This is a genomic window from Brevundimonas sp. (assembly GCF_029946145.1).
Taxonomy (GTDB): domain Bacteria; phylum Pseudomonadota; class Alphaproteobacteria; order Caulobacterales; family Caulobacteraceae; genus Brevundimonas.
The window spans coordinates 1-54,979 of sequence record NZ_JAQSDY010000022.1; the positions used below are offsets into that span (position 1 = coordinate 1).

59 protein-coding genes, 1 tRNA gene and 2 pseudogenes (1 of these 62 cut by a window edge) are annotated in these 54,979 nt (G+C 69.2%); 27 read left to right on the plus strand and 35 right to left on the minus strand.

The features are described from left to right. The first annotated feature begins 452 nt into the window (after positions 1-452). The 3 genes from PSV23_RS09405 to lpdA all read left to right on the plus strand — a co-directional run bounded on the left by PSV23_RS09405 (position 453) and on the right by lpdA (position 4,338). The gene (locus PSV23_RS09405) at positions 453-2,249 is read left to right on the plus strand and encodes a PAS domain-containing sensor histidine kinase (protein ID WP_300468198.1); all 1,797 of its coding nucleotides are present in this window, start codon (positions 453-455) and stop codon (positions 2,247-2,249) included. A 64-nt stretch (positions 2,250-2,313) separates the two neighbouring features. Beyond that, a complete protein-coding gene (locus PSV23_RS09410; protein ID WP_300468200.1) occupies positions 2,314-2,799 on the plus strand; it encodes a hypothetical protein in 486 nt (161 codons plus the stop codon). Between the two features lie 129 nt (positions 2,800-2,928). Then, positions 2,929-4,338 (plus strand): dihydrolipoyl dehydrogenase, encoded by a 1,410-nt coding sequence (gene lpdA / locus PSV23_RS09415; protein WP_300468202.1) that lies wholly within the window; start codon positions 2,929-2,931, stop codon positions 4,336-4,338. 16 nt (positions 4,339-4,354) lie between these two features. Here lpdA and PSV23_RS09420 read toward each other — a convergent pair whose 3' ends face one another. The 4 genes from PSV23_RS09420 to fsa all read right to left on the minus strand — a co-directional run bounded on the left by PSV23_RS09420 (position 4,355) and on the right by fsa (position 7,744). Beyond that, positions 4,355-5,338: a retropepsin-like aspartic protease gene (locus PSV23_RS09420; RefSeq protein ID WP_300468204.1), complete on the minus strand. Its 984-nt coding sequence runs from the start codon at positions 5,336-5,338 to the stop codon at positions 4,355-4,357. 83 nt (positions 5,339-5,421) lie between these two features. Further along, entirely contained in the window at positions 5,422-6,351 is a 930-nt protein-coding gene (locus tag PSV23_RS09425; protein ID WP_300468207.1) for a tyrosine recombinase XerC, read from the minus strand. Beyond that, on the minus strand, positions 6,333-7,034 hold the full coding sequence (locus PSV23_RS09430; RefSeq protein ID WP_300468209.1) for a DUF484 family protein: 702 nt from the start codon (positions 7,032-7,034) through the stop codon (positions 6,333-6,335). The genes PSV23_RS09425 and PSV23_RS09430 overlap by 19 nt, the downstream gene beginning before the upstream one ends. A 56-nt stretch (positions 7,035-7,090) precedes the next feature. Further along, positions 7,091-7,744 (minus strand): fructose-6-phosphate aldolase, encoded by a 654-nt coding sequence (gene fsa, locus PSV23_RS09435; RefSeq protein ID WP_300468211.1) that lies wholly within the window; start codon positions 7,742-7,744, stop codon positions 7,091-7,093. A 30-nt stretch (positions 7,745-7,774) separates the two neighbouring features. Here fsa and PSV23_RS09440 point away from each other — a divergent pair, with 30 nt between their 5' ends. Next, on the plus strand, positions 7,775-9,937 hold the full coding sequence (locus PSV23_RS09440; RefSeq protein ID WP_300468213.1) for a primosomal protein N': 2,163 nt from the start codon (positions 7,775-7,777) through the stop codon (positions 9,935-9,937). 150 nt (positions 9,938-10,087) lie between these two features. Here the strand turns inward: PSV23_RS09440 and PSV23_RS09445 are convergent, their stop codons facing one another. Both PSV23_RS09445 and PSV23_RS09450 read right to left on the minus strand, forming a co-directional pair. Next, the gene (locus tag PSV23_RS09445) at positions 10,088-10,891 is read right to left on the minus strand and encodes a glutaminyl-peptide cyclotransferase (RefSeq protein WP_300468532.1); all 804 of its coding nucleotides are present in this window, start codon (positions 10,889-10,891) and stop codon (positions 10,088-10,090) included. Positions 10,892-10,893: 2 nt separating this feature from the next. After that, complete coding sequence (locus PSV23_RS09450) at positions 10,894-11,718, minus strand: TerC family protein (RefSeq protein ID WP_300468215.1); 825 nt, start codon at positions 11,716-11,718, stop codon at positions 10,894-10,896. A gap of 149 nt (positions 11,719-11,867) precedes the next feature. Between PSV23_RS09450 and PSV23_RS09455 the strand changes: the two genes are divergently transcribed. The 9 genes from PSV23_RS09455 to PSV23_RS09495 all read left to right on the plus strand — a co-directional run bounded on the left by PSV23_RS09455 (position 11,868) and on the right by PSV23_RS09495 (position 19,657). After that, the gene (locus PSV23_RS09455) at positions 11,868-12,812 is read left to right on the plus strand and encodes a DUF808 domain-containing protein (protein WP_300468216.1); all 945 of its coding nucleotides are present in this window, start codon (positions 11,868-11,870) and stop codon (positions 12,810-12,812) included. A 204-nt stretch (positions 12,813-13,016) separates the two neighbouring features. Then, complete coding sequence (locus PSV23_RS09460; protein WP_300468218.1) at positions 13,017-13,571, plus strand: F0F1 ATP synthase subunit delta; 555 nt, start codon at positions 13,017-13,019, stop codon at positions 13,569-13,571. Between the two features lie 54 nt (positions 13,572-13,625). Beyond that, positions 13,626-15,161: a F0F1 ATP synthase subunit alpha gene (gene atpA, locus PSV23_RS09465; RefSeq protein ID WP_300468220.1), complete on the plus strand. Its 1,536-nt coding sequence runs from the start codon at positions 13,626-13,628 to the stop codon at positions 15,159-15,161. Between the two features lie 32 nt (positions 15,162-15,193). Further along, complete coding sequence (locus tag PSV23_RS09470; protein ID WP_300468222.1) at positions 15,194-16,072, plus strand: F0F1 ATP synthase subunit gamma; 879 nt, start codon at positions 15,194-15,196, stop codon at positions 16,070-16,072. A 52-nt stretch (positions 16,073-16,124) separates the two neighbouring features. Then, a complete protein-coding gene (atpD, locus tag PSV23_RS09475; RefSeq protein ID WP_300468224.1) occupies positions 16,125-17,672 on the plus strand; it encodes a F0F1 ATP synthase subunit beta in 1,548 nt (515 codons plus the stop codon). A gap of 3 nt (positions 17,673-17,675) precedes the next feature. Then, positions 17,676-17,948 (plus strand): ATP synthase F1 subunit epsilon, encoded by a 273-nt coding sequence (locus PSV23_RS09480; protein WP_292031328.1) that lies wholly within the window; start codon positions 17,676-17,678, stop codon positions 17,946-17,948. A gap of 8 nt (positions 17,949-17,956) precedes the next feature. Next, positions 17,957-18,913 (plus strand): metallophosphoesterase, encoded by a 957-nt coding sequence (locus PSV23_RS09485; protein WP_300468227.1) that lies wholly within the window; start codon positions 17,957-17,959, stop codon positions 18,911-18,913. 118 nt (positions 18,914-19,031) lie between these two features. Further along, entirely contained in the window at positions 19,032-19,361 is a 330-nt protein-coding gene (locus tag PSV23_RS09490) for a multidrug efflux SMR transporter (RefSeq protein ID WP_300468229.1), read from the plus strand. Between the two features lie 50 nt (positions 19,362-19,411). Next, positions 19,412-19,657, plus strand: a complete 246-nt coding sequence (locus PSV23_RS09495; protein ID WP_300468231.1) for a DUF1272 domain-containing protein — start codon at positions 19,412-19,414, stop codon at positions 19,655-19,657. On the opposite strand, the gene PSV23_RS09500 is transcribed toward PSV23_RS09495, so the two are convergent. The 8 genes from PSV23_RS09500 to PSV23_RS09535 all read right to left on the minus strand — a co-directional run bounded on the left by PSV23_RS09500 (position 19,654) and on the right by PSV23_RS09535 (position 27,058). Next, on the minus strand, positions 19,654-20,139 hold the full coding sequence (locus PSV23_RS09500; RefSeq protein ID WP_300468233.1) for an RNA pyrophosphohydrolase: 486 nt from the start codon (positions 20,137-20,139) through the stop codon (positions 19,654-19,656). The genes PSV23_RS09495 and PSV23_RS09500 overlap by 4 nt on opposite strands. Before the next feature lie 118 nt (positions 20,140-20,257). Then, positions 20,258-21,457 carry a divergent polysaccharide deacetylase family protein gene (locus PSV23_RS09505; protein WP_300468235.1) on the minus strand — a complete coding sequence of 400 codons (1,200 nt, stop codon included), beginning with the start codon at positions 21,455-21,457 and terminating at the stop codon, positions 20,258-20,260. Between the two features lie 119 nt (positions 21,458-21,576). Next, positions 21,577-22,944: a S41 family peptidase gene (locus PSV23_RS09510; protein ID WP_300468237.1), complete on the minus strand. Its 1,368-nt coding sequence runs from the start codon at positions 22,942-22,944 to the stop codon at positions 21,577-21,579. A 263-nt stretch (positions 22,945-23,207) separates the two neighbouring features. Continuing rightward, positions 23,208-24,272 (minus strand): murein hydrolase activator EnvC, encoded by a 1,065-nt coding sequence (locus PSV23_RS09515; RefSeq protein WP_300468239.1) that lies wholly within the window; start codon positions 24,270-24,272, stop codon positions 23,208-23,210. Further along, complete coding sequence (gene rlmH / locus PSV23_RS09520; protein WP_300468241.1) at positions 24,272-24,736, minus strand: 23S rRNA (pseudouridine(1915)-N(3))-methyltransferase RlmH; 465 nt, start codon at positions 24,734-24,736, stop codon at positions 24,272-24,274. The genes PSV23_RS09515 and rlmH overlap by 1 nt, the downstream gene beginning before the upstream one ends. A gap of 26 nt (positions 24,737-24,762) precedes the next feature. After that, on the minus strand, positions 24,763-25,167 hold the full coding sequence (gene rsfS, locus PSV23_RS09525; RefSeq protein ID WP_300468242.1) for a ribosome silencing factor: 405 nt from the start codon (positions 25,165-25,167) through the stop codon (positions 24,763-24,765). Between the two features lie 97 nt (positions 25,168-25,264). Then, complete coding sequence (locus PSV23_RS09530; protein ID WP_300468244.1) at positions 25,265-25,942, minus strand: nicotinate-nucleotide adenylyltransferase; 678 nt, start codon at positions 25,940-25,942, stop codon at positions 25,265-25,267. A gap of 69 nt (positions 25,943-26,011) precedes the next feature. Next, positions 26,012-27,058, minus strand: a complete 1,047-nt coding sequence (locus tag PSV23_RS09535; RefSeq protein ID WP_300468245.1) for a trans-acting enoyl reductase family protein — start codon at positions 27,056-27,058, stop codon at positions 26,012-26,014. A gap of 104 nt (positions 27,059-27,162) precedes the next feature. On the opposite strand from PSV23_RS09535, the gene PSV23_RS09540 reads away from it, so the two are divergent. After that, positions 27,163-27,786, plus strand: a complete 624-nt coding sequence (locus PSV23_RS09540; protein ID WP_300468247.1) for a helix-turn-helix domain-containing protein — start codon at positions 27,163-27,165, stop codon at positions 27,784-27,786. On the opposite strand, the gene obgE is transcribed toward PSV23_RS09540, so the two are convergent. Next, complete coding sequence (gene obgE / locus PSV23_RS09545) at positions 27,783-28,841, minus strand: GTPase ObgE (RefSeq protein WP_300468248.1); 1,059 nt, start codon at positions 28,839-28,841, stop codon at positions 27,783-27,785. The genes PSV23_RS09540 and obgE overlap by 4 nt on opposite strands. A gap of 588 nt (positions 28,842-29,429) precedes the next feature. Then, positions 29,430-30,548 (minus strand): alanine dehydrogenase, encoded by a 1,119-nt coding sequence (ald, locus tag PSV23_RS09550; RefSeq protein ID WP_300468250.1) that lies wholly within the window; start codon positions 30,546-30,548, stop codon positions 29,430-29,432. A 143-nt stretch (positions 30,549-30,691) separates the two neighbouring features. On the opposite strand from ald, the gene PSV23_RS09555 reads away from it, so the two are divergent. Genes PSV23_RS09555 through PSV23_RS09565 form a run of 3 tightly spaced genes read left to right on the plus strand, consistent with a single transcriptional unit; the run spans position 30,692 to position 33,063 of the window. Next, a complete protein-coding gene (locus PSV23_RS09555; RefSeq protein WP_300468252.1) occupies positions 30,692-31,168 on the plus strand; it encodes an Lrp/AsnC family transcriptional regulator in 477 nt (158 codons plus the stop codon). Between the two features lie 33 nt (positions 31,169-31,201). After that, the gene (locus PSV23_RS09560; protein ID WP_300468272.1) at positions 31,202-31,900 is read left to right on the plus strand and encodes a helix-turn-helix transcriptional regulator; all 699 of its coding nucleotides are present in this window, start codon (positions 31,202-31,204) and stop codon (positions 31,898-31,900) included. Next, positions 31,897-33,063 carry a hypothetical protein gene (locus tag PSV23_RS09565; RefSeq protein WP_300468274.1) on the plus strand — a complete coding sequence of 389 codons (1,167 nt, stop codon included), beginning with the start codon at positions 31,897-31,899 and terminating at the stop codon, positions 33,061-33,063. Before PSV23_RS09560 ends, PSV23_RS09565 begins: the two co-directional genes overlap by 4 nt. A gap of 4 nt (positions 33,064-33,067) precedes the next feature. On the opposite strand, the gene PSV23_RS09570 is transcribed toward PSV23_RS09565, so the two are convergent. The 11 genes and pseudogenes from PSV23_RS09570 to PSV23_RS09620 all read right to left on the minus strand — a co-directional run bounded on the left by PSV23_RS09570 (position 33,068) and on the right by PSV23_RS09620 (position 43,024). Continuing rightward, entirely contained in the window at positions 33,068-34,057 is a 990-nt protein-coding gene (locus tag PSV23_RS09570; protein WP_300468276.1) for a type II secretion system F family protein, read from the minus strand. A gap of 9 nt (positions 34,058-34,066) precedes the next feature. After that, positions 34,067-35,044: a type II secretion system F family protein gene (locus PSV23_RS09575; RefSeq protein ID WP_300468278.1), complete on the minus strand. Its 978-nt coding sequence runs from the start codon at positions 35,042-35,044 to the stop codon at positions 34,067-34,069. A gap of 6 nt (positions 35,045-35,050) precedes the next feature. Further along, positions 35,051-36,492: pseudogene (locus PSV23_RS09580) on the minus strand (CpaF family protein). Positions 36,493-36,676: 184 nt separating this feature from the next. Beyond that, entirely contained in the window at positions 36,677-38,221 is a 1,545-nt protein-coding gene (locus PSV23_RS09585) for a CpaE family protein (RefSeq protein WP_300468283.1), read from the minus strand. A 4-nt stretch (positions 38,222-38,225) separates the two neighbouring features. Beyond that, positions 38,226-38,894, minus strand: a complete 669-nt coding sequence (locus PSV23_RS09590) for a CpaD family pilus assembly protein (RefSeq protein ID WP_300468285.1) — start codon at positions 38,892-38,894, stop codon at positions 38,226-38,228. 11 nt (positions 38,895-38,905) lie between these two features. Next, positions 38,906-40,333, minus strand: a complete 1,428-nt coding sequence (locus PSV23_RS09595) for a type II and III secretion system protein family protein (RefSeq protein WP_300468287.1) — start codon at positions 40,331-40,333, stop codon at positions 38,906-38,908. Between the two features lie 8 nt (positions 40,334-40,341). Continuing rightward, on the minus strand, positions 40,342-41,253 hold the full coding sequence (gene cpaB, locus PSV23_RS09600; protein ID WP_300468289.1) for a Flp pilus assembly protein CpaB: 912 nt from the start codon (positions 41,251-41,253) through the stop codon (positions 40,342-40,344). A 103-nt stretch (positions 41,254-41,356) separates the two neighbouring features. Further along, positions 41,357-41,869, minus strand: coding sequence for a prepilin peptidase (locus PSV23_RS09605; RefSeq protein WP_300468291.1), 513 nt, complete (start codon positions 41,867-41,869; stop codon positions 41,357-41,359). A gap of 126 nt (positions 41,870-41,995) precedes the next feature. Then, positions 41,996-42,175 (minus strand): Flp family type IVb pilin, encoded by a 180-nt coding sequence (locus PSV23_RS09610; RefSeq protein ID WP_300468293.1) that lies wholly within the window; start codon positions 42,173-42,175, stop codon positions 41,996-41,998. 223 nt (positions 42,176-42,398) lie between these two features. Beyond that, positions 42,399-42,578 (minus strand): Flp family type IVb pilin, encoded by a 180-nt coding sequence (locus tag PSV23_RS09615; RefSeq protein WP_300468295.1) that lies wholly within the window; start codon positions 42,576-42,578, stop codon positions 42,399-42,401. Between the two features lie 266 nt (positions 42,579-42,844). Beyond that, a complete protein-coding gene (locus PSV23_RS09620; RefSeq protein ID WP_300468295.1) occupies positions 42,845-43,024 on the minus strand; it encodes a Flp family type IVb pilin in 180 nt (59 codons plus the stop codon). Positions 43,025-43,289: 265 nt separating this feature from the next. On the opposite strand from PSV23_RS09620, the gene PSV23_RS09625 reads away from it, so the two are divergent. From PSV23_RS09625 to PSV23_RS09635, 3 genes are read left to right on the plus strand one after another with little or no spacing between them, the layout of a single operon-like run. Next, positions 43,290-43,712 (plus strand): pilus assembly protein N-terminal domain-containing protein, encoded by a 423-nt coding sequence (locus PSV23_RS09625; RefSeq protein ID WP_300468297.1) that lies wholly within the window; start codon positions 43,290-43,292, stop codon positions 43,710-43,712. A 15-nt stretch (positions 43,713-43,727) separates the two neighbouring features. Then, complete coding sequence (locus PSV23_RS09630) at positions 43,728-44,276, plus strand: pilus assembly protein (RefSeq protein WP_300468299.1); 549 nt, start codon at positions 43,728-43,730, stop codon at positions 44,274-44,276. Continuing rightward, a complete protein-coding gene (locus PSV23_RS09635) occupies positions 44,273-44,809 on the plus strand; it encodes a pilus assembly protein (RefSeq protein ID WP_300468301.1) in 537 nt (178 codons plus the stop codon). Before PSV23_RS09630 ends, PSV23_RS09635 begins: the two co-directional genes overlap by 4 nt. Here the strand turns inward: PSV23_RS09635 and PSV23_RS09640 are convergent. The 8 genes from PSV23_RS09640 to tsaD form a co-directional block, all read right to left on the minus strand. Continuing rightward, positions 44,806-46,104, minus strand: coding sequence for an anthranilate synthase component I family protein (locus tag PSV23_RS09640; RefSeq protein ID WP_300468303.1), 1,299 nt, complete (start codon positions 46,102-46,104; stop codon positions 44,806-44,808). The genes PSV23_RS09635 and PSV23_RS09640 overlap by 4 nt on opposite strands. After that, positions 46,101-46,880, minus strand: a complete 780-nt coding sequence (locus PSV23_RS09645; protein WP_300468305.1) for a tyrosine-protein phosphatase — start codon at positions 46,878-46,880, stop codon at positions 46,101-46,103. Before PSV23_RS09645 ends, PSV23_RS09640 begins: the two co-directional genes overlap by 4 nt. A gap of 28 nt (positions 46,881-46,908) precedes the next feature. Then, positions 46,909-47,214 carry a transcriptional regulator gene (locus tag PSV23_RS09650; protein ID WP_300468307.1) on the minus strand — a complete coding sequence of 102 codons (306 nt, stop codon included), beginning with the start codon at positions 47,212-47,214 and terminating at the stop codon, positions 46,909-46,911. Between the two features lie 2 nt (positions 47,215-47,216). After that, on the minus strand, positions 47,217-47,840 hold the full coding sequence (locus PSV23_RS09655; protein WP_300468309.1) for a hypothetical protein: 624 nt from the start codon (positions 47,838-47,840) through the stop codon (positions 47,217-47,219). Positions 47,841-47,853: 13 nt separating this feature from the next. After that, positions 47,854-48,423, minus strand: coding sequence for a hypothetical protein (locus tag PSV23_RS09660; protein WP_300468311.1), 570 nt, complete (start codon positions 48,421-48,423; stop codon positions 47,854-47,856). Positions 48,424-49,136: 713 nt separating this feature from the next. Continuing rightward, the gene (locus tag PSV23_RS09665; RefSeq protein WP_300468313.1) at positions 49,137-49,517 is read right to left on the minus strand and encodes a Rieske (2Fe-2S) protein; all 381 of its coding nucleotides are present in this window, start codon (positions 49,515-49,517) and stop codon (positions 49,137-49,139) included. Beyond that, positions 49,514-50,512 carry an NAD(P)H-dependent glycerol-3-phosphate dehydrogenase gene (locus PSV23_RS09670; RefSeq protein ID WP_300468315.1) on the minus strand — a complete coding sequence of 333 codons (999 nt, stop codon included), beginning with the start codon at positions 50,510-50,512 and terminating at the stop codon, positions 49,514-49,516. The genes PSV23_RS09665 and PSV23_RS09670 overlap by 4 nt, the downstream gene beginning before the upstream one ends. Before the next feature lie 9 nt (positions 50,513-50,521). Then, positions 50,522-51,760: a tRNA (adenosine(37)-N6)-threonylcarbamoyltransferase complex transferase subunit TsaD gene (gene tsaD, locus PSV23_RS09675; RefSeq protein WP_300468317.1), complete on the minus strand. Its 1,239-nt coding sequence runs from the start codon at positions 51,758-51,760 to the stop codon at positions 50,522-50,524. On the opposite strand from tsaD, the gene hemC reads away from it, so the two are divergent. The 7 genes and pseudogenes from hemC to PSV23_RS09705 form a co-directional block, all read left to right on the plus strand. Beyond that, on the plus strand, positions 51,759-52,709 hold the full coding sequence (gene hemC / locus PSV23_RS09680; protein ID WP_300468319.1) for a hydroxymethylbilane synthase: 951 nt from the start codon (positions 51,759-51,761) through the stop codon (positions 52,707-52,709). The genes tsaD and hemC overlap by 2 nt on opposite strands. Before the next feature lie 62 nt (positions 52,710-52,771). Further along, on the plus strand, positions 52,772-53,383 hold the full coding sequence (locus PSV23_RS09685; protein ID WP_366524236.1) for a uroporphyrinogen-III synthase: 612 nt from the start codon (positions 52,772-52,774) through the stop codon (positions 53,381-53,383). Positions 53,384-53,422: 39 nt separating this feature from the next. Further along, positions 53,423-53,498, plus strand: a tRNA-Thr gene (locus PSV23_RS09690). Positions 53,499-53,580: 82 nt separating this feature from the next. Next, positions 53,581-53,730: pseudogene (locus PSV23_RS17385) on the plus strand (helix-turn-helix transcriptional regulator); the annotation flags it as partial. A gap of 112 nt (positions 53,731-53,842) precedes the next feature. Further along, the gene (locus PSV23_RS09695) at positions 53,843-54,103 is read left to right on the plus strand and encodes a hypothetical protein (RefSeq protein ID WP_300468321.1); all 261 of its coding nucleotides are present in this window, start codon (positions 53,843-53,845) and stop codon (positions 54,101-54,103) included. A gap of 159 nt (positions 54,104-54,262) precedes the next feature. Beyond that, a complete protein-coding gene (locus PSV23_RS09700; RefSeq protein ID WP_300468323.1) occupies positions 54,263-54,727 on the plus strand; it encodes a hypothetical protein in 465 nt (154 codons plus the stop codon). After that, positions 54,724-54,979 carry the start of a hypothetical protein gene (locus PSV23_RS09705; protein WP_300468325.1) on the plus strand. The gene runs 275 nt beyond the window's last position, so only the first 256 of its 531 coding nucleotides appear in the window; the start codon lies at positions 54,724-54,726; its stop codon lies beyond the right edge, outside the window. The genes PSV23_RS09700 and PSV23_RS09705 overlap by 4 nt, the downstream gene beginning before the upstream one ends.

Here is a 54,979-nt window from a genome sequence, read left to right on the forward strand (position 1 = left end):
TCAACACCTCCACTTTGGCACATCGATGCCGTCGGGGGGCGTCCACCCCATCGCTAAGGGTCGCATTGCGCTTTCGGCTTCCAGCCTGAGAGCGACCCCTTAAGCAACCCAGCCGACTAAGACGGAATAGTTCTCAGGATCATCCACGGCGGCGCTCCAGTCGATTGAAGAGGCCCGGTCGCCAGATCGGGCCTTTTTCAATTCCGCCCGGGCGGCGTGAGTTTGCCAAGGTTGGGGTCGAGAGTTCGAATCTCTTCGCCCGCTCCAGTCGATTGAAGAGGCCCGGTCGCCAGATCGGGCCTTTTTCAATTTCCGCCCGGGCGTCCGGGTTGGCCAGGGTTGGGCCGGCATGCTGATCGCCCCACGGGCGAAAGCGGGCTGGTCCGGTTCGCCGTTTGCAAGGTATCTCCCGAAGTGGCGCGCGGGGCGCCAGAACGGGACAGTCGAGTCGCATGTTTCTCGAAGGCCAGGTCAACTGGATGTGGGTTTGGGGCGCCGCCGCGGCGTTCGGCTGGGCCGTGGCCGTCGTCGCGATCTTCTTCGCCCTGCGCAAGAGCACCCAGCATGGCAGCGCCTCGGACCAGCTGGACCTCATCCAGCGCATGGCCGAGGATTCGCAGAAGCGGCTGTTCGAGACGCTGAACGCCATTCCCGTGGCCCTGGTCGAGACCGACAAACAGGGCAAATTCGTCTTCGCCAACCGCGCCGCGCATCAGCTGCTGGGACGCAAGGACGCTGAACTGATCGGCCTGCGGTTCCATTCGGCGACCTGGGGCATCACCTTCCCCGACGGCCGTCCGGTGCCGCCCGACCTGCTGCCCAGCGCCCGCGCGCTGCGGGGCCAGACGGTCAAGGGCTTCCAGCACCTGCTGGCCAATCCCGCCTCGCGCCGAAAGATGCTGGTCTCGGTGACGGCCATGCCGATCGAGAACGACCTGGGCCAGATCACCGGCTCGACCGCCGCTCTCGTCGAGAGCGAAGGCCTGCAGACGCCCGAATTCATCATGCCGGACGTCGCGCCCGCCGCTCCGTACGACGGCCTGACCCGGCGCGTGTTCGACGCCGCCTCCAGCGCCCTGGTCGTCATCGGTCCGGACGGAGAGATGCGCGAGGCCAACCGCACAGCCCTGCTGCTGCTGGGCCGCGAGGACGCCGCCGGCGACTTCGCCGACCTCTTCCTGGCCGAGGACGAGCGGATCGAGGGCCGGCAGACCTTGAAGGCCGCCCTGTCCGCCCCGGCGGGCGAGGCCGATCCCATCCTTTCGCGGAACGGCGGCGGCGACGGCGTGCGCTGGTCCATCCTGCCGTTGGCGAACGCCGACGGCGTCGTGGACGCCCTGCTGCTGGCCGGCGAGCGCGGGGGGGCCGCGGTCCAGGCCGACAACGGCGACGCGCCGCTGGTCGAGGTCGTCCCGGCGATCGACGCCTCGCCCGAGGTCGAGGCCCTGCGCGTGGCGGCGGACGCCGCCCGCCAGCAGGCTGACGAGGCGCTGGCCGCGGCCGCCACCGCCCACGAGGAGGCCCGCGCCGCGCGCGCCGCGGCGGCGAAGGCCGAGCGGGACGCCGAAGCCCAGCTGCAAGGCGGGCGCCGGATGGAGAATGTCGGCCGTCTGACCGGCGGACTGGCGCATGACTTCAACGCCCTGCTGGGCGTCATGACCGGGGCGCTGGACATGATGCTGCGTCAGGCCGACGACCCCGTCCGCGTGCGCCGCATCGGCCAGGCGGCGCTGGCCGCCGGCCAGAAAGGCGAACTGCTGACCCGCCGCCTCACCGCCTTCTCCCAGGGTGACGACGAACCGGTCCTGCGCGTGCTGGACGCCGGGGTGCTGTTGCGCGGCATGGAGGGCCGGCTGCGGGCCATGGCCGGGCCGGGTGTCGACCTGATGATCGAGGCCCCGTCCGTCGAGACCCCGGTGCGGCTGGATCCCGTCGCCTTCGAGGGCGCGGTCACCGGCCTGACGCGTAACGCTGTCGACGCCGTCGCCGGCCAGGGTTCGGTCGCGGTGCGGCTGGAGGCGATGCTGGAAGGCGGTGTCCGCCTGAGCGTCCGCGACAACGGTCCGGGCATGGACCGCGACCTGGCCGCCCGCGCGGTCGAACCCTTCTTCACCACCCGCGAGGGCGCGGCGGGTCTGGGCCTGTCCCAGGCCTATGCCTTCTCGCGCCAGTCGGGCGGCGTCCTGTCGATCGACAGCGCGCCGGGCGAGGGCGCCGAGGTCTCCATCACCCTGCCCAACGCCGGCTGACGCCCGCCTCTTTCGCCCGCTTCACAGACCGGTGTATGATTAACGCGGGTTGGGAGGCTCGAAAATGAAGCTGTTGCGTCTGATCGTGATGCTGGCGGTGCTTGGCTATGCCGGGTGGCTGGCCTGGCCGTTCATCTCTCCGCTGATAGAGGGCGCGGCGCCGGATGCGGCGATAACCCGCGCGGGGGCCGAGGCCTCGGCGGGCGGCGAACTGTTCGGCTTCCTGCCGATGTGTATGCTGTGGGCCGGCGCGATCGGTCTGTATGTGATCGCCGCCCTGTTGCTGGGCGCCGGGAACACCCGGGCGGCTGTGGCCTATTTCCTGGGCTTCGCCGCCGATGTGGTTCTGCGGCTGGCCATCGACCGTCAGGGTGATATCGGCGCCCGCTCGGCCGGACCCACGACCATGGCGGCGCCCGAGGGGATCGGCGGCCTGCCGGTCGAACCGGTCTGGCTGGTGCTGGGCGCCCTGTTCCTGCTGGGCGTGCTGGTGCTGGTCGCCAGCCGCCGCATTCGGCGCAAGCGCACGGCCGGCCAGCTGAATTTCTGACGCCCGCCTGAATCCGGCGTCTGTTGAAGGGGCTTCGCCGCGCCTATATGCGGCGCCGCGGTTGACGCTCGCGGGCGGCGCCGTCAGGTTCCGCGCGCCTTCCCGCGCCCACGACATACGAGAGACTCCATGGCCGATTCCCCCAGCACCTATGACGTCGTCATCATTGGCGGCGGGCCGGGCGGATATAACGCGGCCATCCGGGCCGGCCAGCTGGGGCTGAAGGCCGCCTGCATCGAGATGCGGGACACCCTGGGCGGGACCTGCCTGAATGTCGGCTGCATGCCGTCCAAGGCCCTGTTGCACGCCTCGGAGCTGTTCGAGGCGGTGACGAAGGAGTTCCCGACGCTCGGTATCGAGGTCGGGGCGCCGAAGCTGAACCTGGCGCAGATGATGGCCCAGAAGGCCGAGAGCGTCGGCGCCCTGACCAAGGGCATCGAATTCCTGTTCAAGAAGAACAAGGCCGACTGGATCAAGGGCCGCGGCCGCATCGTCGGCAAGGGTCAGGTCGAGGTGACGGCCGCCGATGGTTCGAAGACGATCCTGACGGCGAAGGATATCGTCATCGCCACCGGCTCGGAGCCGACGCCGCTGCCGGGCGTGGCCTTCGAGGCCGACAAGGTCGTGGACTCGACCGGGGCCCTGTCGCTGCCCGCCGTGCCGAAGCATCTGATCGTGGTCGGCGCCGGCATCATCGGCCTGGAGCTGGGCTCGGTCTGGCGCCGTCTGGGCGCGCAGGTGACGGTGGTGGAATACCTCGACCGCATCACGCCCGGCATGGACAAGGACGTGGCGACCGCCTTCCAGCGCGCCCTGACCAAACAGGGCATGACCTTCAGGCTGGGGGCGAAGGTGACGGCGGCGAAGACCGGCAAGGACGGGGTGGAGCTGACCCTCGAGCCCGCCGCCGGCGGGCCCGCCGAGACGCTCAGGGGCGACGTGGTTCTGGTCGCCATCGGTCGACGTCCGTATACGGACGGTCTGGGGCTCGAGACCGTCGGGGTCGAGGCGGACAAGCGCGGCTTCCTCGCCGGTGACCACTTCAAGGTCGCCGACGGCGTCTGGGTTATGGGCGACGTGACCCATGGCCCGATGCTGGCGCACAAGGCCGAGGAAGACGCCGTGGCCGTGATCGAGCTGATCGCCGGCAAGGCGGGTCATGTCGACTACAACCTGGTGCCGAGCGTGGTCTACACGTCGCCGGAAGTGGCCTGGGTCGGCAGGACCGAGGACCAGCTGAAGGCTGACGGCGTCGCCTACAAGGCCGGAAAATTCCCGTTCGCCGCCAATTCGCGCGCGAAGATCAACCACGAAACCGAGGGTTTCGTGAAGGTGCTGGCCGATGCGACGACCGACCGCATCCTGGGAGTTCACATCCTGGGACCACAGGCCGGCGAGATAATCGGCGAGGCCTGCGTGGCCATGGCCTTTGGCGGGTCGTCGGAAGACATCGCCCGCATCTGCCATCCGCATCCGACCCGCTCGGAAGCCGTCAAACAGGCGGCCATGGGCGTCGAAGGCTGGACGATGCAGGCCTGATCTCCGGATCGCTCCGCTAGACGCCGGGGATTTCGAGCCTGCGGGAGGTCTGACGGCGGAGGCCCTCGAAGACCACCAGATTGCCCGGGAAGTCCAGGGTGACCTCGCGGAACCGGCCCAGCAGGTCCGCGCCGATCAGCAGGGCCGGCCGTCCCGCCAGGCCCAGGGTCTCGAAACAGTGCAGGTCGGCGAAGAGCATCGGCGTGGGTCCCAGCCGCTGCGGTCCGAACCTGAGGTCGTCGACCATCGCCAGGTCCGCGCTGAGGCTTTGACCCGTCACGCCGTAGATCGGCACCTGGCGGGCCAAGCGGCCGCCGTCCCGGCGACGCGCCGCCGCGGCCTGGCGCAGCGCCAGATTGCCGATCGAATACTGCGCTCCGCTGTCGATGAAGGCCGCCGTGGGCTGACCGTCCACGAGGATCTGGGTCATGATCATCTGGCCGAAGCGGCCGCGGCCCGCGCGCATGCCCTCGCGGCGCAGGCGGGACCCGGTGACCATGTCGCCGCCCATGAGGACGCTGACGCCCCGCACATTCAGGGTGGCCGTGCGGCGCACGACGTTGAACTTCAGCCTGAAGCGGTCCAGCACGTCCAGGCCGATCAGACCGTCCGCGCCCAGTTGATCCCGCGGGAATACCGGGCAGGCGAGGTTGCGGAATCCCAGCCCGCTGAGCTGCAGCCGGTCGATCGCCACGCTGCGCGTCACCCGGGCTTCCGTGATCCCGTGAACCAGCACGGACTGCAGCGGAGGCAGGGCCAGCTGATTCGCCAGGGTATCCGCGATCGAGGTCGTGCCCGCGCCGGTGTCGATCACGAAGGTGAAGGGTCCGCGCCCGTCGACATAGACCGCGGCGCCGACGCGGGTGAACAGATTGCTCAGCAGCTGGATGGGCCGATCCTCGATCAGCGGCTCCAGCGGATCCTGTGCGGCGGCGGGACCGGTGGGAAGGCCCAGGGCCCCCAGTCCGGCCAGCAAGGCGCGTCGGTCCATACCTGTCATGCAGTTTACGCTCCGCGCCGCCTCCCCAGCGGATGGACCGTCACTGTAAGCGCGCCCAGGCGATCCTGACCAGCCCGTCGCTCTCAGCGTCTCGGATGTGCGGCGGAATATGCTTCAAGCAGGTGTTTTGCGTCGACGGCGGTGTATTTCTGGGTGGTCGACAGACTGGCGTGGCCCAGCAGTTCCTGGATGGCCCTCAGGTCCGCCCCGGCGCCCAGAAGGTGGGTGGCGAAGCTGTGGCGCAGGGCGTGCGGCGTGGCCGAGGCGGGCAGCCCCAGCCGGCCGCGCAGGCGCTGGACCATCGCCTGGACGTGGCGGGGCGTCAGCGGCCCCCCACGCCGCGCCCGGAACAGGGCGTCCCCGGGTTCCAGCGGAAAGGGCAGCAGCGCCAGCCAGGCGTCCACAGCCGTCCGCACGGCCGGCAGGACCGGGGCCATCCGGGTCTTGCCGCCCTTGCCGGTGATGCGCAGCGTCTCCGGCAGGGGTGCGTCGGCGAAGGTCAGGGACAGGGCTTCCGATATCCGCAGGCCGCAGCCGTACAGGAGGGTCAGGACGGCGCGGTCGCGCGCGGCCTCCCACGGTTCGGCGTCGGGGTCGGCCTCTGGCTCCTGCATCAGGCCGCGGGCCTGATCCTCGCTGACCGGCCGGGGCAGGGAGGCCTTGATCCGCGGGCCGCGCACCAGGGCCAGCTGCGGCGCCGGGGTGGCGCAGCGCCGGTCGAGGAAGCCGTGGAACGCCCGGATGGCCGACAGGGTCTGGCTGATCGACCGCGCCGCCAGCGGATGGTCGCCGCCGCGCCGCTCGGCCAGATGGGCCCGGACCTCGGCGGCGGTGACGGTTCCGAGGTCAGCCAGCTTCTGGGGTTCGCCGCGATGGCGCTGCAGAAAGGCCAGATAGGTCCGGCCGATGCGGCCATAGGCTTCCAGCGTATTGGCGGCCAGACGCCGCTCGTGGGCCAGATGCTCCAGCCAGGCCGAAAGGGCCTCGTCCGCGCTCAGCTGAGAATGGGCCATCGTTCGGCGGTCCGTTCCACCACCCGGGCGATGAAGGCCACCAGCTCGCAGCCCATGGTCGGGGCGAAACCGTCTTCCTCGGGCGAGCCGAAGGCGCAGATGGCGTGGCGCGCCGGGACGTCGGCGCCGGGGAATTGCGGGGCCATGCGGATCAGGGCGACCGACTTCACCTCCGCCTCGGCCGCGCCGAACAGGTTCAGGCCGTCGAAATTGGGGCCCAGCCAGGTCAGCCCGTGCTCGCCCAGCAGGGCGTCGACGCCGCCGGTCTCGAGCGCGCGCCAGCCGAACGGCACGCCGCCGGGCTTTTCCAGTGCGATGGCGGCCCCAGCCAGGCCGAACCGCCCCTGCGCCACGGCGTCGAGACGGCGAGCCAGATCGGAGGGATTGCGCGCCTCCATCAGATCCAGGGCGGCGACATGGGTCTGGGTCTGGGCGGCGAAATTGGCGCGGGCGATGGACTCGATGCGTTTGCGGGCGTCGGCCTCGCGCTCGGCGACTTCTTCCAGCCGCGTCAGGGCGGCGCGGCCGAACTCCACGACATTGCGTCCGTGGGGCTTGAGCCCGATCTCTTCTAGCAGGGAGCGGTCGTCCAGCAGGATCTGGGCGTTGGCCTGAAGCCACGCCCGGATTTCCGGCCAGTGAGGCTCTTCCGGCTTGGTCGAGAGGTCAGGCGAAACGCTCACAGACCTCTCCTCGAGGCATCGACTGCAGGATGACGTTCCTGGGGAGGTATCGATCCTTACAGGATCGATTGGCCGGTCTTGCCCCAGTCCGCCAGGAAGGCATCAAGCCCCTTGTCGGTTAACGGGTGTTTGACCAGGGCCTTGAAAACGTCGGCCGGGAGGGTCGCGGCGTCGGCGCCGGCCATGGCGGCGGCGCTGACATGGTTCGGATTGCGCAGGCTGGCGGCCAGAATCTGCGTGTCGAAGCCGTGCACGTCGTACAGCACCCGGATTTCCTCCAGCAGGCCGATGCCGTCCGCGCCATGGTCCTCCAGCCGACCGACGAACGGCGAGATGAAGGTGGCGCCGGCCTTGGCGGCCAGCATGGCCTGGGCGGCCGAGAAGCACAGGGTGACGTTGGTCCGGATCCCCTTGTCGGCGAAGGCCCGCGCCGCGCGCAGCCCGTCCCACGTCAGCGGCAGTTTCACGACGACGTTGGGGGCGATGGCGGCCAGCTTGTCGCCTTCCTTCACCATGGTCTCGAAATCGGTCGCCACGGCCTCGGCGGAGATCGGGCCCTCGACGAGGGCGCAAATCTCGGCGATGACCTCGGCGATGTTGCGACCGGATTTGGCGATCAGCGAAGGATTGGTGGTGACGCCGTCCACCATGCCGGTGGGGACCATGTCCTTGATGACGGCGACGTCGGCTGTGTCGAGGAAGAGTTTCATGAGCGTCTCTCTAGCGGAGCGGGCCGGGCGGTGAAAGTCGCCAGCGTCCTCATTCCCCTGCCGGTGCCCGAGGCCTTCGACTACGAGGTCCCCGAGGGGCTGGACGTCGCGCGCGGCGACCAGGTCGCCGTGCCGCTGGGGCCGCGGCTGATGCGGGGCATTGTCTCCGAGGCGCGCGAGACCACGGGGTCGAACCGGCGGCTGAAGGCGATCGACCATGTGCTGGACGATCCGCGCCTGCCCGAAAAGACCGTGGACTTCGTCGAATGGGCGGCGCGCTGGACGCTGAGCGCGCCGGGCGAGATGGCGGCGGCGGCGTTGAAAGGCCTGCGCGCGCCCAGGCCCCGGCCTGAACGGCGGGTGCGGCGGGTCGGCGACAAGGTTTCCGCCCGACCGACGGCGGCGCGGACGGCGGTGCTGGAAGCGCTGGGCCAGCGGTCCATGCCGGGGCCCGATCTGGCGCGGGCGGCGGGCGTGTCGTCGGGCGTCGTCAAGGGCCTGGTCGACGAGGGGGTGCTGGAGGTCATCGAGATCGAGGCGGTGGCGGCCTTCGACCCGCCCGATCCGGATCACGCCCCGGCGACGCTCAATCCCGATCAGGCGGCGGCGGCGCGTGAGTTGGCCGTCGCGACCGCGAAGGGCGGCTTCGCCCCCTTCCTGCTGGACGGGGTCACCGGCTCGGGCAAGACCGAGGCCTATCTCGAGGCGGCGGCGCGGACGCTGAAGGCCGATCCCTCGGCGCAGATCCTGATCCTGCTGCCCGAGATCGCCCTGACCCAGGCCCTGATCGCCCGCATCACCGACCGCTTCGGCGCGGCCCCGGCGGAATGGCATTCGGGCGTCGCCCCGCCGCGGCGGCGGCAGGTCTGGGAGGCGGTGATCGCCGGGCGCTGCAACATCGTGGTCGGCGCCCGCTCGGCCCTGTTCCTGCCCTACGCCAGGCTGCGGCTGGTGGTGGTGGACGAGGAGCACGACGGCTCGTTCAAACAGGAGGAGGGGCTGGTCTATCACGGCCGTGACCTGGCCGTGGCGCGGGCGCGGATCGAGGGGGCGACGGTGGTGCTGGCCTCGGCGACGCCGTCGCTCGAGACGCTGTGGAACGCGCATCAGGGCCGTTACGGCTGGCTGAAGCTGGCGGCGCGGCACGGGGCGGCGGTGCTGCCGGACGTGTCGCTGCTGGACCTGCGCCAGAACCCGCCCGATCCCCAGACCTGGCTGTCGCAGCCGCTGCGCGAGGCCATCGGCGAGACGCTGCTGCGCGGCGAACAGACCCTGCTGTTCCTCAATCGGCGCGGCTATGCGCCGGTGGTGCTGTGCCGGGTGTGCGGCCACCGGCTGACGGCGCCCGACACCGACAGCTGGCTGGTCGAGCATCGCTACACCGGGCGGCTGATCTGCCACCTGACCGGCTTCTCCATGCTGCGGCCCAAACTCTGTCCCGCCTGCGGGGCCGAGGATTCGCTGGTCTCGGTCGGCCCCGGCGTGGAGCGGGTCGAGGAGGAGGTGCGCAACCTGTTCCCGCAGGCGCGCACGGCGGTGTTCAGCAGCGACACGGCGCCCGATGCGAAATCCGCCCGCGCCCTGATCCAGCGGATGGCGGACGGAGAGATCGACATCCTCGTCGCCACACAGGCGGCGGCCAAAGGCCACAACTTCCCGCACCTGACCCTGGTCGGGGTGGTGGACGCCGACCTCGGCCTGCGCGGCGGCGACCTGCGCGCGGCCGAGCGGACCTTCCAGCTGCTGACCCAGGCCACGGGCCGGGCCGGGCGGGCCGACAAGCCGGGGCGGGCGATCCTGCAGACCTGGACCCCCGAGCATCCGGTCCTGATGGCGTTGGCGGCGGGCGACCGCGACGCCTTCGTCGCGGCCGAGATGGCCGAACGCGAGGCCGCGTCCCTGCCGCCGCACGGGCGGCTGGCGGCGATCATCCTGTCCAGCGAGAACGCGGCGGCCGTCGAGAAGGTCGCCCGCGATCTGGCCGAGAACATCCCCAACGCCGAACGGCTGGAAGTCTATGGCCCCGCCGACGCGCCCCTGGCCCTGGTGCGGGGGCGCAGGCGCAAGCGGCTGCTGGTCCGCGCCGATCGCGACGTCGACCTGCAGGGCTTCCTGCGGGCGTGGCTGGCGCGGGTGAAGGCGCCGGGCTCGGTGAGGGTGACGATCGACGTGGACCCGTACAGTTTTCTTTAGGGCGCTTCTCCCTCCCCCTTGTGGGGAGGGATGTCGGCGCGCAGCGACGACAGGGTGGGGGACGTCAGGGCAGCGCAGGACCGTGCGGCGGTTCCCCACCCGTCTTCGCCTTCGGCTCAGCCACCCTCCCCATGAAGGGGAGGGAGAAGACTACCTCGGTCCCGTGAGCCGGATCTCGAACAGCTTCGGCCAGTTCTTGCCGGTGACGAACAGCCGGTGGCCCTCCGCGTCCCAGGCGATTCCGTTCAGGACCGCGTCGGTGGGATCCAGGTTCGACCGGTCCGGCATCAGCCCGCCCAGATCGATCACGCCGGTCACCACGCCCGTGGCCGGGTCTATCCGGACGATATAGTCGGTCCGCCAGACATTGGCGAAGACCTCGCCCTCGACCCATTCCAGCTCGTTTATCTGGCGCAGCGGCCGGCCCTGCGCGGTGACCGGAAGCTCACCCGTCTCGACCATGGTCTGCGGATCGAGAAAACGCAGCGTGGCCGTGCCGTCGGACAGGATCAGCCGCGTTTCGTCATGGGTCAGGCCCCAGCCCTCGCCGGCATAGGCGAACTCGCCCTCGGGCTCGAGCGTCACCGGGTCCCAGATGAAACCCTTGCCGCCCTTCCATGTCAGGGTGAGGACGCGATCGCCGAACACGGTCAGCCCCTCGCCGAACAGGTCGGGGTCGAGCTCGCGCTTCTGGACCACCGTTCCGTCTTCCAGCCTCACCCGGCGCACGGTCGACGGAGAACGGCCGGTGCTCTCCAGCAGTTCGCCGTTGCGGAACACCAGCCCCTGGGTGAAGGCGCCGGGGTCGTGGGGATACGCCCGGACGACCTCGAACCCGTAGACGGGGATCGGGGCCGGTGCGGGGGCTTCCGCGGGGACCGGCGGGGCCGTCGTCTGCGCCGCCGCCGGCAAGGGTGTCAGCAGCGCGGCAAGGACAAGGACCGCCGCCCGCATGGTCACACGCCCGGCTCGGCCGTTTCGGCCTTGTTCAGCGCCGCCTGCCGGGCCGCGAGGGCGGCCTGCTTCTTCATCGATGCGTTGCGTCCCATCATGTTCAGCCCCTCGACCAGGGCCGAGAAGGCCATGGCGGCGTAGATATAGCCCTTGGGCACATGAACGCCGAAGCCGTCGGCGATCAGCACCATGCCGATCATCAGCAGGAAGCCCAGCGCCAGCATGACGATGGTCGGGTTCTTGTCGATGAAGTCGGCCAAGGGGTCCGAGGCGACCAGCATGGCGATGACGGCGATGATCACGGCCACCATCATGATCGGCACATGGTCGGTCATGCCGACGGCGGTCAGGATGGAGTCGATCGAGAAGACGAGATCGAGCAGGATGATCTGGCCGATGGCGGCGCCGACGTTGTTGATGACGACCGCGGTCTTGTTCTTCTCCAGCAGGTCGTCGCCGATGCTGGCGTCCACGGCGTGGTGGACCTCGGTCGTGGCCTTCCAGACCAGGAACAGCCCGCCCGCGATCAGGATCAGGTCGCGCCAGCTGAAGGCCGTGTCCCAGCCGGCGCCCGCGAAGCCGAGGTCGAAGACGGGCCTGGTCAGGCCGACGATCCAGCCGATCGCCGCCAGCAGGCCCAGCCGCATGATCAGGGCCAGGGCGATGCCGATGCGGCGGGTGCGCTGGCGATGTTCGGGCGGCAGCTTGTTCGACAGGATCGAGATGAAGATCAGGTTGTCGATGCCCAGCACGACTTCCATGACCACGAGGGTGATCAGGGCGGCCCAGGCGGCGGGATCGGATAGAAGTGCGGTGATTTCGGTCATGGGACCGGGATATGCCAGCCGGGGAGGCTGCGCCAGAATTTTCCGCTGCAGCAGGGCGCGTCAGGGCGCCGCGTTCGATCGCGCCTCTGGACCCGGCTCGCGGGCTCGCCTAGCCAAGGATGAACTGCATTCGTTTTGTCAGGTGAAGCGTGCCCTCAGGTCTTGCCGCCCTACTCGACGACGTCGCCGCGATCGCCAGGATGGCGGCGGCCTCGGTTGACGACGTGTCCGCCGCCGCCGGCCGCGCCGGCGTAAAGGCCGCCGGCGTGGTGGTCGACGACGCAGCGGTGACGCCGGGCTACGCCATGGGCTTTTCGCCCCGGCGCGAGCTGCCCATCATCGGCAAGATCGCCATCGGCTCGTTGAAGAACAAATTCCTGATCCTCCTGCCCGGGGCCCTGCTGATCAGCGCCTTTGCGCCCTGGGCGCTGACGCCGTTGCTGATGGCCGGCGGCGCCTATCTCTGTTTCGAGGCGTGCGAGAAGCTGTGGGAGAAGCTGGCGGGGCACGGAGGCGGCGAGACCCCGCCAGAAGAGCTGGCCCTGTCGTCCGTCGAGCAGGAAAAGAAGATGGTCGGTTCGGCGATCCGCACCGACCTGATCCTCTCGGCCGAGATCACCGCCATCGCCCTGGCCGACCTGGCCGAACGCCCGCTGGCGACCCAGGCGGCGGCCCTGGCCCTGGTCGGACTGTTGATTACCGCAGCGGTCTATGGCGCCGTGGCGCTGATCGTGAAGATGGACGATATCGGCCTGCATCTGGCCGAGCGCTCCTCGGCTTCGGCCCGCGCGCTGGGCCGGGGCCTGGTTCACGCCATGCCGATGGTGCTGACCGGGCTGGCGACGATCGGCACCCTGGCCATGCTGTGGGTCGGCGGAGGGATCCTCGTCCACGGCCTGCACGAATACCATCTCGATGTCGTGCCCGGCCTGATCCAGGGTCTGGGACAGGCCGCCGGGCGTGTACCGCTCATCGGTCCCGTGACGGAATGGCTGGCGACGGCCGCCGCCTCGGCGGTCGTCGGCCTCGTGACCGGCGGGGCTATCGTGGCGATCCTGCACCTTATCCCACGCGGCAAGCGCGCCGCCCACTGACCGGGTGCGGCAATCCGACGGCCCATGACGGGCCGCTTCGGTTGCGGCACGGAAGTATGAGTGCTATCAGGCGCCCGGCTGAGCCGGAGGGCACGTTGCAAGACGCGTCCCCGGCGTGCTTTCTTCAAGCATTTCAGGCCTTTGATCGGTGCGCACCCCGCCGCCGGTCGCAAACCCGAACGTTAACCCGCGCGGACCTTATAAGTGGCTGACGATTACAGGACGACGGAAGTCGGCGAGCGCTACGCACAGGCGCTGTTCGACCTCTCTGACGAGACGGGCGCCCTGAACGCCGTGCGCGCCGACCTGGCCTCCCTGCGGGCTGCGTGGAACGAGAGCGCCGACCTGCGCCGGCTGGCCCAGTCGCCGGTCATCGCCGCCGAGGATCAGCAAAAGGGTCTGACGGCCATCGCCGACAAGGCGAAATTCCATGGTGTGACGAGGAATTTCCTCGGCCTGCTGGCCCAGAACGGCCGCTCGCGCGACCTGCCGGGCGTGATCGCGGGCTTCGAGGCCTTGTACGCAAAGAAGACGGGCGTCGTCGCCGCCGAGGTCGTTTCGGCCCAGGCCCTGACCGCCGCCCAGATGAAATCCATCCAGACCGCGCTCCGCACCTCGCTGGGCAAGGATCCGGAGATGACCGCCCGCGTCGATCCGTCGATCCTGGGCGGCCTCAAGGTCAAGGTCGGCTCGAAACTGTTCGACGCCTCGCTGAAGACCAAGCTCGACCAGATGAAATTCGCGCTCAAGCGCGCCTGACCCAACCCAGCGCGGCCCCGGCCGTGCCGACAAGACGATAACAGAGAGCCTGACATGGACATCCGCGCCGCCGAAATCTCGGCCATCCTCAAGTCGCAGATCGCCAATTTCGGCGTTGAAGCCGACGTGTCCGACGTCGGCCAGGTGCTGTCGGTCGGCGACGGCATCGCTCGCATCCACGGTCTGGACAATGTCCAGGCCGGCGAGATGATCGAGTTCCCGAAAGCCGGCGTGAAGGGCATGGCCCTGAACCTCGAGCGCGACAACGTCGGCGCCGTGATCTTCGGCCAGGACAACCAGATCGCCGAGGGCGACGAGGTCCGCCGCCTGGGCGAGATCGTGGACGTTCCGGTCGGCAAGGGCCTGCTGGGCCGCGTCGTAAACCCGCTGGGCGAGCCGATCGACGGCAAGGGCCCGATCCAGTTCACCGAGCGTCGCCGCGTCGACGTCAAGGCCCCGGGCATCATCCCGCGCAAGTCGGTGCACGAGCCGATGCAGACCGGCCTGAAGGCCATCGACACCCTGATCCCGATCGGCCGCGGCCAGCGCGAGCTGATCATCGGCGACCGTCAGGTCGGCAAGACCGCCGTCGCCATCGACACCATCCTGAACCAGAAGAGCACCAACGCCGCCGCCACGTCGGAAGGCGAGAAGCTGTACTGCATCTACGTCGCCATCGGCCAGAAGCGCTCGACCGTGGCCCAGATCGTCAAGACGCTCGAGGAGCGCGGCGCCCTGGACTACACCATCGTCGTCGCCGCCACGGCCTCCGAGCCGGCCCCGCTGCAGTTCCTGGCCCCGTTCTCGGGCACGGCCATGGGCGAGTTCTTCCGCGACAACGGCATGCACGCCCTGATCGTCTATGACGATCTGTCGAAACAGGCCGTGGCCTATCGCCAGATGTCCCTGCTGCTGCGCCGTCCGCCGGGCCGCGAAGCCTATCCGGGCGACGTCTTCTATCTGCACAGCCGCCTGCTGGAGCGTTCGGCCAAGCTGAACGCCGACTACGGCTCGGGGTCGATGACCGCCCTGCCGCTGATCGAGACCCAGGCCAACGACGTCTCGGCCTACATCCCGACCAATGTGATCTCGATCACCGACGGCCAGATCTTCCTCGAGTCCGACCTGTTCTACCAGGGCATCCGCCCGGCCGTGAACGTCGGCATCTCGGTGTCGCGCGTGGGCTCCTCGGCCCAGACCAAGGCGATGAAGAAGGTCGCCGGCTCGATCAAGGGCGAGCTGGCCCAGTATCGCGAGATGGCCGCCTTCGCCAAATTCGGCTCGGACCTCGACGCCTCGACCCAGAAGCTGCTGGCCCGCGGCGCGCGCCTGACGGAGCTGCTGAAGCAGCCGCAGTACAGCCCGCTGACCATGGAAGAGCAGGTCGTCTCGGTTTACGCCGGCACGCGCGGCTACCTCGACGGCATCGCTGTGGGCGACATCGGCCGTTTCGAGAGCGAGCTGCTGGCCCGCATCAAGTCCTCCAACAAGGGCCTTCTGGACGGCATCCGCGCCAAGAAGGACCTCACCGCCGAGCTCGAAGCCGAGCTGAAGTCGGTGCTGGACGCCTTCCTCAAGACCTTCGCCTGAGCCCGGCCCGGATAGCGAGAGAGTAGCCCCGGATGGCCAGCCTCAAGGAAATGCGCAATCGGATCGGAAGCGTGAAGTCCACGCAGAAGATCACGAAAGCCCTGAACATGGTCGCCGCGGCCAAGCTGAAGCGCGCCCAGGACCAGGCTGAAAGCGCCCGTCCCTATGCGAAGAAGATGGCCGCCGTGATCGCCAATCTGGCGGCGGGCGTGTCGGGCGACGGCGCGCCGAAGCTGCTGGCCGGCACGGGTTCGGACCAGAAGCACCTGATCGTCGTCGCCACCGGCGACAAGGGTCTGGCCGGCGGGTTCAACACCAACGTCATCCGGGCCGCGCGCGAGCGCATCAAGTCGCTGCTGGCCGAGGGCAAGGACGTGCGGATCATCGCCGTGGGCCGCAAGGTCCGCGACGGCCTGAGCCGCCTGTACGGCGACCGCCTCGTGCGCACCTTCGAGATGTCGGACCACAAGGTCATCGGCCTGCCGGCGGCGGAGCCGGTCGCGGCCCTGATCGCCGAGGAGTTCGAGGCCGGAAACGCCGACGTCGTGACCCTGTTCTACAGCCGCTTCCAGTCGGTCATCGCCCAGGTGCCGACGCCGAAACAGCTGATCCCGGCGGTCGTCGACGGCGACGCCCCGCCGATCGATCTGAACGGCGCCACCTATGAATATGAGCCGTCGGAGGAGGAAATCCTCGAGACGCTCCTGCCGCGCAACATCACGACCCAGATCCTGGCCGCCCTGTACGAGAACCAGGCCAGCTTCTTCGGGGCCCAGATGGCCGCCATGGACAACGCCACGCGCAATGCGGGCGACCTGATCAACAGCCTGACCCTGCAGTACAACCGCAAGCGCCAGGCCCAGATCACCACCGAACTGATCGAGATCATCGCCGGCGCCGAAGCCCTCTGATCCGAACCCCGCCCAGATACGCCACGCACGACCTTCCGAACGGAACGAACCGATGACCGACACCACCGCCAAGAAAACCGCCGCCCCCCGCAAGCCGAAGGCTCCGGCCGCCGCCGCCGCGACCGGCAACGCCGCCTTCACGGCCGGCACCGGCGTGGGCCGGATCGCCCAGGTCATCGGCGCCGTCGTCGACGTCGAGTTCACCGGCCAGCTGCCGGCGATCCTCAACGCCCTGGAGACGCAGAACGTCGACCAGAAGACCGGCCAGCCCTTCACCCTGGTGCTGGAAGTCGCCCAGCACCTCGGCGAGAACATGGTCCGCACCATCGCCATGGACACCTCGGAAGGCCTGACGCGCGGCCAGCCGGTGACCGACACCGGCACCTCGATCCTGGCCCCGGTCGGCCCCGGCACCCTCGGCCGGATCATGAACGTCGTCGGCGCGCCGATCGACGAACAGGGCCCGATCAAGACCACCATGTACCGCCCGATCCACCGCGAGGCCCCGAGCTTCGAGGAGCAGTCGACCTCGTCGGAAATCCTCGTCACGGGGATCAAGGTCATCGACCTGATGTGCCCCTACACCAAGGGCGGCAAGATCGGCCTGTTCGGCGGCGCCGGCGTGGGCAAGACCGTGACCATGCAGGAGCTGATCAACAACATCGCCAAGGCCTACGGCGGTTATTCGGTTCTGGCCGGCGTGGGTGAACGCACCCGCGAGGGCAACGACCTGTATCACGAGATGATCGAGTCCAATGTGAACGTGGACCCGGCCAAGAACGGCGGCTCGACCGAGGGCTCGAAATGCGCCCTCGTCTACGGCCAGATGAACGAGCCTCCCGGCGCCCGCGCCCGCGTGGCCCTGACCGGCCTGGCCCAGGCCGAATATTTCCGCGACGAGGAGGGCAAGGACGTCCTGCTGTTCGTCGACAACATCTTCCGCTTCACCCAGGCCGGTTCCGAAGTGTCCGCCCTGCTGGGCCGCATCCCCTCGGCCGTGGGCTATCAGCCGACCCTGGCCACCGAGATGGGCAACCTGCAGGAGCGGATCACCTCGACCAAGAAGGGCTCGATCACCTCGGTCCAGGCCATCTACGTGCCCGCCGACGACCTGACCGACCCGGCCCCCGCCGCCTCCTTCGCCCACCTGGACGCGACCACGGTTCTGAACCGCGACATCGCCGCCCAGGCCATCTTCCCGGCCGTGGACCCGCTGGACTCCACCTCGCGCATCATGGACCCGCTGGTCATCGGCGAGGAACACTACCGCGTCGCCCGCTCGGTCCAGGAAGTGCTTCAGCAGTACAAGGCGCTGAAGGACATCATCGCCATCCTGGGCATGGACGAGCTGTCGGAAGAGGACAAGCTGATCGTCTCGCGCGCCCGCAAGATCAGCCGCTTCCTGTCGCAGCCCTTCTTCGTGGCCGAGCAGTTCACCAACTCGCCGGGCAAATTCGTGTCGCTGGAAGACACCATCCGCTCGTTCAAGGGCATCGTCGCCGGCGAGTACGACCACCTGCCGGAAGCGGCCTTCTACATGGTCGGCGCCATCGAGGAAGCCGTCGAGAAGGCCCAGAAGCTCGCCGCCGAGGCGGCCTGATCCATGGCTGGCAAGCTCAGCTTCTCTCTGGTGTCGCCTGAGCGCGAGGTCTTCAACGGCCTCGTCGATCAGGTCGACGCGCCGGGCGTCGAGGGCGATTTCGGCGTCCTCGCCGACCACGCCCCCTTCATGACCGCCCTGCGCGAAGGCGTGGTCACGGTCATCGACGGCGGTTCGCGCCGCCAGTTCGAGGTCCACGGCGGCTTCGCCGACGTGACCCCGGCCGGCCTGACCATCCTGGCCGAACAGGCCTCGGAAGTGACGGCGGCGGCCTGAGACTGACCATGGCCGGACCGGGCATGCTTCTGGTCCTGGCTTGGGTCGGCGCGGTCCTCGGACCCATCGTCTGTGCATTTATGATCCGGCGACTGTTTCGCGGTCGCCGGATTTTTCTTGCCTCAAGTCTGGGCGTGATCGCCGCGCTCGGTTGGGGCCTCGGCGTCTGGGCCTTCCTGATCGAGCCGGCCACCCTGACGGTCCGGCATGTGACGGTGGAGAGCGCCCAATGGCGGGGTCCGCCACTCCGGATCGGCGTCATTTCCGATACCCATGTCGCCGCGCCCCACATGGATGTGGCCCGCATCGAGCGGCTCGTCGTGCGCATGAACGCCGAGCGGCCCGATGTCGTCGTGTTGCTGGGCGACTACGCCGGCGGCCATGAGCCGGCGGCCCTGAGGGCCCGGCCGGAGCAATCGAAAATCCTTCGTGGGGTCGAGGCCTTCCGGGGTCTGTCCGCCCCCCTCGGCGTCCATGCGGTGCTCGGCAACCACGATTCCTGGTATGACGACGCAGCCATCAGCGCGGCCCTGACCCGCGCCGGCGTCCGGGTTCTGGACAATCGCGCGGAACGCATCGCCCGTCCGGGCGGCGCCTTCTGGGTAGCCGGGCTGGCGGATATGCATTCGCCGCGCCAGCCGCCAACGGTGTCCGGGACCTTGCGTGACGTCACTGATGCTGCCCCGATCATCGTCCTCACCCATTGGCCGGACCCGTTCCTGGATGTGCCCGACCGGGTCGCGCTCACCTTGGCCGGCCACACCCACTGCGGACAGGTGAACCTGCCGCTTCTGGGCCGACTGGTGCATGCGTCCGCGATGTCGGAGCGATGGGCTTGCGGCCTGTACGACGAGGGCGGGCGCAAGCTGTTCGTCACGGGGGGTGTCGGCGTATCGATCTTGCCGGTGCGGTTCCGGGCTCCCCCTGAGATCGTGATCGTGACCCTGCGCGCCGCGAAGGCTTGACCCTCCGGCCGGAGGTCCTAGATAGCCCCTGCAGACGAGGCCACGTCCTCGCCCCGGCGATCCTGGATCGCGGGCAAAGTCCGGGACGGCCCGGCCCTTTGCAAGGAGGGCCGCATCCATGGCCTGGACCTATCTCATCATCGCCGGCCTGCTCGAGATCGTGTGGGCCTATTTCATGAAGCAGTCCCACGGCTTCACCCGGCTGTGGCCCAGCGTGGCGACGCTCGGCTTCATGGCGGTCAGTTTCGCCCTGCTGTCGCTGGCCATGAAGAATCTGCCGATGGGCACCGCCTATGTGGTGTGGACCGGCATCGGCGCGGTCGGTGCCTTTGTCGTCGGCGTGGTGCTGCTGGGCGAACATCTCAGCGTGATGCGGGTGGTCGCGGCCCTGCTGGTCCTCGCCGGGCTGGTGATGTTCCGTCTGGCCCCGGGCGCCGCAACGCACTGATTATTGCGCGGCGGCGCCTGCCGCGTCAGGATTGCGGCAGGGAGACTCTCATGCTCGAACTGCGCCCCAACTGCGAATGCTGCGACCGCGACCTGCCATTCGACAGTCCTGAAGCCCGTATCTGCACCTTCGAATGCACCTTCTGCGCCGCCTGTGTCGACCGGGTGCTGAAGGGCGTGTGCCCCAACTGCGGCGGCGGCTTCGTCCGCCGCCCCATCAGGCCAGCCTCGCTGATGACGAAATATCCGGCCTCGACGAAACGGGTGCTCAAGCCGCGGGGCTGCGCGGCCGCCTAGACCACCAGCGGCGCGAATACCGTCACGACCTGCTCATAGACGTCGCGCTTGAACGGCACGATCAGGTCCGGGGCGTCGCTCAGCGCGCCCCAGCGCCAGGCGTCGAACTCGATCTCGCCCCCGTTGCCGACATGCGCCTCAAGATCGATCTCGGACTCCTCGCCGGCGAAGCGGAAGGCGAACCAGCGCTGCTTCTGCCCGGCCCAGCCGCGCGCCTGTTTCGAGCCGCCATAGCCCTCGGGAAAGTCGTAGACGATCCAGCCTTCAATCGAGGCGATCAGTTCGGCGGAGACGACGCCCGTCTCCTCGGCCAGCTCGCGGCGGGCGGCGGTTTCCAGATCCTCGCCGTCGTCGACCCCGCCCTGCGGGAACTGCCAGTTATGCGGCCCTTCGGTCCCGGCGCGGCGCCCGTACCAGACGCGGCCGTCCGGGTGGAACAGCACGACGCCGACGTTCGGGCGGTAGCGGGAGAGATCGGTCATGAGGCGGGGGTGATTAGTGGTTAGTGATTAGTGGGTGCAGCACCATCGGCTGCGAGTTAGCGGTGCCGGCCGGGCCGGCCCAACCACTAATCACTAACCACTAATCACTCGTCCGGCGCTACCGCCCCGGCCGCTGCGTCATCGCCGACGCCGGCGCCAGCTGCAGGCCCCGCGCGTCGAGCTCGGACGTCCAGCGCGCCACGGCCTCGACCGTGACCGGATAGCTGAAGCCCGTGCCCAGGGCCTGACCGCGGCCCTTGGCCAGGGCCTCCAGCGCGTTCAACTGGCCGACGATGGCGGCGGGGGTCTGCTGCTCGTCGATGACGCGGTTGGCGCTGGCGCGGGCCCAGGCGCCCGGGCGGCGGCTCATCGTGCCGTCGTCGAGGAAGGCCACACCGCGCTGACGCAGGATGCCGAGGAAGGCGTTCATGCCGGCCTCCGAGTTGGCGAACCGGTCGCCCATATAGTTGGTGACGCCGAAATAGCCGGTGGCCCGGCCCAGCAGCCAGTTCATCTTGGACTGGAGGTCGGCGGGCTGGCCCGAGGCCAGCAGGGTGTAGGGGCCGGGATCATTGTCGGGATAGCCGGTGGGCTCCATCGGCATTTCCAGCATCACCTCATGGCCCTGGGCGCGGGCCAGGTCGATCCAGGTCTGCAGCCCCTCGGCATAGGGCACGAAGCTCAGGGTCACCTCGGCGGGCAGGCGTTCGATGGCGGCGCGGGTGGTGACGGCGTTCAGGCCCAGGCCGCCGACGATCAGGGCGACGCGCGGGCGGCCGTTCGAGCGGAAGGGACGGGCATAGGCCTGGGCCGGCACGCGGCCGTCGCTGGCGATGGTCGGCAGGGGGCCGTTGGGCCCAGGCTGGCTCAGCCCGGCGATGGGGGCGGCGGGCAGGGGCGAGGCCGCCACGCGCGGCGCCGTGACCGGGGCGCCGTTGCCCGAGACGGTGGCGCCGTTCGGCAGGGTGATGACCGCTTCGCCGGTCAGGGCGGGATCGACCACGCCGCCCTCGGCCGCCAGGTCCTGCCAGGAGCCATAGGCGCCCATGGAGAAGGCTTCGAGGCCGGTGGGAACCGGGGCGGCGACGGGAGCTTCGCGCTTCAGCGCCGCGCGGGCCGAAGGGGCTCCGGCGCGGGGATCTCCCAGCACGGTGATGAACAGGGCGGCGGCGCCCAGCAGCATCAGCCCGGCGCCGGCCACGGCGACCGGCGGCTTGCTGAGGAAACGGGTCACGGGCGCGAGGTTTTCGCGCATCGAGCGGCGAACCGGGGGAATTCCGGCGGTGGCGGCCAGGACGGATTGGCGTTTGGCGAACATGGGCAGACTGGACGCTTGATACGGGGGTCCGCGAAGCGGACTCCTTCAAGGACCACAGTGGCGGGCGTCGGTTAAGAAAGCCTAACGCGGTGTTAGGCATGGGACGCCCGCCCCTGGTGCTAGTTCTCCGGCGCGGGCTCCGGCTCCACCGCGGCCAGTGTGGCTCCGGGCTCGGACACCACGATGCCCTCGGGCGCCGCGGCCAGCTGGGTCAGGTTGCCGCCCGCGCGCAGCACGTCGAAGGCGCGCTCCAGCTGGTAGTCCTTATCCTCGTCATAGGTCTCGCCGGGCGCCTCGCGGGGCGTGTGCGGTCCCTTCCGCTCGGCCCCGATCGAGGAGTCCAGCGCCGTGGCGTAGGCCGCCTCGGAATAGATGAAGTTGGAACGCGACACGATCCGCGCCTCGGCCGCCGAGCGCGAGACCTCCAGATCCGGCTCGACGCCGATCTTCTGGATCGAGGCCCCTGACGGCGTGTAATAGCGCGCGGTGGTGATCGACAGCGCCCCGTCGGCGCCGCCGCGCAGCGGTATGACGGTCTGCACCGAGCCCTTGCCGAAGCTGGTCAGTCCGACCAGCGTGGCCCGTTGGTGATCCTTCAGCGCGCCGGCCACGATCTCCGAGGCCGAGGCGGATCCATAGTTGATCAGCACCACCACCGGCAGGCCGCCGGTCTGGTCGCCCGGACGGGCGGAATAGCGCTGGATCTGGTCCGCCTTGCGCCCGCGCTGGCTGACGATCTCGCCGCGTTCCAGGAAGGCGTCGGACACGGCGATGGCCGCATCCAGCAGGCCGCCGCCATTGTTGCGCAGGTCCAGCACATAGCCCTTGATGGCGGGGTTCTCGGCCTTGAGCCGGGTGATGGTCTCGCTCAGCTCGCGGCCCGTGTTCTCGTTGAAGGTCGAGACGCGCAGATAGCCGAACTCGCCCTCGATCCGTCCGGTGACGGATTCGATCTTGATCACCTCGCGGGTCAGGACGACCTCGTTGGGCTCCTCGCCGTCGCGCAGGAAGGTGACCTTGACCGAGGTGCCGACCGCGCCGCGCAGCTTCTCCGACACCTGACTGACCGTCAGGCCCGAGGCGTTCTGGCCGTCGATGGACGAGATGACGTCGCCGGCGTTGACCCCCGCGCGCGCCGCCGGCCCGCCGTCCATGGGCGAGATGACCTTCACCATCCCGGCCTCGGACTGGATGGTCAGGCCGACGCCCGAATAGGCGCCCGAGGTCCGCTCCTGCAGGTCGCCGTAACCGTCGGGCGGCAGATAGTTGGAGTGGGGATCGAGGGCCGTCATCATGCCCTGCAGCGCCGCCTCGATCAGCTTCTTGTCGTCGACCGGCACGACATAGGCCTGTTCGACGATGCCCAGCACGTCGCCGAACAGCCCCAGCATGCGAAAGGCTTCGTTGCGCGGGGTCTGGCCCGCGGCGGCGGCGCTCACGCCCACCATGGTCACGGCGGCGGCGCCAATCAGAAGCAGTTTACGCATGGGTCTCTTTCAACGGTCAGGCGGCGGCCGCGAACGCGGCGTCTTCAACAGATACGGACCGGCGAGCGACCAAATCGTGGCCGACCGGCGATCCGCGGATAAAATCAGCGTCATCGCGGCTTGGGAAGCGGTTTCGCGGGAGGAGTGGCTAGTGGCTAGTGGCCAGTGATTAGTGGTTGGAGTTTTTGCCGACCTTGATCGCACACCGCCACGCCATGGCGCTTTCACTAGCCACTAGCCACTAGCCACTAGCCACTAGCCACTCACCGCAACCACGGCGCCGGATCGATCGGTCGTTCGTCGCGGCGCAGTTCGAAGGCGATCTCGCCGTCCGCGCCCGAGCGACCCAGAACCTGGCCGTCGGCGACCCGGTCACCCGTCTCCACCGTGGCCTCGTCCAGTCCCGATACGACGGCGCGCCAGCCGGGGCCGAGATCCAGGATCACCACCTGACCCCATCCGCTCAGCGGGCCGACGAAGGCGACCCGGCCCGATGCCGGCGCCCGGGCCTCGGTCCGGTCTGCCCGCCAGCGCCAGCCGGTCGAGCCGCGCCCGAACCGCTGCGACGGGGCTCCGTCGACCGGCGGGGTCAGGCTGCTGCGTCCCGCGGGCAGGCGGGCGGCGGCGGGTTCAGCCTCGGCGTCCGCCACGGGCACGGCCGCGCCCAGCGACCGCAGCCGGGCCTCCAGCGCGCGCGTCGCCCGCTCCGCCGTCTGCGCCTCGGCGCGAAGCACGGCCTGAAGCGCCGTCTTGCGCGCGGTCAGCGCCTCGATCCGGGCGCGCCGGTCGCTCCGGGCGCTCTCGGTGGTGAACAGTTGTTCGCTGTTCAGGGCGGCGATGCGGCGGACGCGGTTCACCTCCTCCTGCCGGTCGGCCAGCCCCTGGGCGCGGGCCTGCAGCGTCGGGGCCATGGCGCGGATCAGGATGGAGGCGCGCACCGTGTCGACCGCCTTGTCGGCGGGAACCAGCAGCGGCGGCGGCGGACGGCGGCTCATCATCTGCAGCGCCGACAGCAGCCGGCCCTGCCGGCCGCGCGCCTGCGACAGCTGGGCCACCAGCGCCGCCTCGCGCGCGCCCAGCTCGCGCAGCCGGGCGCGCTGGCCCAGGATCAGCCGGTCATCCTCGCCGACCGAGGTCCGCAGCTGGCCCAGCGACCGTTCCAGCCCCGCCAGTTCGGCCGTCGCCTCGGCCGCCTCGGCCCGAAGGCGCCGCGCCCGTGCCTGTTCATCCCGGAACTCGGCCTGAAGCCGGGCCACGTCCATGGTCGGCGCCGCGCCAACGGGCAGGGCGGTCAGGCTCAGACACAGGATCAGGACCAGCGGGCGCATCAGTCGCGATGATAGGGCGATCCGGCCAGGATGGTCACCGCGCGATACAGCTGTTCCGCCAGCATCGCCCGCGCCAGCGCATGCGGCCAGGTCTGGGGCCCGAAGGCCAGGGTCGACCCCGCGGCGGCGCGGACGCTGTCGTCCAGCCCGTCGGCCCCGCCGATGGCGAAGACCAGCCGCCGCTCGCCGCGGTCGCGCAGCAGGGCGATATGGTCGGCGAACGCCCGGCTGGAGAAGGTCCTGCCGCGCTCGTCGCAGGCGATCAGGTGCGCGCCCTCGGCCGCCTTCAGGATCAGCTCGGCCTCGGGCGCCTTGCCCGGCTTGCGCGGTTCCAGATCGACCAGTTCCAGCGGCCCGAGGCCCAGCGCCCGGCCGGCCAGGGTGGCCCGCTCGGCGTAGTCGGCCGCCAGCACGGCTTCGGGTCCCCGCCCCGGCTTGCCGATGGCGATGACGGCCAGCTTCATGGGTTCAGGACTTGGGGATCAGGAGATCAGGCGCGGGCGTCGACGCGGTGGCCGCTCTCGACCGACCAGATCTTCTCGATGTTGTAGAAGGCGCGCACCTCGGGACGGAACAGGTGGACGATGACGTCCCCCGCATCCAGCAGCACCCAGTCGCAGTGCGGCAGGCCGGAAACCTTGACCTTGCCCAGGCCCTGTTCCTTCAGCGCGCGCTGAAGGTGGTCGGCCAGGGCGCCGACGTGACGGTGCGACCGCCCGGAGGCGATGATCATGGTGTCGGCCATCGGGCTTTTGCCCCTCAGGTCGATGAGGACGATGTCCTGGGCCTTGTCGTCGTCGAGGCGCGACAGGATGGCCGTTTCCAGAGCGGTTGAGCCGACGGGAAGGGGAGCCTGCGGACCGTCTTCTGAGCGGATGGGTTCGAATTCGTCCATCTCGTGCGCCGTGTTGGAAACGGCGGCGTCTTGCGCATCGTGCGCGGGCGAGGGGGTCAGCGGAGGGCTCCGGGGAGATTACTAAAGGCGCAGCCTATCACAAATGGGCGGCGGCGTCACGCGCGGCGCGAAGCGCGGTCGAGGAACGGGGATTAAGCGGCGCCGTCAGATACGTCCAGGCGGGCGCTTCCAGCCCGGGGACCAGTCGGGCGCGGGCGGCCGGAACGCGGGCCGAGGCGAACCGGGCGGCAGCGGGGGCGGTGCGGCTGTCCAGCTCGCTGCCGGGCCGGGCGATCACCGCCATGGGCATCATCCGCATGATGTCGGTCCAGCCGCGCCATCTGTGGAAGCCGGCCAGATTGTCGGATCCCATCAGCCAGACGAAGCGCACGCCCGGATGGCGCGCCGTCAGGGCGCGCAGGGTGTCGACCGTCCATTGCGTCCCGGCGCGGGTCTCGAAGTCCGAGACGACCATGGCCCGCCCGTCGGCCGCCAGCTTCGCCGCCGCCCGCGCCGAGGCCATGCGCTCGGCCAGGGGCGCGCTGTCGCGGGCGTCCTTCAGCGGGTTCTGCGGCGACACCAGCCAGACGACCCGGTCAAGCCCCAGCCGGCGCATCGCCGTCTCGGCCACATGGGCATGGCCGTCGTGGGCGGGGTTGAAGGAGCCGCCGAACAGCCCGACCGCCATGCCGGGCTGCAGGTCCAGTCCGTCGCGCAGGGCGCCGGGGCGAGGCCCCTGGGCTTTTGGCGCGGAACCGGCGTGGAAGAAGGACAAGGCGGCAGGGCTCGCGGGGCTTATGCTCAGGACGGAGCTAACACGCCGCCCTCGCAGTGTCGCCTGCGATCAGTCGGCCGCGATATCCAGGGTCAGGTGCTCGGGAGCGAGCGCGCGCAGGAAATTCGCCGCGTCGAACATCTCGCCCGGCGCCAGGGCGCCGCGCTTCCCGACCCCGCCCGAAAGAATGCGCTGCACGGCCTCCACAATCAGGGGGGCCGTGACCGCATAGATGTCGCGGCCTGATGCTGTCGCCCGGCGGGTCCCGGCGCCCTTGCGCACGATGGCCTCCACCGCGAAGGTCTGGGCCGAGCGCCCGCTGTCGTCCGCCGGCACGGGCGGCGGCGTCCCGGCGTCGCGAAGGTCCCGCAACGGCGCGAGGTTCAGCCAGGTGTGGAGTTCGGCGACCCGCAGGTGCCGCGCGATCAGGATTGTCTCGCTGAAAGGCAGCTCGACCGCCTCCTGCACGCCGAACGGCGGCGAAAACACCCGGGACATTTCCGGCGCCGGCGCCGGCAAGGGCTCCAGCCGTCCCCCGGAGATGAACAGCCGCGGGGCGGTGTTTCGCTGGCCCGTGATCCGCGTACCGCGCGTCGGTCGCCAGCTGTCCAGCGCGATTCCGATCTCAATCCCGTCCGCCGAGGTCCAGTCGCCCATGGCGGCGGTGGCCAGCAGATCGGCCAATCCGCCGTAGAAGGCCATGGCGGGAACGAGGATCACGCCGACGTCCCCGGCCTGGCTGCCCAATCGTTCGAACAGCGCCCGGGCGCTGCCCTGTTCCGCCGAAACGTCCAGATAGGGGATGCGCGCCCGGATCGCCGCGGCCGCCAGCGGCTCTGCGGTGTCGAGGAAGGGGCCGGCGCAGTTGATGACCGCCGCGGCGCCGGCCAGGGCCCGGTCGAGCGACGCCGGGTCCTCCACCGTGGCGACCCTCGTCTCCACCGACCGCCGCGCGAAGCCGGACCCGGCCAGCCGCGCGGCGTCGCGACCGATGGCGATAGGCGCGAATCCTCGCCGCAGAAGCTCGGCGACGACGAACCGTCCGGTGTGTCCCGCCGCGCCGAAAACGGCGACGGCGGCGCCCGGGCCGGAGGGGGAGGTTACTCGATCGGGCATGGGGGTGTATCCTGCGCTACAGACCTGTATGTTTCATGCACTACGAACAGGTCTGTATCGAGTCAAGCGACGATATGGTAGGATGCCGGTCTGGAGATCAGGGAATGCCGCGACACGCCAAGGTCCGCCCCGCCGGCGAACTGACCGACGACCCCGCCGTCTCTCCGATCGAGGTGCGCGACCGCATCCTCGCGACCGCCTCGGACCTCTTCTATCGTCGGGGCGTCCGCGCCGTCGGGGTGGACCTCGTCGTCGAGAAGGCCGGGGTCGCCAAGACCAGCCTCTACCGGCACTTCCGGACCAAGGACGATCTGATCGCGGCCTTCCTCCGCCGGGAGGACGAGGATTTCTGGGCCTGCTGGGACCGGGCCGCCCAGGGCCATGAAACCGACGCCCGGGCGGAGCTCGAGGCGCAGCTGGACTGGATCGGCGAGCGCGTCGGCCGCCCCGGCTATCGCGGCTGTCCGCAGATCAATGTGGCCGCCGAGTTTCCCGACATCGACCACCCCGCGCGCGCGGTGGCTGTCGCGCACAAGCGTGAACTCCGCCGCCGGCTCAAGGGTATCGCCGACCGGCTGGGTGCGAAACACTCCGACGACCTGGCCCTGAAGCTGTCGCTGCTGATCAACGGCGCGTTCGTGAGCACGCCGGTCTTCGCGGAAGGCGAAGCGACGCCGGCGCTCCTGACGATGTCCCGGGCGCTGATCGCCGCGGACGCCCTGGCCTAGGGCGCCCAGCCGCCCGGAGTTTCCATGACCGTCTCGTCTTCCTCGGCCGGGGCGATCTCGCCGCGGTCCTTGCGCACCTCGGTCCAGGCCGCGCGCAGCAGCTCCGTCACGCCCTCGCCCGAGACGCCCGACACCAGCATGGGACGGCGGCCCGCGGCGGCCTCCAGTTCGGCCGCCTTCTCCTCGCGGGCTTCCGGCGTCAGGGCGTCGATCTTGTTCAGGGCCAGCACCTCGGCCTTGTCGGCCAGGCCCGCGCCATAGGCCTCCAGCTCATGCCGGATGGTCCGGTAGGCGCCCGCGACGTCGTCCTGGGTGCCGTCGATCAGATGGATCAGACAGCCCGACCGCTCGACATGGCCGAGGAACCGGGTGCCCAGGCCGGCCCCTTCCGAGGCGCCCTCGATCAGGCCGGGGATGTCGGCGATCACGAACCGCTCGGTCTCCGACAGGTCGACCACGCCCAGGTTGGGCACCAGGGTGGTGAACGGATAGTCGGCGATCTTGGGCCGCGCCGCGCTGGCGGCCGCCAGGAAGGTCGACTTGCCGGCGTTGGGCAGGCCGGCCAGGCCGACGTCGGCGATCAGCTTCAGCCGCAGCCAGACCCAGCGTTCCTGGCCCTCCTGGCCGGGGTTGGCGTAGGCGGGCGCCTGGTTGGACGGGCCCTTGAAATGGACATTGCCCCAACCGCCGTTGCCGCCCTTGAGCAGCATCTCGGTCTTGCCGGCATGGTCCATGTCCAGCAGCACCGTCTCCTTGTCGTCGTCCAGCACCTGGGTGCCGACCGGGACCTTGAGGATGACGTCCTCGCCCTTGGCCCCGTGCATCTGCCGGCCCATGCCGTGGGTGCCGGTCGCGGCCTTGAAATGCTGCTGGTAGCGGAAGTCGATCAGGGTGTTCAGCCCGTCCATGGCCGTGATCCAGACGTTGCCGCCATTGCCGCCGTCGCCGCCGTCCGGTCCGCCGTTCGGAATGAATTTTTCACGCCGGAACGACACGCAGCCGCCCCCGCCGTTGCCGGAGCGGATGTAGATCTTGGCCTGGTCGAGAAACTTCATCGCGGGCTTATGTAGGAAAAGCGCGGCGATTTACAGGCGGGGCTTCGCCCCTCTCCCTCTGCGAGGGGACTGAGCGCACCGCCCGCCCCCTCATCCGTGCATCCCCGCGAAGGCGGGGACCCAGGCTTTAACCCCACCGCCGATGTCAGACTGAGCGCCGGCCCGGCCAGCCAATCGCGTCGCAGATCAAACCCGGGTCCCCGCCTTCGCGGGGGATGCACGGAATTTTATGCGGCAATCCGTTCCCGGCCAGACGACTTCCCGCGCCTAACTCGCTGACTCCATTGGCCGCGTCTGAATAAGCAGCGTCATTTCGTAGCCGCGGGAACAGCCCGTGAGACAATCCGGGTCCGACCTTCGTCTCCGGTCTTTGACAATCGAGTCCTCCATCGAACCGGTCGGTCAGGCGGACGCTTCGGACGGTGTTTTTCCGGGCAGACCCGGTGGACGGAGTAGACGCTATAGACGCTGTAGACTGTGTTTTTCCGCGCACTCGCCGCCCGTCGCCCACGAAAAGGGCCCCGGCGTCGCCGCCGGGGCCTCGGGTTCGTCGCCGCTTTCGGCCCTGTGCGGACCGGCCGTCCGAAATCAGGCCTTGGCCCACACCCCGAACGGATCGCTCCACGGCATGTCCAGCGCCTCGGCGACGGCGGGATAGGTCAGTTCGCCGTTCAGCACGTTCAGGCCGCGGGCCAGATGCGGATTGTCCTTCAGCGCGTCCAGACCCTTGTCCGCCAGCGCCAGGCCGAAGGGCAGGGTGGCGTTGTTCAGGGCCTCGGACGAGGTGCGCGGGGCGGCGCCCGGCATGTTGGCGACGCAGTAGTGGACGACGCCGTCGATGACGTAGGTCGGGTCCTCGTGGGTCGTGGCGTGGCTGGTCTCGAAACAGCCGCCCTGGTCGATGGCCACGTCCACCAGCACCGAGCCGGGCTTCATCTGCTTCAGGTGTTCACGCTTGATCAGCTTGGGGGCCTCGGCCCCGGGGACCAGGACGGCGCCGATGATGACGTCGGCCTTGACCATCTCCTCCTCGATCGCGCCGATCGAGGAATAGCGGGTGATGACGCGGCCGTTGGTGACCTCGTCGATATAGGCCATGCGCGGGATCGAGCGTTCCAGAACCACCACCTCGGCGCCCAGGCCCATGGCCATGCGGGCCGCGTTCAGGCCGACGACGCCGCCGCCCAGCACCAGCACGCGCGCCGGAGCCACGCCCGGCACGCCGCAGAACAGCAGGCCCATGCCGCCGTTGTGCTTCAGCAGGGTCTCGGCGGCCGAGAAGACGGCGATCCGGCCGGCCACTTCCGACATCGGGGCCAGCAGCGGAAGCCCCCCTTGCGCGTTCGTCACGGTCTCATAGGCCACGGCGGCGCATTTCGACGCCAGCAGCCCCTTCGTCTGCTCGGGGTCCGGCGCCAGGTGCAGATAGGTGAACAGGATCTGGCCCTCGCGGAGCATTTCCCACTCGACCTTCTGCGGCTCCTTCACCTTCACGATCATGTCGTTGTCGGCGAAGATGGTCCTGGCGTCGGCGACGATCTTCGCCCCGGCCTTCTTGTAGTCCGCGTCGGTGAAGCCGGCGCCGAGGCCCGCGCCGGTCTCGATCGAGACCGTGTGGCCGTGGGCGACGTATTCGCGCACCGCCGTCGGCGTCAGGCCGATGCGGTGTTCGTTCTTCTTGATTTCCCTGGGGACGCCGACGCGCATGACCGTTTCCTCTGCGAGATGGACGGGCGGTTCTTCGGCCGCTCCGCTTCGGGCGGCAATCTAGCGGCGGTTACGCCGCAGGTTCCTGTTCTTTTCGGCGACTGAACGCCATACACTCGCAGAATCTGCGAACGAGACCTGAAATGAAGACTGTTTCCGCCGTCACCCTCGACGACACCGACCGGAAGATGCTCCGCGCCCTCCAGACCGACGGCCGCATGACCAACGCCGATCTGGCCCGGACGGTGAACCTGTCCGAGAGCGCCTGCCTGCGCCGGCTGCGGGCGCTGGAGGCGGCGGGAGTGATCAGCCGCTACGCCGCCATCATCAACGAACGCGCCGTGGGCCTTCCGATCAGCGTCTTCGTCACCGTGACCCTGTCGTCCCAGGCCGAGGCGTCCCTGACGGCCTTCGAGACGGCGATCGCGACGGTGCCCGAGGTGGTCGAATGCTATCTGATGACCGGCGGCTCGGACTATCTGCTGCGGCTGGTGGTGCGCGACGTCGACGATCTGGAACGCGTGCATTCCCACGAGTTGACGCGGATTCCGGGGGTCACGCGCGTCTCGTCCAGCGTGGCGATGCGAACGGTGGTGAAACGCGGGGCGCTGCCGGTCTAGGATCGGTCGGAACCCACGCCCCGACCGGATCTCATGCACCACAGCGCCTTCCAGACCTGCACCGCCGGCGACCGGATGGAGCGGCACCGCCACAGGGACGCCTACGCCGCCGTGGTGCTGGCCGGGGGCTATGTCGAGGCCGGCGACCGGGGCCGGTTCCACGCCCGGCCGGGCCAGGTCCTGATCCACGGCTCCTGGGAATCGCACATGGACGCCTTTTCGGGCGCCGGGGCGCGGGTGCTGAATCTACCCCTGACGGCTGAGATCGGTTTCGGCGTCGGGGTGGTGGCTGACCCTGACGCGGTGGCGCGGGCGGCCGAGCGGGATCTCGCTGAGGCGGAAGCCCAGCTGCGCGGGACGATTCAGCCGCTGGACGCCGCCCTCGACGACTGGCCCGACGCCCTGGCCGAAGCGCTCCGGCGAGATCAGGGCCTCGCTCTCGAGGGCTGGGCCGAGGCCGCGGGGCTGACGCCGGCGACGGTCAGCCGGGGCTTCCGTCAGGCGTTTGGAACCAGTCCCCGCCGATACCGCGCCGAACAGCGCGCCCTCAAGGCGGCGGCCGCGATCCTGCGCCATGACGAGACCCTCGCCGCGCTCGCCGCCGGTCTGGGGTTCGTGGATCAGGCACACATGACCCGGGCGGTGGCGGCCCTGACCGGGGCCGCCCCGGGTCGGTTGAGGTCAAGTCGGTACAATCCGGCCCGGACTCCTGCGGCTAGGCAGGTGGCATGAACCGTCGCTCGCTGCTGCTCTCCGCCCTCGCCGCCCCGCTCGCCGCCGGCGTCGCCATTCCCGTCGTGGCGCAGGAGCGCCCGCCCATGCGCACCGTCTGGCGGGTGCACGGATCCGAGGGGCAGGACGCCATCGCCTTCCTGGGCCCCCTGTCGGGGCGGGAGCTCTACAGCCGCATCTACGCCGATGACGTGGCCCTGTTCGCGCCGCGACTGACCGAAGATGTGCGCGCCGCCGTCCCGGCCCTCTGGACGAAGGCCGAGGAGGACGGCGTGGGTCTGCTGTCGCCCAATCTGGCGCTGATCCTCTCCCACGCCGACAGCGACGCCACCCTCGACGACGTGCTGGCGGCGCTTGAAAATCCCGAGGCGACCATCCGCCCGACCCTTCAGGCGGGAACCTACTGGAATGAGCACGACTGGACCTGGTTCGTCCGCGAGGCGCCCCGGATAAGGACCGTGTTCGCGGGCCTGAAGGCCGCCGGCTTCAGCCGGTTCCTGCAGGAGCGGGGCGGGGCGACGCTGGAGCAGGGGCTGCAACGGCTGCGCGGCGGCCTGGCGACCTATGACATCATCCGGGTCGAGGAAAAGCTGACGGGCCGGATCTTCGCGCCCGAGATCGATATCACCCTGCTGCAGTTCGTCAAACCGCACGGCATCAAGGTGCGGGGCCAGCGGTTCCTGCAGTCGTCCGACTATGACGTGGCGACCACGGTGCGGATCGCGGCGCACGAGCTGCTGCATCCTCCGGTGCCCATGGACGGACCCGCGGCCCTGGCGGCGCTCGCCGTGCTGGAACAGGATCCGGTGATCCCCCGGATTGTCGCCGAACATGATCCGCGCTGGGGCTACACCACCCTTCCCGGGATGCTCAACGAGGACCTCTGCCAGGCGCTGGACCAGATGGTCAGCGAGGCGCTGGGCGTCGCGCGCAATCCGGCCGACCGCTGGCGCATGGCGGACGACGGCATCCACGTGATCGCGGCGGGCGTCTACGGCCTGCTGCGTCAGGATCGCTGGAACCGGGAGGGCGGCTCGATCGAGGCCTGGTTGGCGGATGCGGTTCAGCGCGGTCGGTTCGCCCCGGCCAATTTCCACGCGGTCGCGGCGGATGTGCTGGAGCGGCCCGTCGACCGGCTGTGGCCTTTGACGCCCGAAAGCTGAGCCGTCAGCCGCCCGCGGCGCCGGCGGCCATCGTGTCCTGGATACTGATGATGGCGGGCGTCAGGATGACGATGAACAGCACCGGCAGGAAGAACAGGATCATCGGCACGGTCAGCTTGGCGGGCAGTGCGGCGGCCTTCTTTTCGGCCGCCGACAGACGCATCTCGCGGTTCTCCTTGGCCATGGTGCGCAGGGCCGAACCCAGCGGCGTGCCGTAGGTCTCTGCCTGGGTCATGGCCGTGGCGACCGATTTGACGCCCGGATGATTGGTGCGTTTGGCGAGACCCTCATAGGCCATGCGCCGGTCGGGCAGATAGCTGAGCTCGGCCGACAGCAGGGTCATCTCCTCGGCCAGATCGATGGACGAGCCGCCGATCTCCTGGCTGACCTTCTGGATCGCCGCCTCGATCGACATACCGGCCTCGACGCAGATCAGCAGCAGGTCCAGCGCGTCGGGGAAGGCCTGCATGATCGAGGTGCGGCGCTTGGAGATGCGGTTGGCCAGGAAGATGTTGGGGGCATAGAAGCCGATCACGGCGGCCACCATGGTGATGGTCAGCCGGACCATGAAAGTCAGACCGAAGTCGTTGAAGATGAACAGATAGAAGGCCGCGATCCCGAGGAAGACGAAGGGCATGGAGAAGCGGAAGAAGTAGAAGGTGGTCAGCGGCTTGGGCCCGCGATAGCCGGCCTGGGCCATCTTGTCGGCGACCTTGGGGTCTTCCAGCAGCTTGTTCAGGTTCAGCCGTTCGACGACGCGCTTCTTGAACCCCTCGTCGGTGTGTCGCAGGCCCTGCGGGCCGGCGTTCTGGGATGCGATGGCCTGACGCGACCGGCGCTTCAGCTCCTCGCGGCGCACCGCGACGGCCTGCATCCGGCTCTCCAGCTTCACCCCGCCGCCGAACGAGCCAGCCAGCGTCACGATGGTGGCGAACACCAGCACGCCCACGCCGAGGCTCAGCAGGTTCTGGACGTTGGTGAAGAACTCAATCACTTGCGGTTCCTAGAACTTGAACGAGATCATCTTCTTCATCACGAACACGCCGAAGGCCATCATCGCCACGGCCACGAACAACATGAACTGCCCGCGCGGGTCGGTGAAAAGCTTGGCCATGTAGGCGGGGGTGGTGACGCTCACGAGGATCATCACGGCGGGCGGCAGCGAGCCGATGATGCCGGCCGAGGCTGTGGCTTCCGATGACAGGGCCTTGATCTTCTCGCCCATCATCTTGCGGGCCCGCAGCACGACCGAGAGGTTGTTCAGCGCCTCGGCCAGGTTGCCGCCGGTCTTCTGCTGGATGGCGATGACGATGGAGAAGAATTTCAGCTCCGGCGTCGGCATGCGCTCGTACATCTTGTCCAGCGCCTGGGCCAGGGTCAGGCCGACACCCAGACCCTCGACCAGTTTCTGGAATTCGGCTCCCAGAGGCTGCGGGCTCTCGCGGGCGATGATCTTGAAACAGTCGTGCACCGGCAGCCCCGACTTGATGCCGCGCACGATGACATCGACGGCGTCGGCGAAATGGCTCGAGAATTTCTTGCGCCGTCGCTTGCCCAGCATCCCGACAAACCAGCGGGGCAGGCCCAGGCCGACGACGAAGGCGAGCCCCAGGGCGATGAAGATGTTCAGGCCGAACAGCAGCGGCAGCAGGAAGGCGAACACGCCCAGCGCGCCGCTGATGATCCAGAAGGTCGAGACCTTGGTGCTCAGGCCGGCCTGTTTCAGCTTGGCCGCCAGGCTGATGCGCGCCTTGCGCTCGGCCCGCTCCGATTCCTGGAGCTGCTGCATGATCTGCTTGCGGCGCGCTTCGGGCGTATTGGCGGCTGCCGCCTTTTTCGAAGCCGCGTTGTTCTGCTTGGGCCCGCCGAAACCTTCGGCGCGCTTCAGCGCGACGTCGGTGGAATCGCCGCCTCCGACGAAGGCCCAGCCCAGGCCGCCGATGGTGATGAAGGCCAGGACGGCGGCGAGAATCGGAAGCATCGTCCGCTACTCCGCCGCGTCGAGGGCTTCCGCCAGCTCGCGCTCCAGCCCGTAATATCGGGCGCGGTCCCAGAAGCGGGGACGGGCGATGCCGGTCGAGCGGTGCCGGCCGATGATCTTGCCGTTCTCGTCCTCGCCGGTGATCTCGTAGACGAACAGGTCCTGGGTGACGATGACGTCGCCTTCCAGCCCCACCACCTCGGTGATGTGGGTGATACGGCGCGAGCCGTCGCGGAGGCGGGCGGCCTGGACGATGACGTCGACCGAGCCGACGATCATCTCGCGGATGGTCTTGGACGGCAGGCCGTAGCCGCCCATGGTGATCATCGACTCCATCCGGCTGATGGCCTCGCGCGGGCTATTGGCGTGCAGCGTGCCCATGGAGCCGTCGTGGCCGGTGTTCATGGCCTGCAGCAGGTCGAAGGCCTCGGGACCGCGGACCTCGCCGACGATGATCCGCTCGGGGCGCATCCGCAGGCAGTTCTTGACCAGGTCCCGCATGGTGATCATGCCCTGGCCCTCGAGGTTGGGCGGGCGGGTTTCGAGGCGCACCACGTGCGGCTGCTGCAGCTGCAGTTCGGCGGCGTCCTCGCAGGTGATGACGCGCTCGGTCGGGTCGATGAAGGCCGTCAGGGTGTTCAGAAGCGTCGTCTTGCCCGAGCCCGTACCGCCCGAAATGACGAGGTTGCATCGGGACGCGCCGATGACGCCGAGCACGCGGGCGCCCTCGGGACTGATGGAGGCGTACTCCACCAGATTCTTCATCGTCAGCTTGTCTTTCTTGAACTTCCGGATCGTCAGCGTCGGGCCGTCGATGGCCAGCGGCGGGGCGATGACGTTGACGCGCGAACCGTCGGGCAGGCGGGCGTCGCAGATGGGGCTGCTTTCGTCCACGCGGCGGCCGACCTGCGACACGATCCGCTGGCAGATGTTCATCAGCTGGGCGTTGTCGCGGAATCGGACGTTGGTCAGCTGGACCTTGCCGCCGACCTCGATGAACACCCGTCCGGCGCCGTTGACCATGATGTCGGCGATGTCGTCGCGGGCCAGCAGCGGCTCCAGCGGCCCGTATCCGAGGACGTCGTTGACGATGTCCTGGACCAGGTGTTCCTGCTCGGCCACCGACATGGAGACGTTCTTGATCGCCACCAGCTCGGCGACGATGTCGCGGATTTCCTCGGATGCCGCCTTGGTGTCGAGCTGGGCCAGTTGGGCCAGATCGATCGTGTTCATCAGGGCGTTGAAGATCGTTGTCTTGGTCGCGTGGTAATAGTCCGACTGTTCGCGGACGATCTCGGCGACGGCCTGGGCTTTCTTCAGCTGTTCAAAACCGGGCGTGGCCTTGGGACCGGGACCCTTCTGGGGCGCTTCGGTCTCGCCGGCGGGCTTGGGCCGCATGGCCAGGGCGTCCAGCCGGTCGGCGGCGGGGGAGGCGGGTTTGGCGGCATAGGACTCGGCCTTGCGGGCCGCGGTCTGGACCTGGTCGGGGGTCTGTTCGCCGCCGAAGGCGAAGGCTTCGGTCTGGACGCCGGGCGGAGGCTGGGTGGCCGGCGTTGGTTGGAGCGCGGGCGCGGCTGGACGCGGCGCCGTCGCCACATTCCCGGGTTGACCTGTGCGCTTGCCGAACACCCGTTACGACTTCTTCTTGAACAGGCCGCTGAACATGGACTTGCTCTCGGCCTTGGCCTTGGGCCCGGCAATCATCGGCAGCTCGCGGCGCGAGACGATCTGGGCCAGGGTCTGGAACGCTTCGGCGGCCTTCGATTTGGCGCCGGCGTCCAGGATCATCTGGCCATTGTTGGCGGCGGCCCCGAACGTCTTGGGATCGAAGGGAATGATCAGGCTCGGATGAACGCCCAGGGCGGCCCCGAAGTCCTTGGCCGGGATTTCCGGGCGTCCGGGCACTCCGACCTGGTTCAGCACCAGTCGGGGCGGAGCGTCGTTGGGGCGGCCCTGCTTGATCAGGTCGATCATGTTCTTGGCGTTGCGCAGCGAGGCGAGGTCCGGCGTCGCCACGATCACGACCTCGTCGGCCGCGATCAGGGTGCGGCGCATCCAGCCCGACCACAGGTGGGGCAGGTCCAGAACCACGAAGGGGGCGGTCGAGCGGATCTGGGTCGTGACTTCCTCGAACGCCTCGGGCGAGATGTCCCAGTCGACGTCGAGGGTCGCGGGCGCCGCGAACAGGCTGAGCTTGTCGGTGCAGCGGACCATCATCCGGTCCAGCAGCAGGGGATCGAGGCGATCCGGCTGGCTGAGCGCGTCCGCCACGCCGCTGAGCGGGTCCTGGTTGAAGTCGAGGCCGGCGGTGCCGAACGGCAGGTCATAGTCGACGATGACGGTATTGGCGCCGATCCGTTCGCTCATCGCATAGGCGGTATTGTGGGCGACCGAGCTGGAGCCGGTGCCGCCGCGGGCGCCGACGAAGGCGATCGAGCGGCCGACGAACGGCTGGGCCGGGTCGGCGAAGAGGCCGCCGATGGCTGCGATCAACTGCAGCGGTTGCAGTGGCGCGACCAGATATTCGCTGACGCCGCGGCGCATCAGCTCGCGGAACAGCAGGATGTCGTTGGTCGCTCCGACGACAACGACCTTGGTGCCAGCGTCGCAGACCTCGGCCAGCTGATCGACTTCCCACAGCAGGGTTTGCGGGTCCTTCATGCACTCGACCACGATCAGCGGCGGGGTCGGTTCGTGTTGATAGGCCTCGACCGCGGCGGCGACGCCGCCGACCCGGATCTGGGTGGTGGCGCGCGACAGGCGGCGGTCCTGGCCGGCGCGTTCGGCGGCGGCCAGGGTGTCCTGGCGCTCCGCGAAGACGTGGATGGCGATGCGAGGGACCGACACCTCGGCGGTATGGCCGCCGCTCAGCGTCGGGGCCGAGAAGGCCGATGCGGCGCCGGCGACCAGTTCGCCCACCGGGTTGAAACCGGCCACCGCCGGAACCGGGGCGTCGGCTTCACGCAGGGGCGCGGCGGGCTCGGCCGGCAGGGCGGCGACGGCCGGAGGCGTGAACTGCAGCGGCGGCCGCTGATCGGCCGGGGACTCGCCCGGAAAGGCGGCGGGCTCATCGACGACCGGCCCGGCGGCGGCGGCCTCGGGCGTCACATAGCCCATGTCGAGATCGAACTCGTCGTCGAACTCGTCAAAGGGTTGGGGGGCGAAGGCGTTGCTCATTACCCTATTCCACGGCCCGGGAGATCTCGCCGCTGACAAGCGGTTCCTGCGGCGTCGAACTGGCCTGCCCCTTGCGGTAGTTGTCGAAGACCACGGCGGCGCGGCCGGAGTCGGCGGGCGTCATGGGCCGGGCGCCCAGGATGTCGCGGGGATCGGCGATCTGGGCGGCCATGTTGGCGGTGATGGCGCAGCCCAGGCTGCTTGTGCTCTGGTTCGAGAAGCGTGGACCCAGATTGTGCGCCGCATAGGCGCAGTTGGGAATGGAAGCCCGCAGCGTCTCGAATCCGGCAAGCACCGGCGCGCGGGAATCCGGAGCGATGTAGGCCGCCATCTGGATCCGGTCGCCCGGCACCCCGGCGGCCTGCAGGACGGCGCGGACGGCGTAGGCCTGCTGGACGGCCGCCGGATCCTCACCGGCCGGGGCCTCGATCTTGATGGCTCCGTGTCCGGACGCGCCATATCGGGCGGCCAGTTGGCCGACCGCGTCACGCTGGTTGGCGGAAAGGCCCTGATCGTGAACCGCCAGGGCGATCCGGTCCAGTCCCGGCTCGACCTGGAGGGCGTAACGGGACAGTGGCGTCATGGGCGCCAGCGGATCGCTGCCCGTCGAGGAGCAACCTGTGGCTCCCAGGCCGAGAGCGAGGATGAAAATCGCGGAAGCGGTTGCGCGCATGGCCGGAATCCTCATTCGATCACATAGCCTACTGGACCGGTCCACCCGGCGTCGGACCCGACGGCGGCTCCACCGGCGGGCCGGTATTGCTGGTTCAGCTGCCCGAACAGCAGGGTCTGGGCGTCATTGGCGATGATCAGGCCATCGGCGGGCGTCTGCATCCGACCAGGCGAGGTCGGGGAGACGATGTAGGCTTCGATGATGATGACCAGTTCCGTCTCACCGGACAGATAGTCGCGCGACCGGAACAGGGCGCCCAGCACCGGCAGGCTGCCGATGCCGGGCAGCTGGTCGATGTTCTGGCGGGTGTCTTCGCGCAGGAGGCCGGCGATCATCATCGATCCGCCCGAGGGCAGCTCGACGGTGGATGAGGCGCGCCGCACCTTCAGGGCTGGAATGACCAGGGCGTCGTCGGCGGTGCCGCCGAGCGTGAACGCGCCTTCCGAGGTCAACTCCGAGACCTCGGTCGACAGCTGCAGCGAGATTCGGCCCTGCGACAGGACGATGGGGCGGAACGCCAGGCGCACGCCGAACGGCTTGAACTCGATGCCGATGGTGACCTGACCTGTGGTGGAGTCCACGTCGCGGCCGGTTGGGACGGGGAACTCGCCGCCCGCCAGGAACTCGGCGTTCTCGCCGTTGACGGACGTCAGATTGGGTTCGGCCAGGATTCGGACCAGTCCGGCGCGTTCGAAGGCGCGGATGCTGGTGTCCAGCCTGTTGCCGTCGCCGCTTTGATCCAGATAGTTGAGGAGGCCGCCACCCAGCTGGCTGCCGGACACGGCGAAGGTCGCCGACTGGGCGAAGGACAGGCCGTCGCCGACGGAGTTCAGCACGGCGTCTACGTCGAGGCCCAGCTGTTTGATCGCGGTGCGCTGCACCTCGATCACCCGCGCCTTGACCATCACCTGATCCGACCCGGAGATCGTCATCATGTTGATGACCTTTTCGGGCGCGGAGACAAAGGCGCGCGCGACCTGGGCGGCGCGGTCGGCCTCGCCCGGGCTGTTGACGGGGCCAGTCAGAATGATGCTGTCATTGACCGCCTCGGCCCGAACCCCTGACCCCGGCATGACCCGGCCCAGCGTGTCCTGCAGCGCCGATACGCCGGCGTCCACGCGAATGCGCAGGGACAGGATGGTGCGGCCGGCGGCGTCCAGGACGACGGCGTCGGTCTCGCCCGGTTGCAGACCGATGATGGTGATGCGCCGCGGCGAATGCAGCATGGCCTCGGCGACCACGGGGTTCGGTACGATCACGTCGCGGGCGTCCGACGGCAGGTCGATCGCCATGGACGAGCCGCGTGGCAGATTGATCAGTTGCGCACCGGCGCCCATGGGCAGGGCGGCGCGGGACTGGGCCTGGGCGACATCCGGCAGGACCGGAACCGCAGCGGCCAGCGTGAGGCCGGCCAGGGCGAGGGCGGCAAGACGCGTCATCGGGCGTTTCATTGGACCACCACCACTTCAGGCGCTCCCCCGCGGAACACGCGGACGGCGGTTGACTGTCGGGCGACCGGCGCGACCCGGCCGGATGGACCGCCGGTGTCGGCGTAGGAGCGCAGGACCAGGCTCAGTTCGCCTTCGGACTTCGCGAGGGCCAGGGCTTCGGCGTCGCGGGGGCCCAGTTCCAGGGTGGCGGTCGCCCCGACCACCGCCTGTTCATCGTCGCCGGCCCGCGTCGACTGGTCGATCGCCAGCACCTTGACGTTCTGCATCACCGTGGAGGAAGCGAATTTGGACCGGTCAGAGTCCTGGGCGCCCGCATTGGCCAGGTTGGTTTCGCGGGTCAGCAGCACATCGACCCGGTCGCCCGGGAGGATGAAGCCGCCCGCGGCCGTCTCGACCGTGACGCGGATGGCCATGGCGCGCATACCCGGCTCCAGATAGGCGGCCATATAGCCGCTGTCCCCGGCGCGGACGATCTTGCGGCTGACGATCGGCTCGCCCGCCAGAATGGGTTCGCGCACGACCGAGCCGACATAGTCCGCCTTCGCGCCGCCGGTCGCCAGATCGGTGGCGGCGCGGGTCACCGAGGCGACAGCGCCTTCGGGCTTGTTCGCCGGCGCAGCGGCGGCTTCGGCGGACGGCACGGGCACGGAGCCATCGGTGATGAAGGCCGGGTTGACCTCGTCGGCGGGCCAGTCCTTCCAGTCCAGGTCGCCTTCGGTCAGGCGTTGGCCGGGCTGCAGGTCCTTGGCGGCGACCAGCACCTTCGCCATCGGCCGCGTGGGAACGGCGGCGGCCGTGGCGACGGCGGTCGGGGTTTTCGAGGGCGATCCCATGGCGCGCACGACCAGGGCCAGGCCGATGGCGGCCACGGCGGCGACGCAGATCACGATGATACGAGCGGGCTTCATCGACGGTCTCCGGCAGGACCGGGCCGGACCGCTGAGTCGGTCCCGTGGCCCCCTACCGTTAACGACCATGCCGGGCGCGGGTTAACGCGGGCCTAAGTCGCTGTTACCCTGCGATGAAGGCCGCCAGCAAAGGCGAGGCCGGATAGGCCATCAAGGCGCCGGCTGCGATGGCCACGCCATAGGGTATGTCGCCCCGGGGCTCCATCAGCTGCACCACCCAGCCTGGTGCGCCGAGCAGATAGGGCCGCGAATGGAAGCGGGCGAACAGCAGCGCCAGGCAGAAGACGCCGCCCATCACCCCGGTCCACAAGAGGAACATGCCGGACCCCGTCAGGCCCAGCCACAGGCAGGCCGCCGCCGTCAGCTTGGCGTCGCCTCCTCCGATCCAGCGCAAGGCGAACATGCCGGCCCCGACCACCAGGGCCAGGGCGGCGATGCCCACATTTGTCGCGACCGTCATCGGGTCGAGTCCCACGACCAGGGCGGCGGGGAAGAAGCCGACCACCAGCAGCCCCGAGATCCAGTTGGGGATCTTCATCGAGGTCAGGTCCTTGAGCCCGGCGATGATGACGAGGGCCGGCATCACGCCCAGAAGGATCAGAGTCACGGTGTCCATGGCCGCATTTCACATGGACGCGGTTAAAACGGGGTTGCCGAGCGTCGCGGCGGGGCCACGCTCTCCAACGCAGGAAGGCCGGGACAATCGTCCCGGCCTTCCGCTGTTTTCATGCTCGTGGCCGCGTCAGGTTCCGGCGGTGCCGCCCATGCCGGTCACGACATCGTTGAACTTGGTCTTGATGGTCGCGCCCAGGGCGGTCACGGCCGAAATGATGACGACTGCAATCAGGGCGGCGATCAGGCCGTACTCGATGGCGGTGGCGCCCGACTCGTCGGACATGAATTTCGAAACGAACTTGGTCATGGCTTGCCTCCCGGGTTTGGGCCGCGGCCATCCGGCGACGCGCCGGGGGCTGATGTGTGACCCTGAACCGGGGGGAGAGTGGTCCCAATCAGGTTAAGCGCCAGCGCACAAAAATGATTACCGCCGGTTTTACCGCAAAGCTTGTTTGCGATGTCGCACAAGCAGAAGGGCCGGGGCGTTTCCGCCCCGGCCCTTCGCCGGTCTCAGGAGGTTCGTCGGAGTGTCAGGTTCCGGCGGTGCCGCCCATGCCGGTGACGACGGCGTTGAACTTGGTCTTGATGGTCGCGCCCAGGGCCGTCACGGCCGAGATGATGACGACCGCGATGAGGGCGGCGATCAGGCCGTACTCGATGGCCGTGGCGCCCGACTCGTCGGACATGAATTTCGAAACGAACTTGGTCATTGGATTTCCTTCTGGATGGAGTGAAGCGAGCTACTCAAAACGGGGGGAGCCGGTAGCCCGCTTGACCCCCAAATGCAGGACCGTTGTCGCCCATGTCGGTTAAGGCTGGGTAGGCGGTCGTGGTTACTTGGCAATTCACCCTGATTATTTTTCACGTCTGCGGAAACGGGCAAGAATCGGGTCCACCCGGGGGAGGGTGGGAAAGCAGAAGGGCCGGGGCGTTTCCGCCCCGGCCCTTCGCCGGTCTCAGGAGGTTCGTCGGAGTGTCAGGTTCCGGCGGTGCCGCCCATGCCGGTGACGACGGCGTTGAACTTGGTCTTGATGGTCGCGCCCAGGGCCGTCACGGCCGAGATGATGACGACCGCGATGAGGGCGGCGATCAGGCCGTACTCGATGGCCGTGGCGCCCGACTCGTCGGACATGAATTTCGAAACGAACTTGGTCATGGCTGAAATCCTTCTGCGTTAAGCGAGCAATCGTTGACACCACCGGGGTCGCGGTTTTGCCCGCTTGACCCCCTTTTACAGTCTCATCATGCCGACTGCCGATTAAGGACGAGTAAAACGCGAATGATGAAATGTGATTTCTTTATTGACGCGCTGTTTACTATAACTGTCCCCGCTGTTGCATGATTTCAGACTTTATTGAGGTTTGCGGGGGCAGTGTCCGGACCACGCTTACGCGCGCGCCCGTTCACTGGAAGTCGACGCCATGACCCGCTCCATTCCATCCGCCGCCCTGCTGGGCGCCGCTCTCGCCGCCATCGCTGTTATGGCTGTTCCGGCAGTGGGCGCCGCACAGTCCGCGCGGCTGAGCGTCGAGATTGATCAGGCCGCGCGGGTGCAACTGCGCGGCCCTGCCGGTTCGGTGATCGTGGGCAATCCCCTGATCGCCGATGTGACGGTGGTGGATTCCAACACCCTGTACATCACCGGCAAGGGTTATGGCGTGACCGAGATCGTGGCTGTCGACAGCATCGGGCGCACCGTCTTCCAGAGCGAAGTCGTCGTCACGGCCGGCTCGGGCGCGGGCCGGGTTCGCGTCTGGCGTGGCGGCCTGGCCACGGAAATGGCGTGCGCGGCCTCCTGCTCCCCGTCGCTGCGCGGGACCAGCGGCGGCGCGCCCACACCGTAAGGAACGGCCTTGCAGATGCGCTTGCGAAAGTCCCGGCCCCCGGCGCTCCGTCGCGGCTTTTTCGCCCGTCTTCTGGCGGAGCGGGACGGGTCGGCGGCTGTCGAGTTCGGCATGGTCGCCCTGCCGTTCTTCATGATGATGTTCGCCATCCTGGAGCTGGGCCTCGTGTTCGTGACGGACTCCGTCCTGGAGAACGCCGCCATCGAGACCGGCCGTCTGATCCGCACAGGCCAGGCCAGCGCCCAGAACATGACCGCGGCGCAGTTCAAGACCTCCCTGTGCAGCCGGATGAGCATCTTCGCGTCTGACTGCGACGCCCGGGCGTCGGTCGATGTGCGGGTCATCCCCCAGTTCGCCGTGACGCCACCCGATCCGATGGCTGGCGGAACGTTCGACACCGGGTCCCTGACCTATGCCAACGGCAACCCGGGCGATCTCATCCTGGTGCGAGTCTGGTATCGGCAACCGCTGCTGACGACCTTCCTGGGTCAGGGGCTGTCGCGCCTGAGCGACGGCGCCGCGATGCTGACCGCGACCACAGCGTTCCGGAATGAGCCGGCATGAGACGCAAGGGGATCATCTCCCGCCTGACGGGCGACGAGCGGGGCGTGTCGGCGGTCGAGTTCGCCCTGATCGCTCCGGTTATGATCGCCTTCTATTTCGGCATGGCCGAGTTCTGCCAGGGTTATATGGCGCAAAAGCGCATGGGCCATGTCTCGGCCATGGTGGCCGATCTGGTGGCCCAGGAAGAGACCGTGGCGACGGCCAACCTGGACGACATCTTCCAGATCGGCGGGCTGATCATGAAGCCATTTTCCACAACGCCGCTACAACAGCGCGTCAGCAGCGTGACGCAGACGGCGGGCGTGGTCAAAGTCACCTGGAGCCGCGGCCAGGGCGTGGCCGGGCGGGCGGTCGATGAAGTCATCGTTCTGCCGGCGGGACTGATCTCCGACGGGGAAAGCATCATCGTGTCGGAAGCCACCTATGACTACGACTCGCCCGTGGACTATCTGATGCCCGCGGTGACGCGGTTCTCCCACATCTATTATCTGCGGCCGCGCACCGTCGACAACGTGGTCTGCTCGGACTGCTAGACACCCGTCAGGGCCTCGCGAAGGGCCCGGATCTTGGCGTCGGTCTCGGCCAGTTCGGCCCGGGGTTCGCTGTCAGCGACGATGCCCGCGCCGGCAAGGGCCCGGAAACTCCAGCCGGCGCCGGATCCTCTGAAGGAGGCTGTGCGGATCAGAACCGAAGCCGTCATCCGGCCGTCGTCCTCGATGTGGAACAGGCTGCCGCACCACGGACCTCGCGGCGGCTCATGGCCGGCGATGACCTTCATGGCCTGGTGCTTGGGCGCGCCGGTGATCGAGCCGGGCGGGAAGGCCGTCGCCAGCAGGTCGGCGGGCCCGACGCCGTCCCGGGCGCGCGCCGACACCGTTGAGACCAGGTGGTGGACGGTCGGATGGCTTTCGACCTCGAACAGCCTTTCCACCGCGACGGAGCCCGGTTCGGCTACTCGCGCCAGATCATTGCGCATCAGATCGACGATCATCAGGTTTTCGGCCCGATCCTTGGCGCTGGCCTCGAGTTCAGCGGCGAGAGCGGCGTCGCGCATGGGATCGGCGTCGCGGGGGCGGGTGCCCTTGATCGGCCGGGTCTCGATCCGGCGGTTTTCCGGGTCGAAGGTCAGGAACAGTTCGGGCGAGTTGGAAACGATCGCCAGGTCGCCCAGCCGCCAGAAGGCGCCGTAGGCCGCAGCCCGGTCGGACAGGCGCAGAACCACATCGAACGGATCGGCCTCCGGCGCCAGCGCGCCTGACCAGGCCCGCGCGATATTGGCCTGAAAAAGCTCCCCGGCGGCGATGCGGTCAACCACATCAGCCACGGCGTCGACATAGGCCCCGGGCGGGGCATCGGCTTCGAATGAGGCGGCCGGGGCGGCGGGCCGCGCCGGATCGCGGGCGGCGGCCAGCCAGACCTCGGCCCGTTCGGCGGCGGCCCGGGCCGAGGCGGGATCGTCGCCCCGCCCGATCACCGTGATCGAGCGGTCGCGATGATCGAAGGCCAGCATGGCCGGATAACGGGCCAGCATCAGGTCGGGCCAGACCTCCGGGCGGGGACCGGTCGCGGCGCGGGCGCCCGCATCATAGGTGATCAGCCCGACAACGCCGGCCTCGAAGGGTGGCGCGCCCAGCGGGCCGAGTCCGCCGTCCGCCGGCAGGGCGCCGATATGGACCTGATCCGGTTCGGCGGCCACGAACGACCAGCGCCCCAGCACGCCCCCGTCCGAGAGCAGGGCCAGCGGGCCGTCCAGATGTCTCAGGCCGTTGGCGACCGCGAGCGGATCACGCCACGGCCTTGTGCGCGTTTCGAGGACCCGGGGGTTCACGCCGCCAGCCGCTCGCGGATGCGGTCGCGCAGCCGGGCGTCGACGCCCAGCGCCTGTTCGAGATAGGCATCGACCGAGCCGTGTCGGGCGGCGATCCCGGCCAGGGCGGTTTCCAGATAGACCGGCTCGACGCCGAGGAAGGCCACGATGGCGTCGTGCGAGGCGGGGCGGCCGGTCATGGCCTCCAGCTGGCGGGCGATCCCCGGCGCGCGCCGTTCCAGATCCACGGCGGTGTTGGTCAGCAGATAGTCGGCGATCATGTCATCCGGGTGGACCCCGAGCAGATGGTGGGTCAGGGCGGCCAGCAGGCCGGTCCGATCCTTGCCGGCGGCGCAGTGGATCAGGACCGGCCCGTCGGTCTCGGCCAGGGCACGGAAATAGCGGGAGAACAGGTCGAGATGCGATGCCTCGAACGGCAGCCGGCTGTAGGTGTCGGTCATGAAGCGCCGCCCGGAGTCGGGCGTCAGGTCGGCGGTTCTCAGGAAGGTGATGTGCGGAGCCTCGCCGCCGTCGTCATGGTCGCTTTCGATCACCGCCCCGGTGAAGCCGGGAGGCCGTTTCGACGGCTGATCCCGCCGTTCCGAAGGCCGCCGCAGGTCGACGATGGCGGCGATCCCCAGCGCGTCCAGACGGTCCAGATCGGCGGCGCTCACCCGCGCCTGATGCGCCGAGCGGAACAGCCGTCCCGGCGCGATGTGGCGGCCGGCGCCGGCGGCGTAGTCGCCGTAGTCCCGGAAATTGTCGAGTGCGTCAAAGCGGTGGATGCGGCCGGTCATGGCCGCCTTCTAGCCGAGGCGCGGCGGTCTAACCACTCTTGCCGACCAGGCCTTGCATGGCGTCGAGATAGGCGACGAAGGCCTTGCGCCCGGCCGGGGTCATCGAAGCCTCGGTCAGGGGCTTGCGGGCCTCGAACCGCTTGGTCACAGCGACGAAGCCGGCGTCCTCGAGCTTGCGCAGATGGACCGACAGATTGCCGTCGGTGGTCTGCAGCCGGGCCTTCAGTTCATTGAAGTTGGCCCGGTCGACCCCGGACAGGAAGGCCATGATGCCCAGCCGGATGCGGCCGTGGATGACCTCGTCGATCCGCGCGATGTCGAAATCATCGGCCACGGTCAGGCCACTTCCGCCGGTTCCTGGCGCATGAGCACGAAGCCGGGCACGAGCGCGGTCGCCACCATGAGCACGGCGAAGACGAGGTAGATGGTCGTGCTGCCGATCAGGGCCCCGGACACGATCGCTCCCGCATAGGCCAACAGGCCGACAAGCGTCATCCAGCGCTGCCCCGTCGCCGCCGCAGACACCATCCATGCCGAGCCATAGGCGGTCGCGACGATGCTGGGCATCGCCCACATCATGGTCCAGTCGCCCGACCGGAATCCGATCGCCATCAGGCTGAGCCACATGACGAAAATGCCGAAGCCGATAGCGGACCAGGCGGCGCCGACGGCCTTGTTGCCGTGCGAGCCAAACCCGGGTTTGCGGCTGGCGCGCCGGATCAGGATGAACAGGGCGAGGGCGAAGACGGCGCCGGCCGCGAGCCAGAGCCACAGCTGGGCCATCGGATCGACCGCCAGCGCGCCGGTCTGGATCGCCCACTGGATGACGTTGGCCGCGCCGAAGATGACGCCCGCCGCGATCATGATGGGGCCGTTCAGCAGCGGGGCCTGGGCCCCGTCCTCGGCGAGCCGGCGCATCCAGGCGATGTCGGCGGCGGGGTCTTCGGTCTTTTCGATCATCGGTCTTTCGTCCTTACAGGCGACGGCCAAGGGCCAGCCAGAGCCCGGGAATCAGGGCCACGAGGGCAAGCGCGCAAACATGGATCAGATAGGGGTCCGGCGTCCCGAAGCGCAGGGCGATCCCCGCGACGCCGGCGAAGGCGATGGCGGCGAGCACGGCCATATTGGCGGTTCCGGTACGGATCGCGGCGATGGCCCAGGCGAGGCCGTACAGCGTCAGGCCGACGGCCGAGGTCCAGCGCATCAGCTCCCAGTCGCCCGCGGCGGCCGACAGGCCGGCCAGGGCCAGGGCCGCGCCGATGTGGATCAGGATGGCGAGGCGCGACCAGCCGGCGACGCGGCGGCCCGCCTCGCCGCCCGCGCGGCGCAGGCGGAACACGCCCGCCAGGAAGACGCCGACGGCGACCGGCCAGCTGAGGCCGAGCACGGCCGGATGCCAGCCGAGGGCACCGGTCATGACGCCCCACTGGATCAGGTTGGCGGCGCCGAAGGCGGCGCCGGCCAGAACGAGGACGCGGCCCGCGCAGACCGGAACGGTGGCCGCGGTGCGATCGGCGGCGAGATCGAAGGCGACGGCGGACATGCGTGAAATCTCCCTGTTCGCCCGATTCTCCCACGGTTACTTTGAAATGTAAAGTGCTTCATTGTGGGCGGGCGATGTCATTGTGGGAGGCGTGGGCGGAGCGTCCGGGCCTTCGCCCGGATGAGAAGATTTGAATACCGTTTCGGCGAAAGACGAACGCTCCGCGCGGTCGGTTTTCGACGGGCACGGACGAAAACCCCCTCTTTGCAGGGTGGTCCGTTAAGCTCGCCACGGGCGGGGACGGCGACGACCGTCTCCCGGACCAGCGCGGGTTCTGACTACCCCGCGCCCTGAGCCGCCGGCTTTCCACCGGTTCGGCTTCCGCTGCCGGGAAAAGGGTCCCGGTGCGGCCCGCTCCTTCCGCTCCCGCCGCCGCTTCGGTTCGCCGGCCGAGCGAGCCTCCCTGCGACGGGACGGGGAGCAGTGTCGCACGGGCCGTTCCTGCGGCTACGAAATGACGCTGGTCTTTCGGGGAAGCGCAGCGAGATCAAGACGTTGGCGTATGCAACTTGTATGGCTGGCGACGGATTGCTCGCACAAATCCTGATCCTTCTCCCGTTGGGAGAAGGTGGCGCGCAGCGCCGGGCGAGGGTCGACTGGCGGACGCGGCGAAGCCGCCCCGGGGCAGACGACCCTCACCCTTTCGCGCAAGGACGACGGCTAACGCCGCCGTGCGCTCAAGCCCTCTCCCAACGGGAGAGGGGCGCTGTCCCTCAAACCGTCCGGATCACCCCGTCGCGCGCCTCGACCGGCCATGGCGTCAGGCGGGCGCCCGCGCAGGGTCCGCCCACGCAGGCGCCGGACAGGGGCTCGAACACGGCGCCGTGCCAGCCGCACAGGATCAGGGATCCGTCCGGGATCAGGTAGCGGTCCAGTTCGATCGCCAGGGGAAAGCCCTGATGCGGGCACCGGTCGACATAGCCGGCCACCTGTCCGGCCCTGCGGACGACGAAACCGTGGAAGAAGGCCTCGCCGATCTGCAGAACGAAGCCGCGCGACCCCGGGTCGGCGATGTCCGTCTCGGCGCACAGGGTCACGTTCGGCGGCGTGGTCCAGACGCGGGGACGCCCGGCGTCGGCGGGGACTTCACTCAATGCCGCTCGACCTTGAGCGGACGCGACAGCAAACTGTCGATCACGGCCCCGACCGTCGTCTCGCCGTTCAGCAGGGCGGCGACGGCGACGGAGATGGGCATGTCGACGCCCATCTTCGTCGCCAGTTCCCGCACGGCCGGCGCGCTTTCGTAGCCTTCGGCCACCGAGCGTTTCCCGGCCAGAGCCTGTTCAACGGTCTGGCCCTGACCCAGGGCGAGGCCGAGGCTCATGTTGCGGGACTGGGGGCTGGAACAGGTCAGGACCAGATCGCCGAGGCCGCACAGGCCGGCGACGGTCTCGGCCCGCCCCCCCAGGGCGACCCCCATCCGCGTCATTTCGGCGAAGCCGCGCGTGATCAGGGCGGCGTGGGCGCTGCGGCCCAGGCCGCGGCCCTCGGACATGCCGCAGGCGATGGCCAGGACATTCTTGATCGCGCCGCCGACCTCGGCCCCGACCAGATCGGACGCCAGGTAGGGACGGAATCCGGGGGCCGACAGCGTCCACATCAACTCCTCGCCCAAGGCCTCGTCAGCGCAGGCCAGGGTGACGGCGCTGGGCAGGCCTCGCGCGACTTCCGCCGCGAAACTGGGGCCGGACAGGACGGCGGCCGGCGCGGCGGGCAGGGTCTCGGCCAGCACCTCGGTCATCAGCTTCAAGGAGCCGCGTTCGATGCCCTTGGAGCACAGGATCACCGGGACGCCCGCGCGGTGATGGGCGGCGAAGGCCGTCAGGGTGGAGCGCATATGCTGGGCCGGCGGTACGGCCAGAATGACGTCGCAGGCGCCGAGGTCCGCCAGGTCGGCCGTGACGGAGACGTGCTCGTCCAGGGTGATGCCGGGCAGGAAGGCCTCGTTCACCCGCCTTGCGCGGATGCTTTCGACCACCTCGGGCTCGCGCGCCTGAAGCAGGACCTCGAGTCCGGCCCAGCCCGCGACCTGGGCCAGGGCGGTGCCCCAGGCGCCGGCGCCGATCACTCCCGCGGTCTTGAACTGCATATGTCTTCCCTAGGCCTTGGCGCCCTTGCGGCCCGGCGGATGGACCGGGTCGGCGAGCGCGCTCTGTTCGTCCAGCGGCCAGCGCGGCCGGGCGGCGGTATCGATGTCGGAGGTCAGCCCCTTCTGCAAGCGTTCGGCGCCGGCGAGGGCGATCATCGCGGCGTTGTCGGTGCACCAGGCAATGGGCGGGGCGAGGAAGGCGAAACCGTTGGCGGCGGCCGTCGCTTCCAGTGTGGCGCGGACGGTGCGGTTGGCGGCGACGCCGCCGGCGACGACGAACAGTCTTTTTCGCCCTACCGCCTCGCCCGCGGGGCCCGGTTGCGTGAGGGCGCCGTCGTGGCGTTCGGCCCAGGCCTTGAGCGCGCGGTCGGAGCGTTCGCTGAGCTGGCGGGCTATGGCGCTCTGGACCGCATCGGCGAGGTCCGCGCGGTCCTGATCCGTCTCGCAGGCCTGGGCCAGGCGCGAGGCGGCGGTCTTGAGGCCCGAGAAGGAGAAGTCGCAATCCTTGCGGCCCAGCAAGGCGCGCGGCAGATCGAAGCGGGCGCCGTCGCCGGTCGCGGCCAGCTTTTCAAGCGCGGGCCCGCCCGGATAGCCGAGGCCCAGGGCCTTGGCGATCTTGTCGAAGGCCTCGCCGGCGGCGTCGTCGATGGTGGTGCCCAGCCGGGTCATGTCGCCGACGCCGCGCACCTCCAGAAGCTGGCAGTGGCCGCCCGAGACCAGCAGCAGCAGAAAGGGGTAGTCGACCCTGGCGCCCAGCCGGGCCGAGACGGCGTGACCCTCCAGATGGTTGACGGCGATCAGCGGCAGGTCGCGGGCGAGGGCGACGGCCTTGCCGAAGCTCAGGCCCACCATGACGCCGCCGACCAGCCCGGGTCCGGCCGTCGCCGCCACGCCGTCCAGCGCGCCATAGTCGAGGCCGGCCTCCTGCATCGCCCGGCGGACGACGCCGTCGATCATCTCCACGTGACTGCGGGCGGCGATCTCGGGGACCACTCCGCCATAGGCCGCGTGATCGTCGATCTGGCTGTGCACGACGGACGACAGCACGGTCGCTTCGCCATCGGGCGACAGGCGCACGACCGAGGCGGCGGTCTCGTCGCAGCTGGTCTCGATGCCGAGGACCGTCAGGGCGCCGCCCACGGCGAAGGACGGGGCGTCGGTTGCCCGGCTCCCTTCGCTGCTATAGTCGGCGGGCCTGTCCATCGGGTCGAGGTAGCGACCCCGTTCATCCGGCGCAACGACTCTCATGGCTCACCTCGTCCGCATCGGCACGCGCCGCTCCAAATTGGCGATGACCCAGTCGGGCATGATGCAACGCGCCATCGGCCACGCCCTGGGGGTCGCGGAGGCCGATCTGGCCGAGGCCGTGCCGCTGGTCGAGATCGTCACCACGGGCGACCGGGTGCAGGATCGCCGCCTGATGGAGATCGGCGGCAAGGCGCTGTTCACCAAGGAAATCGAGGAGGCGCTGGCCGACGGCCGCGTCGATGTGGCGGTTCATTCGATGAAGGACGTGCCGGCCGAGCAGCCGCCGGGGCTGTGCATCGCCGCCGTGCCGCCGCGGGAAGACGCGCGGGACGCCTTCGTCAGCCAGACCTTCGCCACGTTCGCCGAGCTGCCGATGGGCGCGCGGCTGGGAACGGCCTCGCTGCGCCGTCAGGCCCAGGCGCTGGCGTTGCGGCCCGATCTGGCCGTCGAGATGCTGCGCGGAAACGTGGACACCCGATTGCGGCGCGCGGCCGACGGCGACTTCGACGCCATCCTCCTGGCGGTTTCGGGATTGAACCGGCTGGGGTTCGAGGGGGTGATCCGCGAGCGGTTGTCGCTGGACGACTTCCTGCCGGCTCCGGGGCAGGGCGCGCTGGCCCTGCAGATGCGCATCGACGACACGGACGCCGCCTGGGTCGCGGCGCTGAACGACCCGATGACGGCGCTGGCCGTGGCGGCGGAACGCGGCGCGATGACAGCGCTGGAGGGGTCGTGCCGCACGGCCGTCGGAGCCTATGCCCAGGTGATCGACGACCGGCTGCGCCTGACCACGGAAATGCTGGCTCCCGACGGTTCGGCGCGCTGGCGCCGGACGGCGGACATGGCCGACATCCAGGGAGCCGACGCTATGGGGCAGGCGCGGGCCATGGGGCTGGCGCTGGGGGCCGAGGTTCACGCGGCGGCGGGCGATCAGAGGACTCCGTCCTGACGCCGATCCGGCGGGTCTGGGTCACCCGCGCCGAGCCGGGCGCCACGCGCACCGCCGACCGGTTGATCGCGCTCGGCTTCGAGCCGGTTGTCGCGCCGTTGCTGGAGGTTCGGCCCTTCCCCGCCGTGGTCGCGCTGGACGGCGTCACCGCCCTGGCGTTCACTAGCCGGAACGGGGTCGACGCCTTCTCCGGCCTGAGTTCCGAGCGCGCGCTGCCGGTGTTCACCGTCGGAGACGCGACGGCCGCCGCCGCACGGGCCCAGGGGTTCGGAAGCGTCCGATCCGCGGACGGAGCCCTGGCCGATCTGGCGGACCTTCTGATCGCCGAGGCGCCGAGACAGGGGCTGGTGCTGGTTCCCGGCGCGCTGGAGCCGGCGGGGGACCTGTCAGCCTTGCTCGCGCGCCGCATCAGGGTGCGGCCGCTGCCGATCTATGAAGCCGTTGAAACCGGCGCCGCGCCGCCAGGGGAATTTGACGCCGTCCTGATCCATTCGGCCCGCGCCGCCCGCGCCCTGGGGGCGCTGGGGCCATTCTCGGGGGAGGTGGCCGTCGCCCTGTCCGCGGCCGTCGCGGGCGGTCTTGGCGACGGAGCCGGTCTGGAAATCCGAAGCGCGGCCGCTCCCGATGAGTCCGCCCTGCTCGAGGCGCTTGGCAAGCCCGCGCACCGCGTATAAAGAGCGCCTCTCGCGCGGACCGAGGTCCACCGCGTCAAGGCCGCTTTAGCTCAGCTGGTAGAGCATCGCATTCGTAATGCGGGGGTCAGGTGTTCGAGTCACCTAAGCGGCACCATTTTTCCAAGCCCCGAAAAACAAAGATGATCTGGACGGCTTATCCGGAACGTCATAGCTAGACCGTAATATTTGGAGCGGTCATGTCCCAGCGGCTCAGCGCGCGGCAGGAAGAATGTCTGAGGTTGACCGCCTTCCTGACCGACAAGGAGATCGCGGGCCGGCTCGGCCTGTCGGAGGCTACGGTCAAGAAACACGTTCACGAGGCGTGCCGCCGTCTGGACGTCAATCGGCGCAAGGCCGCGCTGGCGATTCTGGAACGAAACGTACCAGACCCTACGAAAGACCCCATGGCGAAGACGGCCGGGGTCGGTGTCAGTAACTCCCCACTCACGGAGTCTGACGATGGCATCTCAAACCAAGACGCTTCCGCACTGGACGTGGGAAGATCTGGAAGCGGCGCTCAACGGGTTCAGCCCCCTGGGAGCGAACGATCCCGTGAGAGCGCATCTGATGCGCGGACTGGCGGACGACGCGGAACGGGCGAATCCCCGCGAACTGCTGCAGCAGGTGCTGAGCGCCGGCTGGGTGATGGCCCAGGTGGGAGCCCAGAGGGACGGCTCGGGTACCGACCTCCCCCGCGCGGTTGGGGCCTCCGTCTCCTGATCCTGCTGCTGACCCTGGTTCTGGCCGCGGTCATGATCAAGGCCGTCGCCGATCTGGTGGTCGCCTATACCGGACAGGCCCGGGCGATCGACCGCGCCATCCGTCCTGACCCTCAGCCCGGGGCCGCCGGTTGAGGCGACAGCCCCGGAGGCGCAGACCATGACTCCAGTCCAGCTCGGCGCCCTGTACTTCACGATGGCCACGATTCTGGTCGCCTGGATCAGGGGCGGACATCCTGAACGCCTCGGCGCCTGTGCGACCCTGATCTGGATGACGACATTGATCGCGACGCCGGCCTGGCTGCACAATGTCATGGTCGGCGACCTTCCCCTCTTCGATGTCGCGCTCGAACTGGCCCTGCTGGGCATCTTCATCCGGATGGCGCTGAAGGGCGGTCGATGGTGGCCTTTCGCCGCCTCCGCGGTGGTGACGTTGAGCGTGCTCGTCTACCTGGCCATGGCCCTTGTTCCGGAGTTCGACCGGCGCGCGGAAATTTCGGCCCACCTGGGTCTGGTCGTGGCTCTGGACCTCGCCCTGTTGGCGGGCGTCGGCGAGCGTTGGCTGGCCGGTGAGCGGCCCGTCAGCGAGAGCGCCAACTGGGGTGGTCGAACAGCAAGGCCATGACGTCGGGCCGGGACCAGTATAGATTTTCCGGGCCCGCGGCCTCCAGCCAGACGCACGGTAGAGAGTGGAGGCCCGATATCTCGCCGTTTCAGATCTTCTATTACAGCTTCAGCGTACTGGTTTTCGCCCTCGCATGGCTCAAGGGGGGACATGCCGAGCGTTTTGGAGTGACGGTCCTGATCATCGCCTGGGTGGTGTCGTTCGCGCCGCCCGTGATGATCGGTCGGCTCCACGCGGATCACGCGGTCGAGG

Coding starts and splice junctions, on each gene's coding strand:
- PSV23_RS09655 (WP_300468309.1), bottom strand. CDS start 47,840: ATGATCGAAAAGACCGAAGACCCCGCCGCCGACATCGCCTGGATGCGC.
- PSV23_RS09450 (WP_300468215.1), bottom strand. CDS start 11,718: ATGACCGAAATCACCGCACTTCTATCCGATCCCGCCGCCTGGGCCGCC.
- PSV23_RS09695 (WP_300468321.1), top strand. CDS start 53,843: ATGGCATCTCAAACCAAGACGCTTCCGCACTGGACGTGGGAAGATCTG.
- rlmH (WP_300468241.1), bottom strand. CDS start 24,736: ATGAAGCTGGCCGTCATCGCCATCGGCAAGCCGGGGCGGGGACCCGAA.
- PSV23_RS09540 (WP_300468247.1), top strand. CDS start 27,163: ATGCCGCGACACGCCAAGGTCCGCCCCGCCGGCGAACTGACCGACGAC.
- PSV23_RS09560 (WP_300468272.1), top strand. CDS start 31,202: ATGCACCACAGCGCCTTCCAGACCTGCACCGCCGGCGACCGGATGGAG.
- PSV23_RS09490 (WP_300468229.1), top strand. CDS start 19,032: ATGGCCTGGACCTATCTCATCATCGCCGGCCTGCTCGAGATCGTGTGG.
- PSV23_RS09590 (WP_300468285.1), bottom strand. CDS start 38,894: ATGCGCGCAACCGCTTCCGCGATTTTCATCCTCGCTCTCGGCCTGGGA.
- PSV23_RS09505 (WP_300468235.1), bottom strand. CDS start 21,457: ATGTTCGCCAAACGCCAATCCGTCCTGGCCGCCACCGCCGGAATTCCC.
- atpD (WP_300468224.1), top strand. CDS start 16,125: ATGACCGACACCACCGCCAAGAAAACCGCCGCCCCCCGCAAGCCGAAG.
- PSV23_RS09555 (WP_300468252.1), top strand. CDS start 30,692: ATGAAGACTGTTTCCGCCGTCACCCTCGACGACACCGACCGGAAGATG.
- PSV23_RS09630 (WP_300468299.1), top strand. CDS start 43,728: ATGCGCTTGCGAAAGTCCCGGCCCCCGGCGCTCCGTCGCGGCTTTTTC.
- PSV23_RS09480 (WP_292031328.1), top strand. CDS start 17,676: ATGGCTGGCAAGCTCAGCTTCTCTCTGGTGTCGCCTGAGCGCGAGGTC.
- PSV23_RS09660 (WP_300468311.1), bottom strand. CDS start 48,423: ATGTCCGCCGTCGCCTTCGATCTCGCCGCCGATCGCACCGCGGCCACC.
- PSV23_RS09485 (WP_300468227.1), top strand. CDS start 17,957: ATGGCCGGACCGGGCATGCTTCTGGTCCTGGCTTGGGTCGGCGCGGTC.
- PSV23_RS09615 (WP_300468295.1), bottom strand. CDS start 42,578: ATGACCAAGTTCGTTTCGAAATTCATGTCCGACGAGTCGGGCGCCACG.
- PSV23_RS09670 (WP_300468315.1), bottom strand. CDS start 50,512: ATGCAGTTCAAGACCGCGGGAGTGATCGGCGCCGGCGCCTGGGGCACC.
- PSV23_RS09565 (WP_300468274.1), top strand. CDS start 31,897: ATGAACCGTCGCTCGCTGCTGCTCTCCGCCCTCGCCGCCCCGCTCGCC.
- PSV23_RS09635 (WP_300468301.1), top strand. CDS start 44,273: ATGAGACGCAAGGGGATCATCTCCCGCCTGACGGGCGACGAGCGGGGC.
- obgE (WP_300468248.1), bottom strand. CDS start 28,841: ATGAAGTTTCTCGACCAGGCCAAGATCTACATCCGCTCCGGCAACGGC.
- PSV23_RS09405 (WP_300468198.1), top strand. CDS start 453: ATGTTTCTCGAAGGCCAGGTCAACTGGATGTGGGTTTGGGGCGCCGCC.
- fsa (WP_300468211.1), bottom strand. CDS start 7,744: ATGAAACTCTTCCTCGACACAGCCGACGTCGCCGTCATCAAGGACATG.
- lpdA (WP_300468202.1), top strand. CDS start 2,929: ATGGCCGATTCCCCCAGCACCTATGACGTCGTCATCATTGGCGGCGGG.
- PSV23_RS09510 (WP_300468237.1), bottom strand. CDS start 22,944: ATGCGTAAACTGCTTCTGATTGGCGCCGCCGCCGTGACCATGGTGGGC.
- ald (WP_300468250.1), bottom strand. CDS start 30,548: ATGCGCGTCGGCGTCCCCAGGGAAATCAAGAAGAACGAACACCGCATC.
- PSV23_RS09425 (WP_300468207.1), bottom strand. CDS start 6,351: ATGGCCCATTCTCAGCTGAGCGCGGACGAGGCCCTTTCGGCCTGGCTG.
- PSV23_RS09595 (WP_300468287.1), bottom strand. CDS start 40,333: ATGACGCGTCTTGCCGCCCTCGCCCTGGCCGGCCTCACGCTGGCCGCT.
- PSV23_RS09605 (WP_300468291.1), bottom strand. CDS start 41,869: ATGGACACCGTGACTCTGATCCTTCTGGGCGTGATGCCGGCCCTCGTC.
- PSV23_RS09470 (WP_300468222.1), top strand. CDS start 15,194: ATGGCCAGCCTCAAGGAAATGCGCAATCGGATCGGAAGCGTGAAGTCC.
- PSV23_RS09515 (WP_300468239.1), bottom strand. CDS start 24,272: ATGCGCCCGCTGGTCCTGATCCTGTGTCTGAGCCTGACCGCCCTGCCC.
- PSV23_RS09500 (WP_300468233.1), bottom strand. CDS start 20,139: ATGACCGATCTCTCCCGCTACCGCCCGAACGTCGGCGTCGTGCTGTTC.
- PSV23_RS09575 (WP_300468278.1), bottom strand. CDS start 35,044: ATGCTTCCGATTCTCGCCGCCGTCCTGGCCTTCATCACCATCGGCGGC.
- tsaD (WP_300468317.1), bottom strand. CDS start 51,760: ATGAGAGTCGTTGCGCCGGATGAACGGGGTCGCTACCTCGACCCGATG.
- PSV23_RS09585 (WP_300468283.1), bottom strand. CDS start 38,221: ATGAGCAACGCCTTCGCCCCCCAACCCTTTGACGAGTTCGACGACGAG.
- rsfS (WP_300468242.1), bottom strand. CDS start 25,167: ATGGACGAATTCGAACCCATCCGCTCAGAAGACGGTCCGCAGGCTCCC.
- PSV23_RS09620 (WP_300468295.1), bottom strand. CDS start 43,024: ATGACCAAGTTCGTTTCGAAATTCATGTCCGACGAGTCGGGCGCCACG.
- PSV23_RS09420 (WP_300468204.1), bottom strand. CDS start 5,338: ATGACAGGTATGGACCGACGCGCCTTGCTGGCCGGACTGGGGGCCCTG.
- PSV23_RS09535 (WP_300468245.1), bottom strand. CDS start 27,058: ATGCCCGATCGAGTAACCTCCCCCTCCGGCCCGGGCGCCGCCGTCGCC.
- PSV23_RS09445 (WP_300468532.1), bottom strand. CDS start 10,891: ATGCGGGCGGCGGTCCTTGTCCTTGCCGCGCTGCTGACACCCTTGCCG.
- cpaB (WP_300468289.1), bottom strand. CDS start 41,253: ATGAAGCCCGCTCGTATCATCGTGATCTGCGTCGCCGCCGTGGCCGCC.
- hemC (WP_300468319.1), top strand. CDS start 51,759: ATGGCTCACCTCGTCCGCATCGGCACGCGCCGCTCCAAATTGGCGATG.
- PSV23_RS09410 (WP_300468200.1), top strand. CDS start 2,314: ATGAAGCTGTTGCGTCTGATCGTGATGCTGGCGGTGCTTGGCTATGCC.
- atpA (WP_300468220.1), top strand. CDS start 13,626: ATGGACATCCGCGCCGCCGAAATCTCGGCCATCCTCAAGTCGCAGATC.
- PSV23_RS09700 (WP_300468323.1), top strand. CDS start 54,263: ATGACTCCAGTCCAGCTCGGCGCCCTGTACTTCACGATGGCCACGATT.
- PSV23_RS09495 (WP_300468231.1), top strand. CDS start 19,412: ATGCTCGAACTGCGCCCCAACTGCGAATGCTGCGACCGCGACCTGCCA.
- PSV23_RS09610 (WP_300468293.1), bottom strand. CDS start 42,175: ATGACCAAGTTCGTTTCGAAATTCATGTCCGACGAGTCGGGCGCCACC.
- PSV23_RS09625 (WP_300468297.1), top strand. CDS start 43,290: ATGACCCGCTCCATTCCATCCGCCGCCCTGCTGGGCGCCGCTCTCGCC.
- PSV23_RS09645 (WP_300468305.1), bottom strand. CDS start 46,880: ATGACCGGCCGCATCCACCGCTTTGACGCACTCGACAATTTCCGGGAC.